General features: G+C 64.9%; 47 protein-coding genes. 15 read left to right on the top strand and 32 right to left on the bottom strand.

Translation table 11 applies throughout. The features are described 5' to 3' along the window. Window positions 1–15: 15 nt before the first annotated feature. The gene (locus AC07VI_RS23105) at window positions 16–546 is read right to left on the bottom strand and encodes a GNAT family N-acetyltransferase (RefSeq protein WP_086145699.1); all 531 of its coding nucleotides are present in this window, start codon (window positions 544–546) and stop codon (window positions 16–18) included. A gap of 301 nt (window positions 547–847) precedes the next feature. Here AC07VI_RS23105 and AC07VI_RS23100 point away from each other — a divergent pair, with 301 nt between their 5' ends. Further along, a complete protein-coding gene (locus AC07VI_RS23100; protein WP_492993674.1) occupies window positions 848–1,903 on the top strand; it encodes a sulfate ABC transporter substrate-binding protein in 1,056 nt (351 codons plus the stop codon). 221 nt (window positions 1,904–2,124) lie between these two features. On the opposite strand, the gene AC07VI_RS23095 is transcribed toward AC07VI_RS23100, so the two are convergent. Next, window positions 2,125–2,610: a hypothetical protein gene (locus tag AC07VI_RS23095; protein WP_086145700.1), complete on the bottom strand. Its 486-nt coding sequence runs from the start codon at window positions 2,608–2,610 to the stop codon at window positions 2,125–2,127. Window positions 2,611–2,782: 172 nt separating this feature from the next. Here AC07VI_RS23095 and AC07VI_RS23090 point away from each other — a divergent pair, with 172 nt between their 5' ends. Next, entirely contained in the window at window positions 2,783–3,001 is a 219-nt protein-coding gene (locus AC07VI_RS23090; protein WP_034757699.1) for a TOBE domain-containing protein, read from the top strand. A 57-nt stretch (window positions 3,002–3,058) separates the two neighbouring features. Here AC07VI_RS23090 and AC07VI_RS23085 read toward each other — a convergent pair whose 3' ends face one another. Next, a complete protein-coding gene (locus tag AC07VI_RS23085; RefSeq protein WP_086145701.1) occupies window positions 3,059–3,487 on the bottom strand; it encodes a DsrE family protein in 429 nt (142 codons plus the stop codon). Between the two features lie 38 nt (window positions 3,488–3,525). Then, a complete protein-coding gene (locus tag AC07VI_RS23080; protein ID WP_492993671.1) occupies window positions 3,526–3,933 on the bottom strand; it encodes a LytTR family DNA-binding domain-containing protein in 408 nt (135 codons plus the stop codon). Between the two features lie 381 nt (window positions 3,934–4,314). Here AC07VI_RS23080 and AC07VI_RS23075 point away from each other — a divergent pair, with 381 nt between their 5' ends. Beyond that, window positions 4,315–5,193: a serine hydrolase gene (locus tag AC07VI_RS23075; RefSeq protein ID WP_086145702.1), complete on the top strand. Its 879-nt coding sequence runs from the start codon at window positions 4,315–4,317 to the stop codon at window positions 5,191–5,193. Window positions 5,194–5,260: 67 nt separating this feature from the next. On the opposite strand, the gene AC07VI_RS23070 is transcribed toward AC07VI_RS23075, so the two are convergent. Next, complete coding sequence (locus AC07VI_RS23070) at window positions 5,261–6,196, bottom strand: DMT family transporter (RefSeq protein WP_099375823.1); 936 nt, start codon at window positions 6,194–6,196, stop codon at window positions 5,261–5,263. Window positions 6,197–6,315: 119 nt separating this feature from the next. Here AC07VI_RS23070 and AC07VI_RS23065 point away from each other — a divergent pair, with 119 nt between their 5' ends. After that, complete coding sequence (locus AC07VI_RS23065) at window positions 6,316–7,215, top strand: LysR family transcriptional regulator (protein WP_086145704.1); 900 nt, start codon at window positions 6,316–6,318, stop codon at window positions 7,213–7,215. Window positions 7,216–7,223: 8 nt separating this feature from the next. Here the strand turns inward: AC07VI_RS23065 and AC07VI_RS23060 are convergent, their stop codons facing one another. The 6 genes from AC07VI_RS23060 to AC07VI_RS23035 all read right to left on the bottom strand — a co-directional run bounded on the left by AC07VI_RS23060 (window position 7,224) and on the right by AC07VI_RS23035 (window position 22,491). Further along, entirely contained in the window at window positions 7,224–9,161 is a 1,938-nt protein-coding gene (locus tag AC07VI_RS23060) for a methyl-accepting chemotaxis protein (protein ID WP_099420368.1), read from the bottom strand. Between the two features lie 159 nt (window positions 9,162–9,320). Further along, window positions 9,321–11,279, bottom strand: coding sequence for an exodeoxyribonuclease V subunit alpha (recD, locus tag AC07VI_RS23055; protein WP_099375821.1), 1,959 nt, complete (start codon window positions 11,277–11,279; stop codon window positions 9,321–9,323). Further along, a complete protein-coding gene (gene recB / locus AC07VI_RS23050) occupies window positions 11,269–14,943 on the bottom strand; it encodes an exodeoxyribonuclease V subunit beta (protein WP_492993667.1) in 3,675 nt (1,224 codons plus the stop codon). The genes recD and recB overlap by 11 nt, the downstream gene beginning before the upstream one ends. After that, a complete protein-coding gene (recC, locus tag AC07VI_RS23045) occupies window positions 14,940–18,371 on the bottom strand; it encodes an exodeoxyribonuclease V subunit gamma (protein WP_086147293.1) in 3,432 nt (1,143 codons plus the stop codon). The genes recB and recC overlap by 4 nt, the downstream gene beginning before the upstream one ends. 75 nt (window positions 18,372–18,446) lie before the next feature. Then, on the bottom strand, window positions 18,447–21,500 hold the full coding sequence (locus AC07VI_RS23040) for a CHASE domain-containing protein (protein WP_492993665.1): 3,054 nt from the start codon (window positions 21,498–21,500) through the stop codon (window positions 18,447–18,449). Window positions 21,501–21,609: 109 nt separating this feature from the next. Then, window positions 21,610–22,491, bottom strand: coding sequence for a LysR family transcriptional regulator (locus AC07VI_RS23035; RefSeq protein WP_086147291.1), 882 nt, complete (start codon window positions 22,489–22,491; stop codon window positions 21,610–21,612). 107 nt (window positions 22,492–22,598) lie between these two features. Here AC07VI_RS23035 and AC07VI_RS23030 point away from each other — a divergent pair, with 107 nt between their 5' ends. Then, window positions 22,599–23,609 (top strand): cyclase family protein, encoded by a 1,011-nt coding sequence (locus tag AC07VI_RS23030; RefSeq protein WP_086147290.1) that lies wholly within the window; start codon window positions 22,599–22,601, stop codon window positions 23,607–23,609. 12 nt (window positions 23,610–23,621) lie between these two features. Here the strand turns inward: AC07VI_RS23030 and cobA are convergent, their stop codons facing one another. The 11 genes from cobA to AC07VI_RS22975 all read right to left on the bottom strand — a co-directional run bounded on the left by cobA (window position 23,622) and on the right by AC07VI_RS22975 (window position 36,653). Continuing rightward, a complete protein-coding gene (gene cobA / locus AC07VI_RS23025; protein ID WP_492993662.1) occupies window positions 23,622–24,386 on the bottom strand; it encodes a uroporphyrinogen-III C-methyltransferase in 765 nt (254 codons plus the stop codon). Between the two features lie 14 nt (window positions 24,387–24,400). Beyond that, window positions 24,401–25,579 carry a CmpA/NrtA family ABC transporter substrate-binding protein gene (locus AC07VI_RS23020; protein WP_086147289.1) on the bottom strand — a complete coding sequence of 393 codons (1,179 nt, stop codon included), beginning with the start codon at window positions 25,577–25,579 and terminating at the stop codon, window positions 24,401–24,403. 157 nt (window positions 25,580–25,736) lie between these two features. Then, the gene (locus tag AC07VI_RS23015; RefSeq protein ID WP_492993660.1) at window positions 25,737–26,375 is read right to left on the bottom strand and encodes an ANTAR domain-containing response regulator; all 639 of its coding nucleotides are present in this window, start codon (window positions 26,373–26,375) and stop codon (window positions 25,737–25,739) included. 62 nt (window positions 26,376–26,437) lie between these two features. After that, on the bottom strand, window positions 26,438–27,937 hold the full coding sequence (locus AC07VI_RS23010) for a CoA-acylating methylmalonate-semialdehyde dehydrogenase (protein ID WP_492993658.1): 1,500 nt from the start codon (window positions 27,935–27,937) through the stop codon (window positions 26,438–26,440). Window positions 27,938–27,950: 13 nt separating this feature from the next. Next, complete coding sequence (gene iolB, locus AC07VI_RS23005) at window positions 27,951–28,748, bottom strand: 5-deoxy-glucuronate isomerase (RefSeq protein WP_086147287.1); 798 nt, start codon at window positions 28,746–28,748, stop codon at window positions 27,951–27,953. Then, window positions 28,745–29,659 carry a myo-inosose-2 dehydratase gene (gene iolE / locus AC07VI_RS23000; protein ID WP_086147286.1) on the bottom strand — a complete coding sequence of 305 codons (915 nt, stop codon included), beginning with the start codon at window positions 29,657–29,659 and terminating at the stop codon, window positions 28,745–28,747. Before iolE ends, iolB begins: the two co-directional genes overlap by 4 nt. Before the next feature lies 1 nt (window position 29,660). Beyond that, window positions 29,661–31,490 (bottom strand): 3D-(3,5/4)-trihydroxycyclohexane-1,2-dione acylhydrolase (decyclizing), encoded by a 1,830-nt coding sequence (iolD, locus tag AC07VI_RS22995; protein WP_492993655.1) that lies wholly within the window; start codon window positions 31,488–31,490, stop codon window positions 29,661–29,663. Beyond that, window positions 31,487–33,433, bottom strand: a complete 1,947-nt coding sequence (locus AC07VI_RS22990; RefSeq protein WP_086147284.1) for a bifunctional 5-dehydro-2-deoxygluconokinase/5-dehydro-2-deoxyphosphogluconate aldolase — start codon at window positions 33,431–33,433, stop codon at window positions 31,487–31,489. Before AC07VI_RS22990 ends, iolD begins: the two co-directional genes overlap by 4 nt. A gap of 8 nt (window positions 33,434–33,441) precedes the next feature. Beyond that, a complete protein-coding gene (locus AC07VI_RS22985) occupies window positions 33,442–34,227 on the bottom strand; it encodes an ATP-binding cassette domain-containing protein (RefSeq protein ID WP_086147283.1) in 786 nt (261 codons plus the stop codon). Window positions 34,228–34,230: 3 nt separating this feature from the next. Beyond that, complete coding sequence (locus AC07VI_RS22980) at window positions 34,231–35,352, bottom strand: ABC transporter permease (RefSeq protein ID WP_086147302.1); 1,122 nt, start codon at window positions 35,350–35,352, stop codon at window positions 34,231–34,233. A gap of 296 nt (window positions 35,353–35,648) precedes the next feature. Continuing rightward, the gene (locus AC07VI_RS22975; protein ID WP_086147301.1) at window positions 35,649–36,653 is read right to left on the bottom strand and encodes a sugar ABC transporter substrate-binding protein; all 1,005 of its coding nucleotides are present in this window, start codon (window positions 36,651–36,653) and stop codon (window positions 35,649–35,651) included. A gap of 301 nt (window positions 36,654–36,954) precedes the next feature. On the opposite strand from AC07VI_RS22975, the gene AC07VI_RS22970 reads away from it, so the two are divergent. From AC07VI_RS22970 to AC07VI_RS22960, 3 genes are read left to right on the top strand one after another with little or no spacing between them, the layout of a single operon-like run. Further along, window positions 36,955–37,821, top strand: a complete 867-nt coding sequence (locus AC07VI_RS22970) for a MurR/RpiR family transcriptional regulator (RefSeq protein ID WP_099375816.1) — start codon at window positions 36,955–36,957, stop codon at window positions 37,819–37,821. Further along, on the top strand, window positions 37,814–38,800 hold the full coding sequence (iolG, locus tag AC07VI_RS22965) for an inositol 2-dehydrogenase (protein WP_492996298.1): 987 nt from the start codon (window positions 37,814–37,816) through the stop codon (window positions 38,798–38,800). The genes AC07VI_RS22970 and iolG overlap by 8 nt, the downstream gene beginning before the upstream one ends. A gap of 28 nt (window positions 38,801–38,828) precedes the next feature. Continuing rightward, on the top strand, window positions 38,829–39,851 hold the full coding sequence (locus AC07VI_RS22960; RefSeq protein WP_099375814.1) for a Gfo/Idh/MocA family oxidoreductase: 1,023 nt from the start codon (window positions 38,829–38,831) through the stop codon (window positions 39,849–39,851). Window positions 39,852–39,866: 15 nt separating this feature from the next. Here AC07VI_RS22960 and AC07VI_RS22955 read toward each other — a convergent pair whose 3' ends face one another. Both AC07VI_RS22955 and AC07VI_RS22950 read right to left on the bottom strand, forming a co-directional pair. Continuing rightward, on the bottom strand, window positions 39,867–40,214 hold the full coding sequence (locus AC07VI_RS22955) for a helix-turn-helix domain-containing transcriptional regulator (RefSeq protein WP_086147280.1): 348 nt from the start codon (window positions 40,212–40,214) through the stop codon (window positions 39,867–39,869). Beyond that, the gene (locus tag AC07VI_RS22950; RefSeq protein ID WP_492993651.1) at window positions 40,171–40,536 is read right to left on the bottom strand and encodes a type II toxin-antitoxin system RelE/ParE family toxin; all 366 of its coding nucleotides are present in this window, start codon (window positions 40,534–40,536) and stop codon (window positions 40,171–40,173) included. The genes AC07VI_RS22955 and AC07VI_RS22950 overlap by 44 nt, the downstream gene beginning before the upstream one ends. Window positions 40,537–40,773: 237 nt before the next feature. On the opposite strand from AC07VI_RS22950, the gene AC07VI_RS22945 reads away from it, so the two are divergent. Continuing rightward, entirely contained in the window at window positions 40,774–41,991 is a 1,218-nt protein-coding gene (locus AC07VI_RS22945) for a hypothetical protein (protein WP_492993649.1), read from the top strand. Between the two features lie 16 nt (window positions 41,992–42,007). Here the strand turns inward: AC07VI_RS22945 and AC07VI_RS22940 are convergent, their stop codons facing one another. Genes AC07VI_RS22940 through AC07VI_RS22930 form a run of 3 tightly spaced genes read right to left on the bottom strand, consistent with a single transcriptional unit; the run spans window position 42,008 to window position 45,477 of the window. Next, a complete protein-coding gene (locus AC07VI_RS22940; RefSeq protein WP_086147278.1) occupies window positions 42,008–43,468 on the bottom strand; it encodes an ATP-binding protein in 1,461 nt (486 codons plus the stop codon). Beyond that, window positions 43,461–44,174 carry a response regulator gene (locus AC07VI_RS22935; protein WP_492993647.1) on the bottom strand — a complete coding sequence of 238 codons (714 nt, stop codon included), beginning with the start codon at window positions 44,172–44,174 and terminating at the stop codon, window positions 43,461–43,463. The genes AC07VI_RS22940 and AC07VI_RS22935 overlap by 8 nt, the downstream gene beginning before the upstream one ends. After that, window positions 44,149–45,477, bottom strand: a complete 1,329-nt coding sequence (locus AC07VI_RS22930) for an ABC transporter substrate-binding protein (RefSeq protein ID WP_226935562.1) — start codon at window positions 45,475–45,477, stop codon at window positions 44,149–44,151. The genes AC07VI_RS22935 and AC07VI_RS22930 overlap by 26 nt, the downstream gene beginning before the upstream one ends. 356 nt (window positions 45,478–45,833) lie before the next feature. Between AC07VI_RS22930 and AC07VI_RS22925 the strand changes: the two genes are divergently transcribed. The 6 genes from AC07VI_RS22925 to AC07VI_RS22900 all read left to right on the top strand — a co-directional run bounded on the left by AC07VI_RS22925 (window position 45,834) and on the right by AC07VI_RS22900 (window position 52,564). Next, window positions 45,834–47,096 (top strand): ABC transporter substrate-binding protein, encoded by a 1,263-nt coding sequence (locus AC07VI_RS22925; protein ID WP_086147276.1) that lies wholly within the window; start codon window positions 45,834–45,836, stop codon window positions 47,094–47,096. A 111-nt stretch (window positions 47,097–47,207) separates the two neighbouring features. Further along, entirely contained in the window at window positions 47,208–48,122 is a 915-nt protein-coding gene (locus AC07VI_RS22920) for a carbohydrate ABC transporter permease (protein WP_086147298.1), read from the top strand. Window positions 48,123–48,130: 8 nt separating this feature from the next. Beyond that, window positions 48,131–48,970, top strand: a complete 840-nt coding sequence (locus tag AC07VI_RS22915) for a carbohydrate ABC transporter permease (protein ID WP_086147275.1) — start codon at window positions 48,131–48,133, stop codon at window positions 48,968–48,970. Between the two features lie 10 nt (window positions 48,971–48,980). Beyond that, a complete protein-coding gene (locus AC07VI_RS22910; RefSeq protein WP_086147274.1) occupies window positions 48,981–50,114 on the top strand; it encodes an ABC transporter ATP-binding protein in 1,134 nt (377 codons plus the stop codon). A gap of 92 nt (window positions 50,115–50,206) precedes the next feature. Continuing rightward, window positions 50,207–51,442, top strand: a complete 1,236-nt coding sequence (locus AC07VI_RS22905) for a maltoporin (protein WP_086147273.1) — start codon at window positions 50,207–50,209, stop codon at window positions 51,440–51,442. Between the two features lie 99 nt (window positions 51,443–51,541). Continuing rightward, complete coding sequence (locus AC07VI_RS22900; RefSeq protein ID WP_216356385.1) at window positions 51,542–52,564, top strand: ParB/Srx family N-terminal domain-containing protein; 1,023 nt, start codon at window positions 51,542–51,544, stop codon at window positions 52,562–52,564. A 69-nt stretch (window positions 52,565–52,633) separates the two neighbouring features. Here the strand turns inward: AC07VI_RS22900 and AC07VI_RS22895 are convergent, their stop codons facing one another. From AC07VI_RS22895 to AC07VI_RS22875, 5 genes are all read right to left on the bottom strand, one after another. Continuing rightward, window positions 52,634–53,743: an ABC transporter ATP-binding protein gene (locus tag AC07VI_RS22895; protein WP_086147272.1), complete on the bottom strand. Its 1,110-nt coding sequence runs from the start codon at window positions 53,741–53,743 to the stop codon at window positions 52,634–52,636. Between the two features lie 9 nt (window positions 53,744–53,752). Then, the gene (locus tag AC07VI_RS22890) at window positions 53,753–54,628 is read right to left on the bottom strand and encodes a carbohydrate ABC transporter permease (RefSeq protein WP_086147271.1); all 876 of its coding nucleotides are present in this window, start codon (window positions 54,626–54,628) and stop codon (window positions 53,753–53,755) included. Next, window positions 54,625–55,509, bottom strand: coding sequence for a carbohydrate ABC transporter permease (locus tag AC07VI_RS22885; protein ID WP_076573023.1), 885 nt, complete (start codon window positions 55,507–55,509; stop codon window positions 54,625–54,627). Before AC07VI_RS22885 ends, AC07VI_RS22890 begins: the two co-directional genes overlap by 4 nt. Window positions 55,510–55,624: 115 nt before the next feature. Then, window positions 55,625–56,878 (bottom strand): ABC transporter substrate-binding protein, encoded by a 1,254-nt coding sequence (locus AC07VI_RS22880; protein ID WP_086143001.1) that lies wholly within the window; start codon window positions 56,876–56,878, stop codon window positions 55,625–55,627. A 368-nt stretch (window positions 56,879–57,246) separates the two neighbouring features. Beyond that, window positions 57,247–57,372, bottom strand: coding sequence for a hypothetical protein (locus AC07VI_RS22875; protein WP_494808824.1), 126 nt, complete (start codon window positions 57,370–57,372; stop codon window positions 57,247–57,249). Window positions 57,373–57,381 lie beyond the last annotated feature (9 nt).

Here is a 57,381-nt window from a genome sequence, read left to right as displayed (position 1 = left end):
AATGCAGGATAGCCGTCAGGCCGAATTGCAGTTGCAAAAGCGCTTGCGCTTGGGGTCGCCGCTAGCGATACCCGCGGGGTCAATCTGTTTCCAGCAAAAAATCGTTTCCACGCCATACGGCGAGCGCACATTGCCCGCCTCGACATAGCCCTGCTTGACGAAGAATTCCTGGCTCGTTGCCGTGCTGTGCAGCTGCAAGGCCTTGATGCCCCACTCCCTGGCCTGCACTTCGAGCCGCTCGACGAGGGCCTTGCCCGCGCCGCGGCCTTGCGCCTCCGGCAACAGGTAGCACAGGGCCAGCTTGCCGGCGCGCGTCAGCAGGCCCACGCCGACGACGGCGCCCGCCTCGACGGCGACGAGCGAAAAATTGGTGGGCGACGCGAACCAGCACGCCACCATCTGCGGTGTTTTATTGCCCAGCCAGGCTTCCAGGATGGCCGGATCGTCCCGATGATCGAGGCTGCAGCATTCGACGATGGAGCGTCGTAATACATTGCACGCCTCGAAAGCGTCGGTCGATGTTGCAATACGAATTTCAAGACTCATGTACGCTCACAAAATATTCCAGTTGCCGATGCAGGCGGTTTCACCGTGTATCGCGCGATTCGACTATACACCAAGCAGCGCGATCGGGTTTTTTCGCGCCACGCCACGGGACGGATTTGCCCATGACGGAAGCATTGCAGGCTAAGCCTTGACTGTCGTCTTGCCCACGAATCATTTCAAAAATCGATATCTGTTTTTTAGTGCAAACGGGAATGCGATCTAAGCATATTACGAAAAATTCGTTTCTTTTCCGGCCGGAATTTTAGACTATGTCTATCTGTTTTCACAACAAGAGAAGAATATGTCCCGACACAACGCCGCACCGACCGCCGTCCTGACGCTCATCCAACGCTCGCGCCGCTGGTTCCTGGCCGGCGCCCTGGCCGCCTCGGCCGCCGCCATGAGCCTGCCCATGGCCGCCAGCGCGGCCGAACCGGTGGTCTTGCTGAACGTTTCCTACGACGTCATGCGCGAACTGTTCAAGGACGTGAATCCCGCATTTATTGCAGAATGGCAAAAGAAAACGGGCGAAACCATTACCATCAAACAATCGCACGGCGGCTCCAGCAAGCAGGCGCGCTCCGTCGCCGATGGCCTGGAAGCGTCCGTCGTGACCATGAACCAGGCCAACGACATCGATTTGCTGGCCGACCGGGGCCTCGTGGTGGCCGACTGGGCCAAGAAATTCCCGAACAATGCGGCGCCGTTCTATTCCACCATGGTGTATCTGGTGCGCAAAGGCAACCCGAAACAGATCAAGGATTGGGATGACCTGGCCAAGCCCGGCATCAAGGTCATCGTGCCGAACCCGAAAACCTCGGGCAACGGCCGCTACACCTACCTGGCGGCCTGGGGCTATGCCGTGAAAAAAGGCGGCAGCGAAGCGCAGGCGCGCGACCTGGTGACCCGCCTGTTCAAGAACGTGCCCGTGCTCGACGGCGGCGGCCGCGGCGCCACCACCACCTTCACCCAGCGGGAAATCGGCGACGTGCTGGTGACGTTCGAAAACGAAGTGCAGCTGGTGCGCAAGGAATTCGGCGACAACTTCGAAGTCGTCTACCCGAGCATCTCCATCCTGGCCGAGTCGCCCGTGGCCGTCGTCGACAAGGTGGTCGACCGCCGCGGCATCCGCAAGGAAGCCACGGCCTACCTGCAATACCTGTACTCGGAGCCGGGCCAGGAAATTGCCGCCAAGCACTTCCTGCGTCCCCGTTCGGCCGCCGTGGCGAAGAAATACGCGGCCAGCTTCAAGCCGATCAAGCTGTTCACCGTCGACGACGTGTTTGGCGGCTGGAAACAGGCGCAAAAGAAACATTTTGACGATGGCGGCGAGTTCGACAAGATTTATCAACAGTGATCTGACCTGCATCAACAAAAAAACCGGGACTTGTCCCGGTTTTTTTATGGCCGTGCGCCAGCGTCCCACTCCAGCGCGCTGAACAGGCTGGCAATGGCAAGGCCGTCCGCCTCATGCGGGCCAGCGCCTGCCGTCCTGCCAAGGAAACGCAAGCCGCAGGGCGACACGGCGCCTTCCTCCGGCAGCGCGCCGGCGGGGGAACAAGCATGGCCGGCACATCCTTACTGTTTCGTCAGCACCAGCCTGAATTGCGGCAGCCAGCGCCCGTCCACCAGCATCTCGCTGGCCGCCTCATAGGCATCGGCCGATGGCGTCCAGCGCACGCGGTAGGTCAGCGCCTTGCCGCTGGCGTCCACGTACTGCGTGGCAGGAAAGTCGAGGGCGCCGTCGGCCGGCAACATCGTGCCGCGGCTGTAGGCGCCGCTGTTTTCCAGATACAGGAACGCTACCTTGCCTGCGGCGGGATCGTGGTAATACGTGGTTTCGCCCACGTAATCGGGCTTGCCGGGACTGCGCACCGTATGCACGTCGCGCAGCACCTTGCCGCCGTACAGCCACTGGAAACAGTGCTCGTCCGTTTGCTTGCCACCAGGAAATTCGCCCTTCCAGCAATGCCCGGCCAGGAAGGCCATCGGCTGCAGCGCCGCGATGGGGTGCGCAGGCACGGCAAACGAGGGCAACAGCAGCAGCAAGGGCAATGGGCGCATGGCAAACCTCCAGGGAGTTGCAGCCAAGTATAGGCGAATACCATGCTGGCGCAGCGCCGGCGCGCGCTTTGCGCATATCGATATGCGCATCGATTCGTGGTCAAAAGACCGCGCGCGCCGTACTCTGGCCTTGTCGCGCCGCACGGCGTATTACGGGCACAAAGGAAACAGCATGGCTATCTCGGAAGTGAATGTACGCAACCAGTTTCGCGGCAAGATCAAGGAAATCATCTTTGGCCCCGTGGTCTCGGAAGTGGACGTGGAAACGCCGCACGGCATCGTCACCTCGGTGATCACCTCGCGCTCGATCAAGGACCTGGACCTGAAAGTGGGCAGCGAAGTCATCGCGCTGGTGAAATCGACGGAAGTGTCGATCGCCAAGATCCAGTAACCCTTGCCACCCTTGACGCCGCGCCCCTTGCCATCCGGCAGCGGCGCGGCGTTTGCTTCAGGGCTTCAGATACACATAGCCTTCCTGCGCCTGCAACCGGCTCACCTCGGCCACGCCCGACGGCACGATGACGGCTTCGGGCAGCACGCGCTGACGGTCGATGTTGCGTCCTTGCAAGGTGTTATTACAGACGCGAAAGCTCACGCCTCGCTTGACCAGCTCGCGCACCACCGCGTCATACGGCGTGCCATTCCTGTCGCTGGCGCCGTCGAGCAGAAAGTCGATGCCGGGGCCGTGCGCGACGAGCACGATGGTGGCCTGCGGGCTGGCGTTCAGGTGATTGCGGATATTGTTCAGCGCAGCCATGGGATTGCTGCCGTCATTGAGGTGATACACCACCTTCTCCGCCTGCTGCGCCGCCGTGGCGGCGGTGCAGGCGAACAAGGCGAGAAGGATGGCGGCGAAGCAGCGGCGCAAGATAGTCATGAGAGGTCCGTTTCAGTGGCAGATTAAAAACATTGCCATCATATCAATTCCCGAACGAAGACGTAAACGTGCGGCTGACGGGCAGCTTTTCCGTGCTGCCCCCGCAGCAGCACCTGCATGCGCCCGGCGTCGATGCGTTCGGCCGCCTCGATGGCTTTCACGTTGACCATGGTGCCGCGGTGGATTTGCCAGAATTGATCAGGATCATGCCCGCCGAGCAAATCCTTCAGCGGCGCGCGCAGCAGCCGCCCGAAGGCCATGGCCATGGAACCGGTATCGATCGGCGTCAGCCGGACCAGCTTCATGGCGGCGTAGCGGCGCCCCCGTCCCTGGACCCGTTCCGCCATTTCGGGGCGTTTCAGCAGCAGCGATTCCTCGTCGATGCTGCGGCACCAGACCGTATATTTCTTAACACGATGCGTGCTCCGTGGTCTGTGATTAGGCATGAACGCAGTCGACAGCGCCCCGCCTGCAGGCCATAGCGGGGGGCGACGAGGCACGAAGCGGCAGGCGTCAACGACGGAGCACGCGGCGCCTGCCCGCCACTCGCTGCCAATATTGCCTAAATAACATGAAGTTTCCATAGTGAAATCAATAATGGCGTAACAATTTTCACTACGGCAAGAATAGCCCCATTTATTTGCCAAATTGGCCGCAACGCCGCCTGCCGCGGGGCGATGCCGTAGACATCGCCTGATCTTTAATGGTATTGTCTATACTTGGCAAATATTGCCTCCAAGACACACGCCGCGTGCCCGCGGCACTGTCGCGGATTTGCGCGCAGCGCCCCTGATGGCGCCCCAAAACCTGCTTTCCCACATACTCCCATGCTCAAAAAAATGTTCGCCGCGGTGCTGATGACGCTTTCGACAGCGGCCATCGCCGTGCCCTTCGGTTCCCAGTCCATCCTGGTGGTCGAAGACGGCACAGGCAAAGTCTTGCTTGAAAAAAACTCCAACGTGGTGGTGCCCATCGCCTCGCTGACCAAACTCATGACAGCCATGGTCGTGCTCGACTCCAAGGCGAATATGCAGGAAGAGATCAGCATCGACCGCGAGGATGTCGACACCTTGAAACACAGCACCTCGCGCCTGCCCGTGGGCGCCACCCTGAGCCGCCACGACGTGCTGCAACTGGCGCTGATGTCGTCCGACAACCGCGCCGCCGCCTCGCTGGCGCGCACCTTCCCCGGCGGCCCCACGGCGTTTGCCGTGGCCGTCAACGCCAAGATCAAGGCCCTGGGCATGCGCCAGACCGTCATCGAAGAGCCGACGGGTTTGTCGCCGAACAACCAGTCGACGGCGGCCGACCTCGTCAAGATGGCCGTGGCCGCCTCGCGCTACCCGGAAATCAGCCGCATCACCACCGATTCGAAGGACGTGATCCAGATCAAGGGCCGCGACGTGGAATACCACAACACGAACCGCCTGGTGGGCGCCAAGGGCTGGGACATCGGCCTGTCGAAGACGGGCTACACGAATGAAGCGGGACGTTGCCTGATCATGCGCATCAAGTCGGCCGGCAAGTTCGCCACCATGATTTTGCTCAACGCGCGCGCCAATTCCGTGCGCGCCATGGACGCCGTCAACATCCGCCGCATGCTGGCGGCCGAGAACGGCATCGAAGAGCCGAAGGTGATGCGCGCTTCCGTCAGCCGGCACAAGAAGGCGCCGGCCAAGCCATCCAAACGCCGCCGCGCCCGTTGAGCTATAAGTTAACCCTTGAAATGCCGGGGTCGGACCCTCAGGGTCCGACCCCAGTCCTTGCTTAGGGTTAAGCCTTGATTTGCCGGTTGGTCATCACCACGCCGGCAATCGTCACCGCGCCGCCCACCAGCATCGAGGCCAGCACCGGCTCGCCCAGCAGCGCCGCCGCCAGCACGATGCCGAACACGGGCACGAGGTTGTTGAACACGGCCGTGCGCGACGGACCCAGCGCCTTGACGCCCTCGTAATACCAGACAAAGCCGATCACCGTGCCGAACACGCCCAGGTAGCCGATGGCGGCCCACACCTGCCAGCCAAAGCTGTGCCACGGCACGGCCGGAAATTCCACGGCCGCCCCCACCAGCAGGAAGGCCAGGCCCCACATCGCCGCATACGTGGTGGCGGCGATGGGCGAGAGGCCCTTCAGCGCCACTCTGCCGATCAGGGTGTAGGCGGCCCAGCTGGAAATGCCGCAGAACATGAACACTTCGCCCATGCCGATGCCGCCGCCCTTGCCGTGCAGCACGCCGGCCAGGTCGCCACGCGTGATGACGATGGCCGTGCCGCAAAACGCCAGCAGGATGCCCAGCCACTTGAACGATCCCAGACGTTCGCGGAACAGCATGGCCGAGGCCAGCGCCGTGACGATGGGGTTCAGCGCCACGAACAGGGCCGTGCGCCCCGCCGGCATGCGCGACAGGGCCGCCAGGAAGCACAGGTTATATAAAAAGATGCCCGTCAGGCCCAGCGCGGCCGTCGTTGCCAGCTGCTTGCGGTCCAGGCGCGGCAAGCCCCCTTCCAGCTTCCACGCCAGCGCGACGAGCAGCAGCACGGCCACGCCGAAGCGCCCGCTGGCGGCCGTCATGGGCGGCATCTGCTGGGCCAGCACCCTGCCCGCGATAAAGGTGCCGCCCCAGAACAGGGCGACGAAAATCAGTTTCAGGTAGACGAGCGGCGACTGCGCGGCAGGCAGGGCGGCTGAAGGCAAGGCGGATGAAGACATGGAAGTTCCTGTGAAGCCGCTTGCGCGGCGGGTGGCGTACATGCTGTACACTTATATATTAATACTAATATCAACTCATAAAATAATGAGCAAATACTCATAGCACAGGAAAACCACAGATGACCTTCACGCAACTGGAAATCTTTACCCTGGTGGCCGAGCTGCACGGCTTTTCCGCCGCCGCCGCGCAGCTGGGCATCAGCCAGTCGGCCGTCTCGCACGCGTTAAAAGCGCTGGAAAAGGAGATGGGCGTGGACCTCATCGTGCGCCACCAGGCCTCGGCCGAGCTGACTGACGTGGGCCGCCAGCTGCTGGTGCGGGCGCGCGAAATCCTCGGCCTGTCCGAAGCCATGCGCCAGGAAGCGGCCGACGTGCTGGGCCAGCGCCAGGGCAGTTTGCGCATCGGCTCCTTCGGCCCTACTTCGTCCTTGAACCTGCTGCCGGCCATCACGGCGCAGTTCCGCCTGCGCTATCCGGGCATCGCCCTGCGCATCGACGAAGGCGCCGACCATGAAGTGGTGCAGTGGATACGCGAGCGCAGGGTCGATGTGGGCTTCGTCGTGCTGCCCGACGAGCGTTTCGATACGGCGCCGCTGGTGGAAGACCAGATGATGGCGCTGGTGCCGCGCAGCCACCGGCTGGCCGGCGAAACGGCCGTCACCCTGGCGCAGCTGTGCGAAGGGCCGTTCATCATGTCCGAGGCGGGCTGCGCCTGCCTGATCGAGCCGCTGTTCGCCAACGCGGGGCTGCAGCCGAATGTCCCCTACCGCATCAGCCAGGTGATTACCATCCTCGACATGGTCAGCCGCGGCGACGGTGTCTCCATCGTCGCCGAACTGGCCCTGCCGCAGCGGCTGCGGGAGCAGTATCCGGAGCTGGTGGCCCTGCCGTTAAATCCGCCCGTCAGCCGCAAGGTGGGCCTGGCCGTGCGCGACCGGCGCCAGAACACGCCGGCCACCAACGCTTTTTTCGACGTGGCGAAGCAGATGGCGCCGACCCTGGCGCCCCGGCGCGCCTGAAGGCCGGCTTAAAAGGTTTCCCACTCCTCGCTCGCTTCCGGCTTGCGCTGCGCCGCGGGCCTGGAGGCCGGCGCCTGCGCGATGCGCACCGGAGCCGGCGCGCGCGCCACGGGCCTGGCGGCCTGCGGCGCTGCCGCCGGCGCCTGCCCCTCATCGAGCTTGAACACGCCCACCACCTGCGCCAGGGTGCTGGCCTGGTCCTGCAGGCTTTCCGCCGCGGCGGCCGCCTCTTCCACCAGGGCCGCATTCTGCTGCGTCACCTGGTCCATTTGCGCGATCGCCTGGTTCACCTGTTCGATGCCCGAGCTTTGTTCCTGGCTGGCGGCCGTGATTTCGCCCATGATGTCGGTGACGCGGCGCACGCTGTCGACGATTTCCTGCATCGTCGCCCCCGCCTCGTCGACCAGGCGCGCACCCGAATCGACCTTGCCCACGGAATCGTCGATCAGCAGCTTGATTTCCTTTGCCGCTCCCGCGGAGCGCTGCGCCAGGCTGCGCACTTCCGTCGCCACCACGGCAAAGCCGCGTCCCTGCTCGCCGGCGCGCGCCGCTTCCACGGCCGCATTCAGGGCCAGGATGTTCGTCTGGAAGGCGATGCCGTCGATGACGCTGATGATGTCGACGATCTTCTTCGATGAATCATTGATCGAGGCCATGGTGTCGACCACCTGCGCCACCACTTGCCCGCCCTTGCTGGCCACGCCGGACGCCGATTGCGCCATCTGGTTGGCCTGGCGCGCATTGTCCGCGTTCTGTTTCACGGTGGAAGTGAGCTCCTCCATCGAGGCGGCCGTTTCTTCCAGCGAGCTGGCCTGCTCCTCCGTGCGCGAGGACAGGTCCTGGTTGCCGGCGGCGATTTCCGACGACGAGACTTTCACCGATTCGCTGGCCGTGCGGATTTTCACCAGCACGGCGGCGATCTTGTCGATGAAACGGTTGAAGGCGCCCGCGATCTGCGCCAGTTCATCCACGCCGGAAGCGTCGAGGCGGCGCGTCAGGTCGCCCTCGCCCGAGGCGATGTCATCGAGCGCATCGCGCACCAGTTCCAGGCGCTTGAGCATCTTGAACACCAGCAGCGACAGCAGCACGGCCGCCGCGCCGGCCAGCAGCACGGCCGTGACCGTGGCCGTCGTCAGCATCGTCTGCAAGGCTTGCATGGCTTCCTGCTGGTCGAGCACCACGGCCAGCAGCCAGTCGGTGCCCGCCACGCGCGTGACGTACAGCTTGCCGTCGCGCTCATTGAGGCGCACGGCCTCGCTCGCGCGCGTGCTTTCCAGCCGGTTGACCTGCGCGGCCGACAGCGCCGCATCGAGTTTCGATACCGGCTGCAGGCTCAGGTCCTTGTTGGCATGGGCGATGATGGTGCCGCTCTGGTCGACGAGGAAGGCAAAGCTGTGCGGCGTCGGCTTGATCGCCACCACGTTGGCAATCACCGTATCGAGCAGCACGTCGGCGCCCGCCACGCCGCTCAGTGCCTCTTTCGGGCCGACGGGCGCCGTAAACGACACCACCAGCTTGTGGCTGGCCGCATCCACGTACGGCGGCGTGAGCATGGGCACGCCGGCCTTGACGGTGTCCGTGTACCAGGCGCGCGCCGTCGGGTCGAAATCGGCCGGGCGGCCCGGATGGGTAAACACGGAGCGCTTGTCCGCGTAACCGATGAACACTTCGGCAAAATCGCCGGCCTTTTCCGCGATCTGGAAGGCGCGCAGCGGATCGGGCGTCTCGGCCGACATAACGACGGAGGCCATGACTTTTTTCTTGCCATCGACCCACTGCGCCAGCACGGCGGACTGGCTTTGCAGCAGCTGCTGCATCTGCTGGTCGGACGACGCCAGCATGCTGCTGCGCGTGGTGACGTAATTGGCGGCCGACAAGGCCAGCATGGACAGGACGACGATGGCCACGCAAATGAGCACCAGCCGCGTGCGAAGGGAAGACAACATGATGGACTCCTCGTTTCGATTTTATTGGCGTGAAACAGTGCTTTTGCACTACTTCACCTACGCAAGCATTCTCACACAAAAAACGGAACAATTATCGTCAATATTCGGAATACAACACATATATTTCCTTACGGAAACGCGTCAAGCCCGATCAAGCCGTCAGCCGATCAATCCTCTCAAGCCGCTGGCGCGCTGCGTGCGGCGCAAAATCGCGTCGAACAGCACGGCCTGCGTGGGCGACACGAGGGTAAAGAAGTCGCGCGCCCGCGTGATGCCAGTGTAGACCAGTTCGCGCGCCAGCATGGCGCCGCCTTCCTGCGGCAGCACCAGCACCGTGTGGCGGAATTCCGAGCCCTGCGATTTATGTACCGTCATGGCGAACGCCGTCTCCACATGGCGCAGGCGCGTGGCCAGCACGCTGCGCACATGCTCGCCTTCCAGGAAATACACGCGCAGGGAGCCGGGCCGCGCAGGGTCGCGCAGGGTCAGGCCGATGTCGCCATTGAACACGCCCGTGCCGTAGTCGTTGCGCGTGACCATCACGGGACGGCCCACATACCACTCGCTGCGGCGTATCAAGCCTTCCTTTTCCAGCCGCAGCTCGATGGCCGTGTTCAGGCCCGCCACGCCCCACTCGCCCTCGCGCACGGCGCACAGGATGCGGAACGACTCAAAACTGAGCAGCACGGCGCGCACCCAGTCGTCATGCTGCGCGTACGCAGCTTCACCGGCATTCAGCAGTTCCAGATAGGGCTGGTAGCCGCCCGGCGCATCCGCGCGCCCGCGCAAGGCCAGGCGCAGCACGTCTTCCTGCTGCGCCGGCACGCTCCACGCCAGCTGGCCGCCGCTGTCGCCGGCGAAGCACGCTCTGGCCAGGTCAGGCTTGCCCGCATTCACGGCCAGCGCCAGCTCGCCGATCGGACCGCTGAAACGGTGGCTGTGGCGCAGCATCACCGTCTGCTGCGCCAGCGCACCGGCGTTACCGGCAAACTGCGCGGGAATGGCCACGCCGCTGGCCGCCTGCGCATACGCGATGGTATCGACCGCGTAGCCGCCCGCCTGCGCGTCGTGGCACAAGTCGCCCAGCACGGCGCCCGCTTCCACGGACGCCAGCTGGTCCTTGTCGCCCAGCAGGATCAGGATGGCGGCGGAAGGCAAGGCGTCAAGCACCGAGGCCATCATCTCCAGGTGCACCATCGACGCCTCATCGACGATCAGCACGTCGACGTCGAGCAGATTGCCCGCATGGTGGGCAAAGGCGCGCGTGTCGGGCCGCGCGCCCAGCAAGCTATGCAGGGTGCGCGCCGCGCCCATGCGGCGCGCCAGTTCCAGCAGCGGCAAGGCTCCCCCGACCTTTTCCGCCAAGCCGCTCAAGGCCTTGTCGATCGACTGTTTCAGCCGCGCGGCCGCCTTGCCCGTCGGCGCGGCCAGCGCGATGCGCAGCTGCTCCGGCTGCGGCGAGACGGCAAACAGCAAGGTCAGCAAACTGGCCACCGTGTAGGTCTTGCCCGTGCCCGGGCCGCCCGTGATGATGGCCACCTTGCCGCGCAGGGCGACGGCGCAGGCCACTTTTTGCCAGTCCGGGCCGCCGTCCTGCGTGGGCTGGTCGAACAGGATATCGAGCCATTGCCGCACCTGCGCCAGCGGCGGGTTGACCAAATCCTGCGCGCGCGCAGCGATTCTGCCGCCCACCAGGGTCTCGTCGCGCCAGTAGCGGCGCAGGTACAGGCGGTCGCCGTCGAGCACCAGCGGCTGCTGCACGTCGGGCGTCCCCACCCGCCACACCTGCGGCGCGCCGGCCAGCAGCGCGCGCCAGCCGTCGGCGCTGCCCGGCAGCGGACCGGAAACGGCCAGCACGGCATGCCACAGCTCCTCGCTCCAGCCCAGCAGCTGCGACGGCTCGCCCGCCAGCTCAAACAGCATCAGACAGCTGTGGCCCCGCCCTTCCAGCTCGGACAGCACCACGCAGGCCACGGCCAAGGCGGGCGCATCGGGGCCGCCGTCATCCAGGCTGGCGATGAAGCGGGCAAAAGCGGCGCTCAGGCGGCGCAGATGGCCATCCCCGGCGACGCCGTCGACGTGGCTGAACAAGGCATTCATTTGCTCGCTATGCTGCATGATGTTCCGCTTCTTCTGACAATAATTGATCGAGGCCGTCCAGCAGTTCCAGCTGCGGCGCCAGCCAGTAGCAGCCATGCGTGTCCGCATTCGCGATCCCGCGCAGGAACAGGAAGATGGCGCCGCCCAGGTGTTCGGCCGGGTCGTAGGCGTCGCCGAGCCGGCTTTTCAGCAGCCGGTGCAGGGCCAGCATGTAGATGGCGCCCTGGATGTCGTAGCGGTGCTGCGCCATGCCGGCCGCCAGCGCGGCCGTGTGATAGGCGGCGTCGTTGGCGCCCAGCGCGTTCGACTTGTAGTCGAGCACCCAGTAGCGCCCATCCCGTTCGATGACCAGGTCGGCAAAGCCTTTCAGCATGCCGTGCAGCTGGCGCCGCGGCAGCGCGGGACGCGGCGCGCCGCCCAACAGCAAGCGCGTGCACAGCTGGTCGAGCGCGCCCGTGGACAGATGCTCGCTGGGGAACCAGAACTCCATCTCGGACAGGGTGCTGTCCAGTTCAGACAGCGACGCATCGAGCAGCGGCAGCGGCGTGACGGCGATTTCCCGGAGCCAGGCGATGGCGTCTTCCTGGCGGTGGCCCCAGCCGGCCCGCTCGCAGCGCGCGGCCAGGCGCGTGGTGAAATTGTCATCGTGGACGCTGTCAAAGCCTTCGCTGCCCATCCACTCGAGCTGCTCGTGCAGGAAGTTGCCGGGCACGGAGCCGCGCGGGAAGCGGTGCCAGGGCGCGTCGCCCGTCTGCAGCGGCGACACGGCTGGCGCGCCCGCGCCGTCTTCCAGCAAGGTTTCTTCCAGCGCCCGCTGCGGCACGTGCGCGGCCGCCATGGCGCCGATCTGGCGCGTCAGCGAGGTAAAGCTGCCCACCGACCAGTCGCGCTCGAATTCGCCCGCGAACACGGGCGCGGGCCGCAGCTCGGGACGCCGCTCCACGCGGTCGAGCACCGTGCAGGCATCGGGCTGCGCCAGCGAGCCCACGTAGATGGCGTCGCAATTGCCCGCCACCTGCTGCCAGCGCGGCAGCAATTGCTCAAACGGCAGCTTGTCGCCGCCCGTCAGCAGGTAGCCGAGCGCCGATTCGTGCAGGGTGTTCTCGCCTGCCTTGCGCGCCGCCAGCGCGGCCACGCCCAGCCACAGGAAATGGCGCGCGCGCGTCAGGGCCACGTACAGCAGGCGCAGGTCTTCCTCGATGCGCGCCTCTTCCACCAGCGCCATGGCCTCGTCGGACAGCGACAGGTCGAGGCGGCGTTCGCCTTTTTCGTCCGCATAGTCGAAGAAGCTGCGGTTGCGCTTGTCCACCTTGCGCGCCGTGACGGCGAACGGCAGATACACCAGCGGATACTCGAGGCCCTTGGACTTGTGCACGGTGATGACCTTGACCAGCTCCGCGTCGCTTTCCAGGCGCAGCACGCGCTCGTCGCCGTTTTCGCCCTCGCCGGCGATCTGCTCGGCCAGCCAGCGTATCAGCGCCTGCTCGCCATCGAGCTGGCGGCTGGCCGACTGCAGCAGTTCAGCCAGGTGCAGCAGATTCGTCAGCCGCCGCTCGCCGCCCGTCTGCTGCAGCAGCATGGCCGGCAGCTGCAGCTCGTGGATGAAGCGGCGCAGCATGGCCAGCACGCCCTGGCGCTGCCAGATCAGGTGCAAGGCCTTCAATTGCTCGACCCGGCGTTCCCATTCCAGTTCGTCGCTGGACAGCCGCGCCAGCTCGCCCAGCGGCAAGCCGATGGTGCGCGTGGCAAACGCGGCGCGCGCCAGGCCGCCGTCGAGCGGATTGGCCAGCGCCGCCAGCCAGCGCAGCACGTCGGCCGCTTCCTCGCTATCGATGACGGAATCCTTGTCGGACAGGTAGACGCTGGCGACCCGGCGGCGCGCCAGCGCGCGGCGGATGGCCGCCGCCTCCTTGCGGTCGCGCACGAGGATGGCGATATCGGCCGGCTGCAGCCGCACGAACCCGTCGGGACCGTCGAAACCGGCTTGCGCATCGCCCAGCATGGCGACGATATGTTCCGCGCAATGCTGCGCGAAATACTCGCGGTAGCTGTCGCCGCGCAGTCCTTCATCGCTGGCGCAGGCGGCCAGCAGGGCCGGCAGCGGGCCGCCAGCGTTCAGCAGCCGCTCGTCGCGGCCCTTGGCGTCGACAGCCTCGAACGGCAGCGGATTTTCGCCGTTTTTGCGGTAGCGGAAGGCGCCGGCCGGCACTTCGGCGCGCTCGGCGTGCAGGAACAGCTGGTTGACGGCCGCCACCAGGGGCGCCGTCGAGCGGTAATTGGTGCCCAGCTGGTAGTGGCGGCCCGTGGTGGCGCGCCGCGCCGCCAGGTAGCTCTGGATGTCGGCGCCGCGAAAGCCGTAGATCGACTGCTTCGGGTCGCCGATCAGGAACAATCCTTGCGCGGGATCATTCTCGGCAATGCGGTATAACAAATTGAAGATCTGATACTGTGCAGGGGCCGTATCCTGGAATTCATCGACCATCGCCAGCGGATACTGGTCGACGATGCGCTGGCGCAGCGCAGCGCCATTCTCGCCGGCCAGCGCGTCGTGCAGGCGCTGCAGCATGTCGGCAAAGCCGAACTGGCGCGACTGGCGTTTTAGCTGATCCATGCGCCGCGCGATGGCCGCCGCCGCATGCAGGTGCAGCTTGTGCGCCAGCGGCGTGATGGCCGCCAGGGCCGTCCCCAGCGCCTCCGTATGTTCGAAACACTCGGGCACCTGGGCCGTGAAACTCTTGGCAAACGCATCCTCGATGCCGAACGGCGTCAGGCGCTCCCACGCCTTGGCCGTGATGGCCGGCAGCAGCAACAGCGGATCCTGCGCCCAGCGGCGCAAGCCGTCGAACCATTTCGCCAGGTTTTCCGGCTTCATCTTGACGCCGTTAAAACACTTGGGATTGGCGGCGCGGTGGTCGTTGATCCAGACGGCCATCTGCTCCGTGCGCTCGACCCAGCCCGCCTTCAGGGTGGCCAGCTGCGCGGCCAGCGCCCGCTGTTCGCGCGCGATCAGCGCCGACAAGGGCTCCTCGTCGGCCATGCGCATGCTGCCGGCGCGCCGGGCCAGCTCGCGCGTTCCCTTCTTCAACGCTGCCACGTCGGGCCAGCAATCGAGCAGCACGTCGAGCGCCTGCGGCGGCAAGGGATAGACTTGCTGGCGCCAGTAATCGTGGGCCGCATCCTCGAACAGCGCTTGCTCGTCGCTGACCAGTTCTTCGTCGAACAGGCTGCCGCTGTCGAACGCGTGCTCGCGCAGCATGCGCTGGCACCAGGCGTCGATGGTGAAGATGGCCGCTTCATCCATCGTCTCGGCGGCCAGCATCAGCCGGTGCGCGGCCTTTTGCCGTTCGCTCTCGTCCGGATAGGATTCGAGCAAGGCGTCGAGAAACGGGTCGCTGCCGCCGGATTCGTGGCGGAACTCATTACGAAAATACGCGGCCGCCTCGATCAGGCGCTCGCGCACGCGGTTCGACAGTTCGCGCGTGGCGGCGCGGGTAAACGTCATCACGAGGATGTCGGCCGGCAGCAGCGGGCGGCTGAAGCGGCTGTCGTTGTCGCCGTGACCCAGCACGAGCCGCACGTACAGCGCAGCGATGGTCCAGGTCTTGCCGGTGCCGGCGGACGCCTCGATCAGGCGCGAGCCGTGCAGCGGAAACGCCAGGGGGTTGAGCAGGTGGCTCGTCATGGTTCTTCTCCCGCGCCATCATCGGGCGCGCTGATCGGGTCGATCGTGATGTGTTGCTGCAGCCAGTCGGCCAGCGGGCCATACAGCTCGCGCGTGCAGTCTTCCCATGCTTCCTCCGCGGCCAGGGCGGAAAACTCGGGCCACAGGCGCGCCAGGCACAGCTCATCGCGCTCGCCCGACACGTCAAAGCCGCCGTCATACACGGCGCGCGGGTCGCCCTGCTGCACCAGCGCCAGGCCCGTCTTGCAAGCCGTCGGCAGCGGATGGTTCATGCCTTCGCGCCACAGCGCCAGCAAGGTGGCCAGCGCATCGCGCGACGTGGCCGGGTCGAGCGGCGCCATGCTGACGATGGCGTCGCGCGCCACCAGGTAGCCGGTGACGGGGAAACCGAGGGCGGCGGCGGCCAGCTGGCGCAGCCACATCAGCATCAGCTTGTCGCCGCGCGCCAGGCCGCCCTTGTCCGTCACCTTCGAGGAAATCTGCATCAGCCAGGCCGTGTCCCGCCCGTTGCTGCACAGTCTGTCGAGCCAGTCGTCGATCTGCACGTCGCCGAACGCCAGGTTGATGGCGCGCTTGTCGGCCGCCAGCGGGAACGAGGCGCGCAACGACAGCCATGCGCTGCGCACGGGCACCAGCGCCTCGACCAGCTGCGCCTGCACCTGCCGGCCGATCAGGCCGATGGGCAGCACGCCTTCGCGCGCCAGGCGTGCCGCGCGCGCTTCCAGGCTGCTGCGCACGTCGTCCAGTGCTTCCACGGCGCCGCCGTCATCGAGCATGGTGTCTTCCAGCAGGTAGCGCTCGAGCGCGTTCAGGCCGAACGGCTCCTCATCGTCGCCCAGCATGGCCGCATCGGCAAAATGCACGCTGAGGCGGCGGCGGAAAAAGTACTTGACGGGCTGGCGCAGAAAGCTGGCCAGTTCGCCCAGTTTCAAACGCGTGCCTGGGTCGAGTTCGTACGGTCCCAGCGCCGGCTCCCCCGCCTGCGCAGCCGCATCCGCATCGGCATCGGCATGCGCCACGCGCCATTCGCGCGCATAGGTCAGCAAGCCGCCCGCCTCGAAATAGCGGCGGCTGAACGGCTGCAGCGCGTGCTCGGTAGTGAGCGATACCAGGTGGCGGTCCAGCGACCAGCCGGCCGCCAGGTAGTCGCGCAGCTGCGATACCAGCACGGACGGCGGCTGCTCGGAATTGTCGCGCACATTGCGCCCCACCCAGCTCACGTACAGCTTGTCGCGCGCGGCCAGCAAGGCTTCGAGCATCAGGTAGCGGTCGTCGTCGCGGCGCGAACGGTCGCCCGGGCGGGCCATGCCGGGCAAGGCCAGCAAGTCGAAATCGGCCTTGGGCGCGCGGCGCGGGAAGTCGCCATCGTTCATGCCCAGCAGGCAGACGACGCGGAACGGCACGGCGCGCATCGGCATCAGGGTGCAGAACGTGACGCCGCCGGAGACGAACTGGTGATTCAGGGTCGGTTCGTCGAGCGCGCCCAGCCACGCCACGCGCAGCACCGACAAGGGTACCTGCTCGACAAAGCCCGCGTGCCCGCAGGTTTCCAGCCAGCCCTGCAAGGCGCCTTCCAGCTGCGCCAGGGTCAGGCGGTCGCCCTCGTCGTCGGCGTCAAAGAAGGCGGCCAGCAGCGCGCGCGCCTGCTCGCCCCACTCGGCCGGCGTGCGCGCGCCGGCCAGCACGCTGCGCCAGTGCAGCAGCGCCTCGACCAGCTGCGCCAGCGAGCCCGCCAGCGCCGCATCGAGGCCGCCCACTTCCGCATACGGCTCGATGCCGCCAAAGCTGGCGCCACTGCCGCTGGCATAGCCGAGCAGCATGCGCCGCACGCCGAAGATCCACGCGTTCTGCTCGCCGGCCGCGCCCAGCCCCAGGCCGGCGCGGTGTTCCTGGTCCAGGCCCCAGCGCACGCCGGCGCCCTCGATCCACGCCCCCAGGGTGGCCAGGTCGTCCGGCTGCAGGCCGAAGCGGGCCGCCAGCGCCGGCACGTCGAGCAGGTCGCGCACCTCGCTCTGGCGACAGCGCTGCTGCGGCAGGTGCAGCAGCCACTCAAGCGCGACGAGCAGCGGATTGACGCTGCGGTCCTTCACGTCGCCGATCTCGAACGGGATGAAACGCTCGTCATTGCGCCGGTACTGGCCGAAGACGGCGTGGATGGCGGCCGTAAACGTGTCGATGTCGGGCACCATCACCACCACGTCGCGCGGACGCAAGCCCGTCTCGCCGCTCCCGGCGAACATGGCCAGCAACTGGTCGTGCAGCACTTCCACTTCGCGCTGCACGCTGTGCGCCACGTGGAATTCGATCGAACGGTCGGCCGCATCGGGCGGCGTTTGTTCATGCTCGGCCAGCGGGCGCAGTTCGCGGATGGCCACCTGCACCTGCTGCAGCAGGGTCTCGCCCGTTTCCTCGCCAAACAGGTCGATGCGCAGGCTGTCGTCGCGCCCTTCGGCATGCGCGTGTTCGTCGAATTCGTCAAGCATGCGGATGAAATCGCGCCCCTGCCGGCCCCAGCTCGCCAGCAGCGGGTGGCTGTGCGCATGCAGGGCTTCGAGCGGAATCTCGGCCAGGTCGGTGCCGTTGCGCTGCTGTTGGCGTTTGTTGGCCGCGCGCAGCAGGTCGCGCCCCTCGATGATGTCGCCCCAGTAGAACTGGCATGGATTCGGCACGGCCAGCACCACCTGCGTGTGGCGCGCCAGCGCGGCCAGCGCCTGCAAGGTCTGGTACGGCAAGGCCGACACGCCGAACAGCACCACCCTGCGCGGCAGCTTGCCCGCAGGCGCATCGCCGGCGGCAATCGCCGCCAGGAAGGCGTCGTGGATGTCGGCGCGGCCCGTGTCGCGTTCGAACGGCTCCACGTCGGCAGCCACGGCGCGCCACAACTGCGCCTGCCAGCGCTGGTCTTCCTGCAAGACGATGGACTCGCCGCGCGCCGTGCGCAACTGGTCGCGCCCCGCCGCCCAATCGGCCAGCCAGTCGGCGCGGTAGACCTGGTACTGGTCGAACAGGTCGGCCAGACGCTCGGCCAGCTGCAGCCGGCGTTCCGCGTCGCCATCGGCAAGGAAATAGCGCAGCGGCGCGAAGACGGGATCGGCCAGCAAGGACGGCAGCAGGCGCATCAAACGCCACGTCAGCGGCGATTTATCGAACGGCGACACGCGCGGCACCCTTTCGCGCCCCAGCATGCCCCGGTAGCTTTCCCACAGCAGGCGGGCCGGCAGTGCGATGCGCGTGGCGGCGCACACTTTCATTTCCTCGGCCAGCGCGATTTTCAGCCATTCGGCCACGCCGTTCGACTGCACCAGGAAAATGTCCGTCTCCAGCGGCGCCAGCGGATGCTGCCGCAGCCACTGGAAGACGGCGGCGCGCAGCTGTTCCAGCTGGTTGCCGTGCAGGATGAGTAGGCCGGGCGTGACGGTTGTTTGCATGCTGATCCGATGGGTTGCCGCGCGCCCGCCGGAACGGCCGGGCGCGCCAAAGCCGTATTATCGCCGCTCCCTGCGTCAGGGGGCGTCGCTGGCGGCAAATTCCAGTGAAATTTGTTCAGCCACCCGGGCCAGGGCCGGCGCCAGGGCCGTCAGCAAGGCGCGCGCCTGCTGCATGTCGCCGCCCAGGCGCAAGCCTTCGATCGACAGGCACAGCGCGGCGAAAGCGTGCGCGCCCACGGCCAGCGCCGACGATTTGCTGCGGTGGCCCAGGTCCGCCAGGCGGCCCAGGTCTTCCAGCGCCATGGCCTGCTCCATTTCGGCGATGCCGTCGCGCGCCGTATCGAGGAACAGCTGGGTGTACTTGCGCATCTTGACTGCGTCATTGCTGAACGTGAGCGCCAGGGTGGCCAGGTCGAGGATGGCCGTATCGCGCGAGTCCGGCGCCCCATGCACGGCAGGCGTCGTCCCGTGCGCCGTGGCGGCGGACAGGCTGGCCGGCGGCGCGTGCCCAACGCCGCCGATGCCGCCAATACCGCCACGCAGGCGGAACCACTTTGCCAGCAGGTGGAACAGCAGATTCGGCGCGATCGGCTTGGTCACGAATTCATCCATGCCCGCCTCCAGGCAGCGGGCGCGGTCTTCGCTGCCCGCATTGGCCGTCATGGCGATCACCAGCAGGCCCGCAAGCTGCGGGTCGGCGCGGATGCGGCGCGTCGTCTCGAAGCCGTCCATCTCCGGCATCTGCACGTCCATCAGCACGCAGTCGTAACGCTGGCGCGACAGCAGCTCCAGCGCCTCACGGCCATTGCCAGCCACGCAGACGGTGGCGCCCGCGTCTTCCAGCAATTCGCAGCCCACCTGCTGGCTGAAGACGTTATCTTCCACCAGCAGGATGGAGGCGCCGCGGATTACACCCAGCACCTCCGGCTCCACCTCGGCGATGCCGTCGTCGCTGGCCTGCGCGCATTTTTCCAGGCGCGCCGTAAACCAGAAAGTGCTGCCCAGGCCCGGCTGGCTGTACACGCCCACCTTGCCGCCCATGAGTTCAGCGAGCTGCTTGCTGATCACCAGCCCCAGTCCGCTGCCGCCATACTTGCGCGTGGTCGACGGGTCGGCCTGGTGGAAGGAGCGGAACAGTTGCCCCACCTCTTCCTGGTTCATGCCGATGCCCCGGTCCTGCACTTCGAAGCGCAGCATGGTATGGCTGCCGCGCTCCTCGGACTGGCGCACGCGCACGAAGATGCTGGCATTGTCGGAGAACTTGATGGCGTTGCTGGTCAGGTTCAGCAAGACCTGTTCCAGGCGCAGCGGATCGCCGCGCCAGCGCTGCGGCAGTTCGGAGGCGATATCGAATTGCAAAGTCAGGCCCTTGAGGGAGGCCGCGTCGCCCAGCTGGCTGGCGATGTTCGCCAGCAGCGTGTCGAGGCGGAAGTCCAGCACTTCCAGTTCCAGCTTGCCCGCCTCGATCTTGGAAAAGTCGAGGATGTCGTTGATCAGGCCCAGCAAATGCTGGCCCGAATGGTAGATCTTTTGCAGATAGTCGCGCTGGCGCACATCGGCCACCGATTTCAGGGCCAGGTGCGCCATGCCGATAATGCTGTTCATCGGCGTGCGGATTTCATGGCTCATGTTCGACAGGAAGTCGCTCTTGGCCTGGCTGGCCGCGTCGGCCTGCTCCTTCAGGCGGTGCAGCTCCGTCACGTCCGTGGACAGGCCGATCAGGCCCGTGACGGGGCCGGGCAGGCCCAACGGCACCTTCACGCTCCACAGGTGGTGCACCTGGCCCTGCGCATCGACGAAGCGCTCCTCGCCGACGAACTTGACGCCGCTGTCGAACACCTGGCGCTCCGTGCGCCGCGCGGCGGCGGCCGCGTCGCCCACCATCAAATCGCCATCCTGGCGGCCGATCACCTGTTCCACGGCGCGCCCCAGGATGGTTGCCGTGCGCGCGTTCACGTAACGGTAGCGCAGGTCGGCATCCTTCATGTAGACGTAGGCGTCGACGCTGTCGAGCACCGTGTCGAGCAGGGTGCGCTGCGCCACCGCGCTGCGGCGCGAGCGGTACAAGGTATAAATATAGCCATAAATGAGCAAAGTGCCGGCCACGCCGACGGCCAGCGCCAGCCACGGGAAATAACGGTCAAAACCGCTGTACAGCTCCGCCTTGCGCACGCGGAAATGGGCCTTCCACTGGCCGCCCTGGTACACCACGGGCAGCACGCGGTCGAAATACGCGGCGTCGCTGCCCGGCTGCGGCGGCGGCGTTGCCAGGTCACTGTCATCGTTGAACAGCAGGCGGTCCTGCGGCGTGATGCGCAGCAGGCCATTGGCCGGCAGCGGGTCGGCGGCGCTGTACAGGGTCAGGTGCAGCGGCTCGAGCGCGCTGCGTTCGAGCGCGCTGTGCACCAGCTGCGCCACGCCGAAGCCGATGCCCACGGACCCCTGATAGGCGGCGCGGCGCTCGGCCACGCTTCCCTGCGGCATGCCGTTGCGGTACACGGGCAGGCGCATGCCCAGTCCCACGTGCGCGGGCGGCCCCTTGATCATGATCACCTGCCCCGACGCGCCGACCTCGCCGCTGTCGCGCGCCTGGGCCAGGGCCCGCGCCACCAGCGGGTTGGCGCCGATATCGACGCCCATGCGCTCGCGCAGCAGGGAATCGGGCTCCAGGTAAGTGAGCACCGTGTATTCGGGCCGCTCGCCGGGCGGGCGGATGGTGAAATCGGGATAGCCGCGCGGCGCCAGGCTGGTATCGCGACGCACGCCGTCGATATATGCCGCGCGCTGCGCCTGCGAGAGCGCCACCGCATAGTTGACCGATTCGATGGCGGGAAACTGGCGCGCGATATCGAGGCCGGCCACGTAATCGTGGAACTGGCGGCGCGACAGCTGCGCCGAGGTGCGGAACAGGGCTTCGAGACCGCGCAGCAGGTCGGAATAGCTTTTCACCCGCGTGGCCAGGCTATGCTGGGCGCCAGACGTCAGGTTGTCGAAACGCTGCTCGGCATCGTCATTGACCGTGCGCGCCGCGCCCGCATACAGCGCGCCGCCGACCGCCAGCGCCAGCAGCAGCCCGCCCGCCCATATCCCGATGCCTGATCCCGTCCCGCCCTTGCTCAAAGTGTGCATTGTCGATCGCTTATTCCGGTTCTATCAGGTACGAGGATACTATCAAAGCCCCTGCCCGACGCGCCTGTCAGCGAAAAAAAGCGCGCGCGATGGTTGCCCTGGAAAGCAGCTACAGCGCCGCGGCCAGGAAGTCGCAGAAGGCGCGCACCTTCTGCTGCACGTGGCGGCCATCGGGCATCAGGGCAAACACGCCGCGCCTGGCCATGGCGTGCGAGGGCAGCACGCGCACCAGGGCGCCGCTGGCCAGCAGCGGCGCGGCGACGAACGAAGGCAGCGCGCCCACGCCCACGCCGGCCACCAGCATGTCGGCCAGCAGCAGGCTGTTGTCGGCGGAAAAGCGCACGGGCAGCACGATGCTGCTCGTCCCTTCGGGTCCGGCCAGCTGCCAGACGCCGGGGCTGTCGGCCAGGCGGTAGGCCAGGCAATCGTGGCCATGCAGGTCCGGCGCCCGCACCGGCGTGCCGCGCCGCGCCAGGTAGGCCGGCGCGGCGCAGATCATCTGCTCGACGTCGCCCAGGCGGCGCGCCACCAGGGTCGAATCGGCCAGCGCGGCGCGGATGCGCAGCGACACGTCGTAGCCCTCGCCCACCACGTCGCGCAAGCGGTCATCGAGAGTCAGCTCCAGCTTCACCTCCGGGTAACGGGCCATGAAGGCGGGCAGCAGCGGCGAGAGCACCTTCAGGCCGAAGGACAGCGGCACGTTCACGCGCAGCCGCCCCGCCACCTTGCCGGTGCAGCCGCGCGTGGCCAGTTCCAGCGCGGCGATCTCGTCGAGCAGGCGGCAGCATTCCAGATAGTAGGCGCGGCCGCCGTCCGACAAGCTCATGCGCCGCGTCGTGCGCACCAGCAGCACGGTGCCCAGGCGCTCTTCCAGCTGGCGCACCTGCTTGCTGACGGCCGCCGCCGACTGGTTCAGCTCCAGCGCCGCCTTGCTGAAACTGTCGCGCTCGACCACCGTGCGAAATACGCGCATGAGCGCCAGTACATCCATCATTCTTTCCTTCTGGTTGAATATCTTATTATTTTATCGCTGATTATCATTAAAATGGAAAACAATATGATGGCGCTTCTTTCTTCACCTGATACGAGGAGCACGCCATGTTCACCTTTCCGACCCCATTGAAAACCGCACCGCTGCTGCTGGCCCTGCTGGCAGGCGCAGTACAGGCCGGCCCGGCCGCCCCGGCCACGCCCGCCCTGCCCGAAGTGGGCGTCAGCCCCTGGGGCCCGAAGGACGAGATCGGCCGCCTGAACCTGATGACGCCGGCCTCGCGCGCCGCCATCCTGGCCCGCATCGACGGCGGCAAGAGCTACGATCTGGCCGTCGATTTCTATATCGGCATGCCCAGCTGGCAGGCGGCAGGCGACCCGCCCTACCAGATGTGGATGACGCATACGCCGAAAGGCAACGTGGTGGCCGACTCAATGAACGTGGGCGAACAGATGAACCGCCACGTCAGCTACACGGGCTCGGCCGTCTCCATGTATGCGCACATGGGCACGCATATCGACGCCCTGAACCATTTCGGCCTGAACGGCAAGATCTGGAACGGTTTTACGGAGGAGCAGTACCTGGGCGACCGGGGCTGGACCGTGACGGGCGCGGAGAAATTGCCGCCCATCGTCGCGCGCGGCGTGCTGATCGACGTGGCCGTGGCCAAGGGCTTGTCGCAACTGCCCGACAATTACCGGGTCACGCGGCAGGACCTGCGCGCGGCGCTGGCGCAGCAGAAAGTGACGCTGGAACAGGGCGACGTGGTGCTGATACGCACGGGCCGCATGCAGCACTATGAGCAGGCGCAAGCGTACATGGCCAATCCCCCCGGCCTGTCGCTCGATGCGGCGAAATTCCTCGTGGAAGACGGCGGCGCCATGGTGGTGGGCGCGGACAACCTCAGTTTCGAGGCGTTCCCGTCCGAAGTGGCGCACAATTACCTGCCCGTGCACACCTATCTGCTGGCGCAGCAGGGCGCGCCCATCCTCGAACTGGTCGACCTGGAAGCCTTGTCGCGCGACAAGGTGTACCAGTTTGCCTTCATCGGCGCCTCATTGAAATTCCGTGGCGGCGACGCGGCGCCCATCCGCCCCGTGGCGCTGCCGATCCGCTAGGCGCCGACAGGCTCAGACGGCGGCGGCCAGCAAAGTACCATGCTCACCCCAGGCGTCGGCGCAGCGCACCACGTCGCCCACGACGATGATGCTGGGACTGCCCAGGCCGCTTGCCGGCAAGGCGGCGGGCAGCGCCTGCAAGGTGCTCAGCAACTGGCGCTGCGCCGGCAGGCTGGCCGATTGCACCACGGCCACGGGCGTGCCGGGCGCCATGCCGCCGGCCAGCAAGCCGGCCTGGATGGCCGCCACCCTGGCCACGCCCATGTAGATGACGAGCGTCAGGCCGCTTTGCGCCAATGCCGCCCAGTTCGGCTCGGAGGCGCTATCCTTGCCGTGGCCGGTGACGAAGATGGCGCCCTGGCTCCGGCCGCGGTGCGTCAGCGGCACGCCGATGCCGGCTGGCGCGGCCACCCCGCTGCTGATGCCGGGGATCACCTCGACGGCCACGCCGTGGCTGCGCAGGCAGGCACGCTCTTCGCCGCCGCGCCCGAACAGGTAGGGGTCGCCTCCTTTCAGGCGCACCACGTGCAGGCCGGCGCGCGCTTCGGCCAGCATCAGCCGTTCGATGAACGCTTGCGGCGTGGACGCGCAGCCGCCCCGCTTGCCCACCTCGACCACGCGCACGCCGGGTGCCGCATGGCCAAGGATGGCCGGGTTGACGAGGTCGTCGATCAGCACCACGTCGGCCCGCGCGATGGCCTTTACTGCCTTGATCGTCAGCAGGTCCGGGTCGCCGGGACCGGCGCCCACCAGGGTTACGCTGCCACATTGCGCCATGATGACATCTCCCATTAAAAAAAGTGACCGATGGCAAACGATGCCGCGTACGCTTCCGGCGCGCTGCCGTCCCACACGACGCCGTCGCACAGGATCGACGCACGCATGGGGGTCTTCGGCACGGGCGTGGCCGTCATTTCGGCCGCCTGGCGGTACAGGTCGGTGCGGTTGACCTGCCCCGCCACGCCAAGGTAGTCAGGCGCATCGCGCAGCAAGCCCCAGCGCCGGTGCTGGGTCATGAACCACATGCCGTCGGACAGATAGGGGAAATTGACGGCGCCATCGCCGTAAAACTTCAAGCCATGCGTATCGTTCCACGTCTTGCCCAGGCCATCCTGGTAGTGGCCGAGGATGCGCGGCGCCAGCATTTCCTGCGGCGTATGCAGATAGGCGGGCTCGGCCAGGGTGGCGGCCATTTCCAGCCGGTTGGCATCGCTGGCGTCGATCCAGCGCCCCGCCTCGAGCACGGCGGCGATCAGGGCCCGGCAGGTATTCGGATGCTGCTGCGCAAAGGCCGCGCTGGCACCCAGCACCTTGCCCGGATGGTCGGGCCAGATCGCCTGGCTGGCGACGGCCGTCACGCCCACGCCCTCGACGATGGCCTTGTAGCCCCATGGCTCGCCCGCGCAAAAGCCATCCATCTGGCCCGCGCGCAAGGCCGCCACCATCTGCGACGGCGGCACCGTCATCACGTGCGCGTCGCGCAGCGGATCAATGCCATGCGCGGCCAGCCAGTATTGCAGCAGCATCGCATGATTGCCGGTCGGAAAAGTATGCGCGAACGCAAACGGCCGCGATGCGGCCCGCATGTGGCGCGCCAGCGATGGGCCATCATGGGCGCCGTCGCGCGCCAGCGCCGCCGACAGGGTCACGGCCTGGCCGCTGTGATTGAGATTCATCAATACGGCCATGTCGCGCTGCTGCCCGCCTATGCCCATCTGCACGCCATACACGAGGCCATACAGCACGTGGGCCGCATCGAGTTCCCCGTTGTGCAGCTTGTCGCGCACGCCGGCCCATGACGTCTCGCGGCGCAGTGCGATCTTGATGCCGTATTTTTCATCCAGGCCCAGCCTTGACGCCATCACCAGCGAGGCGCAATCGGTCAGCGGCAGGTAGCCGATGCGTATCGTCTGTTTTTCCGGCTGCAGGGTGCGCGCCACTTGCGCGCTCTCGCCCATTTTCTCAGTCATACCATTCCTTGCTGATAAATACTGTTTTGCCGCGCCGCCATGGGCACGGTTCTCCCCGTCCAGCAGCAAGGAACGTGCCCGTGCACGCCCGGTCTGGTCCGGCTGGCATTGCACCGCCATGGTGCGTTGCACCAGCATGTGTCAGGAAATGGACGTTTCATCCCAGCAAGTCCTCCACGTCGAGGATGCGCTGGGCGATGTCGGCCAGCTTGAGTTTCTTGTTCATGGCCATGCTGCGCAAGCGCTGGTAAGCCTGCTCTTCCGTCAAGCCGTGATGCGTCATCAACAGGCCCTTGGCCCGCTCGATCACTTTGCGTTCCAGCAATTTGTGCCGCGATTCGTGCAATTCGGCCCGGAGTTTTTCTTCCTGGCGGAAGCGCGCCAGCGCCACGTTGAGCACGGGCAAGATGCGTTCGGCCTGCAAGCCGGCCACGATGTAGGCGGAGACGCCGGCCGCCATGGCTGCGTCGATGCTGGCCGTGGCGCCGTCTTCCGTAAACAGGACGATGGGACGGCGCTCGTCGCGCGTGGCGATGACGATGTGTTCGAGCACGTCGCGCGCGTCCGATTCCGCGTCGATGATGATGAGGTCGGGCTGCAGCTGGGCGATGCGCTCGGGGAGGTAAAGGTCGGCTGGCAGCGAGGCGACGATGTCAAAACCCGATTCCAGCAAGCCGATGCGCAAGGCATTGCCACGCTGCACTTGCGCCGCCCACGCCGCGTCCCCGTGCACGCCTTGCTCGACGATGGTATTGACGACAACGATGCGCAAAGGCTGGGTACGGCTGGACGTCATGGTGGCGGTCTGCAATGGCTGAACACAACCATTGCAGTAAGCAAGAAGCGAACCAGCTGGATTTACTTGAGTGTCGGCATGGCAAACTCGGCGCCCGCCGCCGTTGAGGCGGGCCAGCGCTGCGTCACGGCCTTCTGCTTCGTGTAGAAACGCACCGCTTCCGGCCCGTGCGCGTGGTGGTCGCCGAACAGGCTGCGCTTCCAGCCGCCGAAGCTGTGGAAGGCCATCGGCACGGGGATCGGCACGTTCACCCCCACCATCCCGACTTGCACCCGGTGCGTGTATTCGCGCGCCGTATTGCCGTCGCGCGTATAAATGGCCGTGCCATTGCCGTATTCATGGGCGTTGACCAGCTCCAGCGCCGTGGCGAAATCGGGCACGCGCACGATGCACAGGACGGGACCGAAGATTTCTTCCTTATAAATCGTCATCTCCGGCGTCACATGGTCGAACAGGCTGCCGCCGAGGAAAAAGCCGCGCTCATAGCCGGGCAGCACGAAACCGCGGCCGTCGGCCACCAGGCTGGCGCCTTCCTTGACGCCCGTGGCGATGTAGCCGGCGATCTTGTCCTTGTGCACCTGCGTCACCACGGGCCCCATTTCCGCCTTCAAATCCATGCCTTGCGTGATTTTCAGGGCCGCGATGCGCGGCACCAGCGCTTCCACCAGCTGGTCGCCCACATTGCCGACCGCCACGACGACGGAAATGGCCATGCAGCGCTCGCCCGCCGAACCGAAGGCGGCGCCCATCAGGGCGTCCACCGTCTGCGCGATATCCGCGTCCGGCATGACCACCATGTGGTTTTTCGCGCCGCCCAGGGCCTGCACGCGCTTGCCCTGCGCGCAGCCGGTGGCGTAAATATACTCGGCGATCGGCGTGGAACCGACAAAGCTGACGGCGCGCACGTCCGGATGATGCAGCAAGCCGTCGACGGCCTCTTTATCTCCCTGCACGACGTTGAAGACGCCGTCGGGCAAGCCCGCGTCCGTCAGCAGCTGCGCCAGCAGCAGGCTGGCCGACGAGTCGCGCTCCGACGGTTTCAATACAAAGGTATTGCCGCAGGCAATGGCCATCGGGAACATCCACATCGGCACCATCACGGGAAAATTGAACGGCGTGATGCCGACACAGACACCGAGCGCCTGGCGGATCGACCAGGCGTCGATGCCGCCGGCCACCTGCTCCGAATACTCTCCCTTCATCATTTGCGGGATGCCGCAGGCAAATTCCACCACTTCGATGCCGCGCGTGACTTCGCCCTTGGCATCCGTAAACACTTTGCCGTGCTCGGCGGTAATCAGGGCGGCCAGTTGGTCGGAATGTTCTTCCAGCAATTCCTTGAACTTGAACATGACGCGGGCGCGGCGCAGGGGCGAGGTCTGCGACCAGGCGGGAAAGGCCGCGTGGGCGGCGGCCACGGCCGCGTTCAGCTCGGCGGCAGTGGCCAGCGCCACCTTCGCCGTCACCTCGCCCGTGGCAGGATTGAAGACATCGCTCGTGCGCTCCGAGCGCGAAGTCATGGGGTTGCCACCAATAAAGTGGCCGATTGTCGGGGTCGTCATATCTTGTCCTTGATTATTTGGTCTGCATCAGCCATTCATGGGCCGGGTCATTTTTAAAATGCCACACGCGTTTCGGGCCGGCCATCACGTTCAGGTAATAGCCGTCGTAGCCATACGGCACGGTGACGGGGTGGTAGCCCCTGGGCACCATCACCACGTCGTGGTTTTCCACGGCCATGGCCTCATCGATGGAACGGTCATCCGTGTAGACGCGCTGGTAGGCAAAGCCCTGCTCCGGATTGAGGCGGTGGTAATAGGTTTCTTCCAGAGAACTTTCCTGTGGAACATTGTCGCTGTCGTGCTTGTGCGGCGGATAGCTCGAGGAATGACCGGACGGCGTGACTACCTCGACCACCAGCAAGCCGTCCGCCTCGGCCGTCTGCGGCAGGATGTCGCACACATAGCGCGTATTGGCGCCCTGGCCGCGCACGGAGCGCGCCATGCTGGCCGGCTCGATCAGGCGCGCCGGACGGTGCGTCGTGGCCGGCGCGCTGCACAGGGCGACCTCGGCAGCGCTCACGGCCGTGATGCCGACCGTTGTTTCCAGCGGCACATACACGGCATACGGCGAGCGCTCTTCAAACACGCTGGCGCGATTGCCGATGGCTTCCCAGGTCTGTCCGCCCGCCTGCACGGTGACGGTGCCCGTCAGCACGACGATGCACAGCTCGCGGCCGCCCGTGTCCAGCTTCAGGGCCTCGCCGGGCGCCAGGCGGTGGGCGGCAAAGCCCACGTGCGTCCAGCCGGCCGATTCCGGCGTGACCTCGACGATAGCGGAGCCCGCCCGGGCCTTGACCAGCAGCGGGCTCATGCCGCCTCCCTGCCCAGGCGGGGAATCGCGTCGACCAGGCTTGCCAGGTAGTCGTGGCCCATCTTCGCGTACTGGTAGCTGGGCGCCACGGCCGGGTCCTGTTCCGCCTCCACCACCAGCCAGCCCTCGTAGCCATGCAGATACAAACGCGTCAGGATGGCCGGGAAGTCGATGCAGCCGTCGCCGGGCACGCTGAAGGCGCCATTGATGACGGCCTGTAAAAAACTCCAGTGGCCATTGCGGGCCAGTTTCACCACGTTCGGCCGCACGTCCTTGCAATGCACGTGGCAAATCCTGTCGATATGCTTGTTTAAAACCGCCAGCGCGTCGCCGCCGGCAAAGGTGATATGACCCGTATCAAACAGCAAGCCCACTTCCGGGCCCGTCAAGGCCATCAGTTGATCCACGTCAGCGGGGGTTTCCACGTAGGCGCCCATGTGATGGTGGTAGGCGAGGCGCACGCCGTGCGCCAGCAGGTGGGCGGCAAACGCCGTCAATTTGTCCGCGTAGTCCTGCCATTGCTGGGCGGACTGGAAACGCGGACGTTTATACAGGGGGCGCGCTTCGCCCTGGATGGCGTCGGCCACCTCGCCGTAGACCATGACGGTGGCGCCGCTGTCGGCCAGCAGCCGCAAATGCGGACCAACAGACGCGATCTCCTCTTCCACCGAGCGGTGCGCCAGGCGGCCCGAATACCAGCCGGAGACACACGCCAGGCCATATTTCCCCAGCACGGCGTTCAGGGACGGGGCATCCTTGGGAAACTTGTTGCCCAGTTCGAAACCCACGTAGCCGATCTCGGCGCCTTCTTTCAAGGCCGTTTCCAGGGGCGTCTCGCCGCCCAGGCTCGGTAAATCGTCGTTCATCCACGAGATCGGGTTGATGCCGATCCTGACATTCCATGTAGTCATCTCAATTCCTTTGTTTCAGGCGATCGTTTTCATAACGGGCACGGGCCTCTTGCACGCCGGCTTGCGTGGAGACCTCGGGCACGGCCACTTCCCACCAGCAACCACCCTCCTCGGTCGTGCGCGCGGCGTCCGTACTGATGCAGATCAGATACGTGCGGGAAGCTCCCCGGGCGCGCAGCATGGCTTGCTCCAATTCTGCGATACTGGCCACGTGCTCGCTCAAGGCGCCCAGCGACTGCGCATGCAGGGCGAAGTCGATGCGCGGTGCGCTGTCGGGCAACATATTGTTGAACGAGGCATTGCCGCAGGCCTGCTGCAGGCGGTTGATGCAGCCATAGCCGCGGTTGTCGAGCACGACGACGATGAGTTTCTTGTCCAGCATGACGGAAGTGGCGATTTCCGAATTCATCATCAGATAGCTGCCGTCGCCCACCATGACGATGACCTCGGCGTCGGGCTGCGCCATCTTGACGCCGAGGCCGCCGGCGATCTCATAGCCCATGCACGAATAGCCGTATTCCATGTGGTAGCCGCCCGGCGTCGATGTTCTCCACAGTTTATGCAGTTCGGCCGGCAGGGTGCCCGCCGCGCAGACGACGATGTCGCGGGTGGTCGAGTCCGGTGAAGAACGCTGCACGGCGCCGATGACTTCGCCGTCGTACGGCAAGCCGGCCACTTCCCGTTTTCCCGTGATCGCCAGCACGGTGTCGCGCCACGCGCTCCCTGCCTGCTGCGCCCGGTCCAGCCACTGGCCCGCGCTGTTCCAGCGCTCCAGGCGCTGCGACAGGCCCTGCAAGCCGAGCGTCGCGTCCGCCTGCAGGCCCAGGCCACGGCGCTTCAGCACATCGAATGCGTTGACGTTCAGGCTGAGCAGTTGCGCTTGCGCAAACAGGGAATTGGAGCCCGTCGTGAAATCCTGCAAGCGCGTGCCGACGGCCAGCACCACGTCGGCCTGCGCCGCCAGGCTGTTGGCGGCGGGCGAACCGGTCACGCCGATGGCCCCCAGCTGCAATGGATGATCCCACGGCAGGGAACTCTTGCCCGCCTGGGTTTCCGCCACGGGAATGCCGTGGCGCTCGGCAAACGCCTGCAGGGCGGCGCTGGCCTTGCCGTACAGCACGCCGCCGCCGGCCACGATCAGCGGCTGTTTCGCGTTTCTCAGCAGCAGCGCGGCATCGTCCAGTTCCTGCTCGACGGGCGGCACGGCGCGAAAACGCACGACACGCGGCGCAAAGAATTCTTCCGGATAGTCATACGCCATCGTCTGCACGTCTTGCGGCAAAGATAAAGTAACGGGGCCGCAGGCGGCCGCGTCCGTCAAGGCGGCTATCGCCCGCGGCAAGGCAGTGAGCAGTTGCTCCGGATACACGATGCGGTCGAAATAGCGCGATAAAGGTTTAAAAGCATCGTTGACCGAGACGCTGCCATCGGTGGCGTCTTCGAGCTGCTGCAAGACGGGGTCCGGCGCGCGCGAGACGAAGACGTCGCCGGGCAAGAGCAGGACCGGCAGGCGGTTGACGTGCGCCAGCGCGGCGGCCGTCAGCAGATTCGTCGCACCGGGACCGATGGAACTGGTCACGGCCATCATGCGCCGGCGCATGTGCGCTTTCGCATAGGCGATGGCCGCATGCGCCATCGCCTGCTCATTGTGCGCCCGATACGTGGGGAAGCTGTCGCGGTACTGGTACAGCGCTTCGCCCAGGCCCGCCACATTGCCGTGGCCAAAGATGGCGAAAGCGCCGCCAAACAAGGCTGCGCCCTCCTCGGTACGCAATGCCGACAGATAGCGCACCAGCGCCTGCGCCATGGTCAAACGAACGGTGGCGCTCATGCCGCACGCTCCAGGCGGTTACGCGTGCGCTGCCACAGGGCAATCAACAGCTCGAAATTGGCCCGTACGGCGGTAATCAGGCCCGCATCGTCAAGCTCGCCGGCCAGCCAGCGGCGGCTCGGTTCCTGGAAGATGGTGCGACCGACCATGAAACCCTTGCAGGTGCTGCTGGCGCTGGCCTGTTCGAAACTGGCGGCCAGCTTGTCGATGGGGGCGTTCAACCCCAGCAGGACGACGCCACGGCAATGCGGATCGCGCTCGTGCACGAGGGCATCGATGGCTTGCCATTGCTTGGCCGACATACTTTCCAGCTTCCACCATTCCGGATAGATGCCCAGGTTGTACAGGCGCTTGACGGCGCGCAAGACGGTATCGTCACCCTGCGGCAAGGCGTCCGACGGTATGACTTCGAGCAACAGTTCGTGACCGCTCACTTGCGCCGCGTCATACAGGGCCTTGATCTGCGCTTCCTGCTCCAGGCGGTTTTCCACGGCGTCGTCCGGGTGCAGCTGCACCAGGCATTTGATCACGTGTTCCTTCGGCCAGCTGAGCAGATGCGAGCCGATCGAGCGGCCCCAGTCGAACTGCAGCGGGTTTGATCCCGGCAATTCCACGGGACGGCCTATCCACCAGCCCCGTCCCGTTGCATCGTTGAGAGCGTCGACGCCATAGCGGCCATCGATCAGCACGCCCGTCTTGCCGGCCAGCTGCAAGGCCGTTTCCGTCTGCGCCACGGCTTGCACCATCAATTGCTTCAAGGCCCAGATACGCGATTCGGGCGCGCCCGCTTGTTGCGCCAGCTCAAAGAATTGCGTGCGGTGATCGAACGCAAACACGCACAGTTCGTCCCACTGCGGGCGCGCCACCGTCGTGCGGTGCAGGCGCGACAAGGTGGCGTCCTGGTCCGGTTGCGTCAGTTTGGCCGCATTGGCGAGAAAATAATCGAGCTCCACGGGCGACGGCATGGCCGGCGCGCAGCCGTGGCGCGACACGACGAGGGCGCCGCAGCCGTTCGCATAGCGGCAGCACGCCTCGTAATCCTCGCCGCGCAGCCAGCCTTTCAGGAAACCGGAAAGAAAAGCGTCGCCCGCGCCGAGCACATTGAGCACCTCCACCCGCACGCCGCGGTAGTTATAGGCGTCATCCAGACTGGCCGGCACCACGCTGTCGATGACGGCGCTGCCCAGCGGCCCCCGCTTGACGACCAGGGTCGCCAGGGTGGCGGCCCGCACGGCGCGCAGGGACGCCATGATATCAAAGCCGCCGCCGGCGATCATGAATTCCTCTTCCGTGCCGACGATCAGGTCGAACTGCGGCAGGATCGCCTGCAAGTGGCGGGTGACGCCTTCGTTCGAGACGAACCGCGTTTCGCCGTCCGCCTTGCCCGACAAGCCCCACAGCACGGGCCGGTAATCGATGTCGAGCACGGTGCGCACATTATTGGCGCGCGCCAGTGTGAGTGCCTGCGTGCTGACGGCGTGCATGGCGGCGGTGGAGAAATGCGTGCCAGTGATCAACAGCGCCTTGCTCGAGGCAATGAAGGCCGCATCCACCGACGCGGCGTCGATGGCCATGTCGGCGCAATTTTCGCGATAAAAGATCAGCGGGAAGGTGTTCTTGTCCTTGATGCCCAGCATCACGAGCGCCGTCAGGCGGTCGCGGTCGATGCCGACATGGCTGACGTCGCAGCCCTCCTGCGCCAAAGTATCCGTCAAGAAACGCCCCATGTGGTCGTCGCCCACTTTCGACAGCATGGCGGACTTCAGGCCCAGCCGGGCCGTGCCGAAGGCGATGTTCGCCGACGAGCCGCCCAGGTATTTGGCGAAACTCGTCGCGTCTTCCAGCGGGCTGCCGATCTGCTGCGCGTACAGGTCCACCGCCAGGCGGCCCAGGCAGATCACGTCGAGCGCGCGGCCCTGGGCAAATTGTGTCGGGTTATTCATGGTTATCCTTAAATCGTGACACCGTCGAGTTCAGCCATCAGCGTTTGCATTTCCGCACCGCCCGCCATCATGTCGAGTACCTCATCCTTGGAAACGGTTTCCTTGGTATAAGTCCCCAGCGACTTGCCCCGGTTCAACAGAGTGAACGAGTCGCCCACGGGATAGGCATGGTGCACATTGTGGGTAATAAAGATCACGGACAAGCCCCGCTCGCGCGCCTTGTAGATCAGTTTCAGCACATTGAACGATTGTTTCACGCCCAAGGCCGCCGTCGGTTCGTCGAGGATCAGCACGCGCGCGCCGAAGTGGATGGCGCGGGCAATGGCCAGGCATTGCCGCTCGCCGCCCGACATGGTGCCCACGGCCTGGTGCGGGTCGCGCACCATGATGCCCATCTCGGCCAGCTTGTCGCGCGCCGTGGTGGCCGCATACTCCATATCCATCACGGGCAGCACGCCGAACATTTTCTTGATCGGCTCGCGGCCCATGAAGAAATTGCGCGCCACGGACAGCAGAGGCACCAGCGCCAGGTCCTGGTAGACGGTGGCCACGCCCAGGTCCAGCGCCTCTTTCGGCGAATTGAAGCTGACGGGCTGGCCGTCGACCAGGTATTGGCCATCGGTGGGCCGGTGCACGCCGGCCAGGGTCTTGATCAGGGTCGACTTGCCGGCGCCGTTGTCGCCCAGCAGGCAATGCACTTCGCCCGGTTTCAAACGCAGGGTGACGTTTTGCAGGGCGATGACGGAGCCGAAACGTTTGCTGATGTTTTCCAGCGCAAGGATGTATTCGCTCATGGCTTATCTCGCTTCCGTGACACGGGCACGGACAAAGTTGTTGAACAGTACCGCGATCAGCAGCATGACGCCGAGGAAGACGCGGAACCAGTCGGAATTGATATTCGTATAAGTAATGCCGATCTGCACCACGCCGAAAATCAGCGCGCCGAAGCAGGCGCCGACGACGGAACCGTAGCCGCCCGTCAGCAGGGCGCCGCCGATGACGGCCGCGATGATGGCTTCGAACTCCTTCTGCATGCCGCGGTCGGCGGCGGCCGATCCCACGTCAAATACTTGCAATGTGGCAAACAGGCAGGCGCAGAAGGCGGTGAAGACGAACAGCGATACCTTGATGGTTTTCACGGGTACGCCCACGTTCTTGGCCGCGTTGGCGTCGCCGCCGACGGCGAAGATCCAGTTGCCGATGCGGGTGCGGGCCAGGACGAAGCCGGACACGAGCGCCAGGCCGGCCCACCAGACGATGACCTTGGGTATGCCCTTGACCAGCGGCGCGCCATTGTCGAGCGCCGTGATCCAGCCCGCCTTGGCCATCCAGGCGAACAGCGAGGTGCCCACTTCGCCATGGAACAGGGTCGTGGCCAGCCAGTCGTCGGCGGCCAGCGCGCCGATGCCGCTGACGATGGTGCGGTTGGCGAACATGATGGACAGGGCCAGGGTCAGGCCGCGCAGGATGAACAAAAAGGCCAGGGTGACGATGAACGATGGCAAGCGCGTCTTGATGACGAGGTAGCCGTTGAGCCAGCCCAGCGCCATCGAGCCGGCAAAGGCGAACAGGATGGCGGCCCACACGGGCCAGTGGAAATAGACGGAAGGAATGGCGATCATCATGCCGGCAAAGCCGATCATGGAGCCGATCGACAGGTCGAATTCGCCGGCGATCATCAAGACGCAGGCGCCGATGGCGATGATGCCCAGGTAGGCGGCCACCTGCGCCCAGTTGATCACGCCGTCCAGGTTGAACATGCCGGAGTCGCCGGCCGTCAGGATGAAGAAGGCGAACACCAGGATGGCGCCCGAGATCGAGGCGAATTCCGGGCGGCTGAACAGCCGCTTGAGCCAGCTGACCTGTCCCACGCGCTCATCAAAGCCCTGCTTTTGCGGCGGCGTGCCCGAGGCGGCCATGCCGCCCTGTTCCACGCTGAATTTCACGGTACTCATGCTATGTCTCCCTTGATTTATAGCAACCTGCCAGCCTCGACAACAATTCCAGGGCGGCAGGACCCGCGCGCCGGCAAGCTAGGCCTGCGCGCGGGGACAACAACTAAGAACACCTGTCAAAATCTACTGCGCGTCGCGATTTGCGGTCTCCGATGCTCACTGTACATTCGTACAGTTCCGCTTCTCAACCACAACTCCCATCCGCTCGCTACGGTTTTGTTAGGCGTTGTAAGGTATTGATTGAATTGAAAAGCGGGTGCTTAACGGAACTGGCCGGCGTATTTCTCCACCTTGCCGATATTGTCCTTGGTGACATAACCCGGACCGGAACCGATATGGCGCGGGCCATACGATGGCGCCAGGCCGTATTCGGCCAGGCGCGCCTTGAACTTGGCGTTATTGACCAGCTTTTCGCGCACCTTGGCCAGGTCCGTGGTCTTGTCCTGCTTCATGATGGCCAGTACGGCAACGGGGATGTAGCCTTGCAGGTAGGGCTGCTGGTCGATGGCGAACTGGATGCTGCCATCCTTGATGCCTTTCGAGATTTCATCGGACAGGTCGAACGTGGCGAACCACATCTTGCCCTTCAAACCCATCTTTTCCAGCGCCTTGAGCGAAGCGTGGGCCGAGGTGGGGCCCAGCGCCAGCACGGCCTGGGTTTTCGGGTTGTTGCGCAGGTAGGCGCTCAGCTTGCTTTCGATGGTGGTCGGATCTTCGCCCGCATCCAGGGTGGCGGCCTTGAAATCGACGCCGATGGCCTCGGCAAAGCCGCGGCAACGCTCGAACGACGACGGGTTCGTCGCGTAATGGTTGACGCAGACGAAGGACTTGATGCCGGCCGCCTTGGCTTTTTCGCCGGCGCCCTTGCCTGCCTCGTATTCAGGCTGGCCCACGTGCATCACGGCGCCCAGCTGCTCGCTTTGCGCCAGGGTGCCGGAGTTGATCGTGACAAACGGAATCTTCTTGGCGGCAACGAGGCCCAGCGGTTTTTGCAGCACGCTGAAGTCGGCGATGCTGACGATCACGCCGTCATAGTTGCGGGCCGCCGATTGCTCGACCAGGCGCGCCATGTCGGCCAGGTCGCCATTCGGCGGGTTGCGGTAGTCGACGGTGACATTGAAGTCTTCACCTGCTTGCTTGACAGAATTTTTGATCGTATTCCACCAGGAATCGGAATCGGGCGCATGGCTGATCAGCACGAATTTCTCGCCCGCCGCGTGGCTGGCGCTCATGCCCAGACCCAGTCCCAGGCCGAGTCCCAGCATGGCCAGGCTCTTCAGAAATCCCTTACGCTTATTGCTTTGCATGAATGTCTCCTTGAAGGATTGATTTTTTATAGTTGCCAGCTTTTGAAGCGTGTCAGCGGGGAACCGGACAACCGGCAAGACCCGATGCACTGCGCACAGCTTAGGCCACAAAAAAGACAAATGCAATAAAATTTTCAAAATAAATATAAATAGAAATTCGTTTCTATTTTCAGGATTCCCTCCTATAATTCTCGCCAGAACCAGCCGCATGGAATTGAGACGCCGTCGCGGCCCAGCAAGTACACCAAGGAAAGAAATCATGGCAGCCACCGCCCCCATCGAACAGCTGATGCAGCACATTGCCGCTGAATATGACAATCTGTCGCGCCAGCTGAAAGTCATCGCGCAATACATTGAAAAGCACCGCGCCAGTTTGATGCTCGAACGCATCAGCGACATCGCTAGCGCCTGCGACGTGCAGCCGTCGGCCATCGTGCGCTTCGCGCAGCGCTTCGGCTATACGGGCTTTTCCGAAATGCAAGACGTGTTCCGCCAGGCCTATACCGACCAGGCCGGCGCCACGCCCGATTACCAGCAGCGCATCCGCAAGCTCATTTCCACGCGCGACGCGGCCCTGAGCGCGGGCGACCTGACGCGCGAATTCGTCGGCGCCAGCCGCGCCGGCCTCGACGACCTGGCGGCCGGCCTCGACGACGCCCAGCTGGAAGCGGCCGTCAACCTGCTGCTGAAAGCTGAAAATATCTATGTGATCGGCGTGCGCCGCTCGTTCCCGATCGCCTCCTACATCGCCTACGCGCTGGAACACACGGACAAGCGCGTGCACCTGATTAGCGGACTGGGCGGCATGCACCGCGAACAGATGCGCAGCGTGCGCGAACGCGATGTGGCGATCGCCATCAGTTTCTCGCCTTACGGCAAGGAAACCCAGCAGTGCATCAAGGCGGCGCAGGACAAGGGCGCCAAGGTCCTGGTGATTACCGACAGCAAGCTGGCCCCGCTCGCGCGGGCGGCCGACGCGCTGCTCACCGTCACCGAGGGCAGTGCCTTCGCCTTCCGCTCGCTGACCAGCACCATCTGCCTGTGCCAGGCGCTGTTCATCGCGCTGGCATACAAACTAGAGCTCGACATCGAAGAAATCCACACCCCAGGAGAACATGATGATTGAAGTAGCGTTATTCGGCGCCGGACGCATCGGCAAAATCCACGCGGACAACCTGGCTGCCCAGCCCGGCGTGCAGTTCAAGTACGTGGTCGACGTCAACCAGGAAGCGGCGGCCGCCTTGGCCGGCCTGCATGGCGGCAGCAGCGCCACGGTGGAAGCGGCGCTGGCCGACCCGGCCGTCAAGGCCGTCGTCATCGCCTCGAGCACGGACACACACGCGGACCTGATCCTGCGCTCGGCCGCCGCCGGCAAGGCCATCTTTTGCGAAAAACCCGTCGATTTGACGCTGGACCGGGCGCGCGCCTGCGCCGCCGCCGTCAAGGAAGCCATGGTGCTGTGCATGCTGGGCTTCCAGCGCCGCTACGATCCCACCTTCAATGCCGTCAAGACACGCATCGAAGCGGGCGAGATCGGCACGCCGGAATTGCTGGTGGTTACCAGCCGCGATCCAGGCCCGCCGCCTGTCAGCTACATCAAGGTCTCGGGCGGCATCTTCAAGGATATGCTGATCCACGACTTCGACATCTTCCGCTGGATACTCGACGATGAAGCCGTCAGCGTGCACGCCACGGGCAGCTGCCTCGTCGACCCGGCCATCGGCGCGGCGGGCGACCTCGATACGGCCGTCGTCACCATCCGCACGGCCAAGGGACGTTTGTGCCAGATCAATGCCTCGCGCCGCGCCGCCTACGGCTACGACCAGCGCTTCGAAGTGCTGGGCAGCGCCGGCATGCTGCAAGCAGGCAATCACAAGCCGACGGAAGTGACAGCCTATGGTGCCGTGAACGTCAGCGTGGACAAGCCGGAAGATTTTTTCCTGGAACGTTATCGCCATGCTTACGCGCAGGAAATGGCGCATTTCTTCGACGCCCTCAGCCACGGCACGCCGCTGCGCACCACCGTCCACGATGGCTTGAAGGCCCTGGAACTGGCCGAGGCGGCCACCCTGTCGTGGCGCGAACAGCGCGTGGTCACTGTATAAACCAATAATAAAGCTATCTGGAGACACCATGTCATCCCCAACATTAAAAGTCGGCATCGTCGGCCTGGGCCGGCTGGGCCAGCGCCACGCCATCAACCTGGCGCAGCGCGTGCCGAACGCCGAAGTCGTGGCCGCCTGCAGCCCCGTGCCCGCCGAACTGGACTGGGCCGCCAGCCAGCTCGGCATCACCACCGGCTATGCCGACTACGACGCCCTGCTGGCCCATCCGGGCCTGGACGCCGTCTTTCTCGTCACGCCCACCTCGCTGCATGCGGACCAGATCATCGCCGCCTTGCGCGCCGGCAAGCACGTATTTTGCGAAAAACCGCTGTCGCTGGATCTGGCCGATTGCCTGAAGGTGGAAGCCGAAGCGGCGCGCCACCCGCAGCTGACCGTCATGATCGGCTTCGTGCGGCGTTTCGACGCCAGCTACCATGACGCGCAGCAAAAGATCGCACTAGGGCTGATCGGCAAGCCGTATCTGGTGCGTTCGCAAACCTGCGACCAGAACGACCCCAGCGGCGCCTTCATGCGCTTTGCCCCCACCAGCGGCGGCATCTTCCTCGATTGCAGCGTGCACGATATCGACCTGGCGCGCTGGCTGCTGGGCAATCCCGTGCCCAGACGCGTGTATGCGAGCGGCACCATCGCCATCCACACGGGCTTGCAGGCGTTCGGCGACGTCGACAACGGCCTGGCGACGGTCGAGTTCAGCGACGGCAGCATGGCCAGCTTCATGGCGTCGCGCACCATGGCGCATGGCCATGAAACCCTGACGGAAGTGTTCGGCACGGGCGGCCGCCTGGCCGTGGGCAGCAATCCGCGCCTGAACAGGGTGGAAATTTCCGATGCGCACGGCGTGCGCAACGAATGCACGCCGGACTTCTATGCCCGCTTCGCCGACGCCTTTTTGATCGAGGCGCAGGAATTCACGGATGCGGCGCTGGGCCGGCGCACCTTGTCATTGACCCTGCACGACGCGACGGAAGCGACGCGCATCGGCCTGGCCATGACGCAGGCGATGCGCGAGGCGCGGCCCGTGGAGTTTTAAGCCCACGCCGTGGACTCAGGCGGCCGGCGCGGGAAATGGACGTTCGGGCTGCCTGGGTTCCACGGCCAGGCGCAAGCCCATGGCATCGAGGATGGCCGTCAAGGTGGCGAGCGAGGGATTGCCCTCGGGCGACAGGGTGCGGTACAGCTGGGTGGGATTGAGCTTGGCCGCCTGCGCCACGGCCGGCACGCCGCCAAAGGCGCGCGTCAGCTGGCGCAGCACGGCCAGCAGTTCGCCGTGATCGCCATCGACGAGGATATGGTTGATCAATTCGAGGGCCAGATCGGGATCGTCGCGGTACAGTTCGGCCATCGCCTCGTCATGCGAGCGGTCTCTCGGTGGTTTGCTTAGTTCCTCTTTCATGTCCTATCTCCTTCCAGTCGTGCCAGCAGGCACAGGCGTATTCGATATCTTTCGGCTGCGTGCGCTTGTCTCCGCCGCACAGCAATAAAATGATCTGTTCGCCGGCGATGGCGTAATACACGCGGTAACCAGGCCCCGCGTCGATGCGCAATTCCCACACGCCATCATGGCAAAATTTATGGTCGCCAAAATTGCCGGCAATCATACGCAGCACGCGGCGCACGATGGCCACCCTGGCCGTGTTGTCGCGCTGGCGCTTCAGCCATTCCGTATACAAATCCCTGCCCGATGACGTCAGGTAATGGCGGATCTCGACCATCATATTCGTCCATAAACGAAGAAAAATCAAGGGGGAAAGCACGCTGATACGTAAAAGGAGGACCACGCCATCTTGCTACCAAACCCGCTCAAGCAGGCCTTGAATGTCGGGTTCACTGAACTATATCAAGATGTATTTTCCCAATTACTGTAAAGAAATGATGTGACGCGTACACGCCTCACGCGCATGCCATTGCGCTATACAATAAGCGCCTGCCCAACCGCGAAAACCAAGGCCACCATGACGAACGACGACAGCCACTCCCCCTCCCTCGCCGACGTGGCCGAACGCTACGTCAAGCTGGTCCTGGCCATGGGCCAGCACGATGCCTCGTACGTGGACGCGTATTACGGCCCGCCCGCATGGCAACAGGAAGCGGTAGAACAGCATTTAAGTTTGAGCGACATCAAAGCCGCGACAGACAAGGCGCTGGCCCTGCTGGCCGACGAACCTTGCCTGCGCGCCCTCAACCTGCGCAAGCAGTTGCAGGCCGTGCTGGCCAAGGCGGACATGCTGCAAGGCGCACGCCTCGATTTCGATACGCAAAGCGCGCGCCTGTACGACGCCGTCTCGCCCCACCACAGCCGCGCATATTACGCAGAACTGGTGGCGCAGATCGACGCCCTGCTGGCCGGCCCCGGCACGGTGAGCGACCGGGTTAACGCTTTCCGCGCGCAGTTCGTCATTCCAGCCGACAAGCTGCGCGCCGTCATGGATGCGGCCATCCGCGCGGGCCGCGAGCGCACCTTGCAGTACATCGCCCTGCCCGAAGGCGAAGATTTCGTGCTGGAATTTGTTACAGATAAACCCTGGAGCGGCTACAACTGGTACAAGGGTAACTACCAGAGCGTGATCCAGATCAATACGGACTTGCCCGTGTATATCGATCGCGCCGTCGACCTCGGCTGCCACGAAGCGTATCCGGGCCACCACGTCTACAACGTGCTGCTCGAGCGCGACCTGGTGCGCGGCAAGGGCTGGATGGAATACTGCGTCTACCCGCTGTACTCGCCGCAATCCTTGATCGCCGAAGGCACGGCCAATTACGGCATCGAACTGAGTTTTACGGAGGCGGAGCGGCTGGACTTCGAACAGCAAGTGCTGTATCCGCTGGCCGGCCTCGAGCCAGAGCTGGCGCCCCGCTATGCGCAACTCAATGCCTTGCTGGCCAAACTGAGCTACGCCGACAATGACATCGCGCGCCAGTACCTGGAAGGCAGCCTGACCCGCGAAGAAGCGCTGGAATGGCTGGTCAACGTGCGCCTGTATCCGGCCGAGAAATCGGCGCAGCGCCTGCAGTTCTACGACGCCATGGGCGCGTACGTCATCAATTACAACCTGGGCCAGGACATGGCGAAAGCGTATGTGGAGCGCCAGGGCGCCACGCGCGAAGCACACTGGGCCGCGTTCCGCGAGCTGATGTCGTCGCCGCGCGTGCCCAGCGCGCTGCTGGCCTGACGCTGCCGCCGGCGCCTTACTGCGCCGGCAGGCGGATGGTCGCTTCCAGGCCGCCGTCGCGGTGGTTGGCCAGGCTCAGCTCGCCGCCGTGGGCCTGCACGATGCTGCGCGCGATGCCGAGCCCCAGTCCCATGCCGTGCGCATTCTGCTCGCGGCCATGCTCCAGGCGCACATACGGCTGGAACAGGCTGGCGAACGCCTCTTCGGCCACGCCGGGGCCGTCGTCGCGGATGCGGATGACGATGTGCTCGCCTTCGCGGCAGGCGGACAGATGGGCAGTCTTGCCGTAAAACAAGGCATTGTCCAGTAAATTACCGATGGCGCGCTTGAGCGCCAGCGGCTTGGCCTTCACGCTCAGGCCCGTCTCCACGTAATGCACGTCGTGGCCGGCCAGCTGGGTGCCGCGCACCATGCGCTGCAGCAAGGCGTCGAGCCGCACCTCGGTGGCGTTTTCATGGATATCGCTATCCTTCACGCATTGCAGCGCCCCCTTGACCATCATGTCCAGCTCGTCGAGGTCATCGTGGAATTCATTGCGCTGCACATCGTCGTCGAGCAGTTCCGTGCGCAATTTCAAGCGCGTGATGGGCGTGCGCAAGTCGTGCGAAATCGACACGAACAGGCGTTCGCGGTCTTCCAGGTAGCGCTGGATGCGCTCGCGCATGGCGCCAAACGCGCGCGCCGTCTGCACGAACTCGCGGCTGCCCGTCTGCGGCAGGGGCGGCGGCGTCTCGCCGCGGCCAAACGCCTCGGCCGCGTCCGACAGGGCCGCCAGCGGCCGCGTGGTCCAGCGCACGACGAGGATGGACAGCAGCAGCACGGCCGCCAGCGACAGCGCCTGCAGCAGCACCCGGTCCAGGGTCCACGGGTTGCTGCTTTGCAAGAAATACGGATTCGGCATCAGCGCCGCCAGGTACAGCCAGTTGCCCGGCTCCAGCTCGGCCTGGATCACCAGCACGGGGGCCGGATTCGGCTTGAGCAGCAGGATATGCTGGACCCAGTTTTCCGGCAAGTCGCCGATGCGCGCGCCGCTGTCGGCCACCACCAGGTCGGCCGGCCAGGCGAAGCCCACGCGGTAGCCGGCCAGTTGCGGCAAATCATCCTTCAGCGCCGCGCCCACGGTCGCCACGACCGTATCGGCCAGCGCGTGGGGCGCGATTTCGCGGATGGCCAGCGGCCCCTGGTTGACGTTGACAAAGAAGCGCGTGCCGCCCATCTCGCGGAATTGCTGGATCAGGATGGGCCGGTAATTGGCGGGCAGGCTGAGAAAAAAGCGGATGGTGCTGCTGGCGCTGCGGGCCAGGTGCTGCGAGGCCATGCGCGCTTCGACGGCCGAGTCGCGGCGCAGCTGCGCGGCCCAGATCAGGTTGCCCGCCAGCTGCGTGGCCAGCACGCCGGCCACCATCACGACGGACAGGCGCCCCAGCAGCGATTGCGGCAGCAAACGCCCCGGCAGCCGTTGCGCGCGCTCAGACATGCGCACTGCTCACGTCGGCCGAAAACACATAGCCGGCGCCGCGCACCGTCTTGATCAGCATGGGCTGCTTGCCATCGTCCTTCAGGCGCAGGCGCAGCCGGCTCACCTGCACGTCGAGCGAACGGTCGAGCGGCCCCGCGTCGCGCCCCCGCGTCTGTTCGCACAGCACGCTGCGGTCGAGGATGTCGCCCGGATGCTCGACAAAATAGCGCAGCAGCTGGAAATCGAGGCCCGTCAGCTGCAGCGCCTCGCCGTCCGCGTCCGTGACCGTGCGCTCCAGCGTATCGAGCGTAAAGCCCACGAAGCGGTAGTAGCGTGGCGCCGCCGCCGCGTCGATGCCCGTGCGGCGGTGGATGGCCTTGATGCGCGCCAGCAATTCACGCGGGCTGTAGGGCTTGGCGATGTAGTCGTCGGCGCCCAGCTCCAGCCCCACCACCCTGTCCGTCTCGTCGGAACTGGCCGTCAGCATGATGATGGGCACGTTCGAGCGGGCGCGCACCACCTTGCACAGGGCAAAGCCGTCCGTGTCGGGCAGCATCACGTCGAGGATCACCAGCGACAGGCTGTCGACATGGCGGTGGAATTCGGCCAGAAAGGCGGCGCCATCGTGCGCCAGGCCCACCTCGTACTGGTTCTTTTCCAGGTAGGCCTTCAACAACATGCGGGTCTTTTGATCGTCGTCAACGACCAGGATTTTGCGCGACATGGTCTCGTCCTTTTTTATTCAACGCCTGCAACATGCTGGCGATGCGGCGCTGGGCGTCGGCCGCGCTGATCTTGTCATTGAGGAAATAGCGGTGCACCTCGGCGATGATGGCATCCTTGCTGGTTTCATCGGTGGCCATGCGGTGCACCAGGCTGGGCGCCTGGAAGGCCGCGCCGCGCGCGAACGCCTGCGCCGACGCGCGCGCACAGCTGTCCAGGCGCGACAGGTCGGCCTGGCGCAGGGCGGGAATCGAGCCCTTCACCTGGCTGTACTCGAGCTGCACGGACGGCGAAGCGACCACCTGCGCCAGCTTTTCCTGCGCGCCCTGGTGCGTGTAGTCGGACGCGAACATGGCCAGGGTATCGATGCTGTACAGGTGGTACTCGCCCGTGTCGGGCGCGGCGACGCAGCCGAACACCTCGTCCGTGGCGCGGCCCCAGGCGTTCAGCTCGCCCTTCGCCCAGTCGCCCATGATGTACATGGCCGCCTCGCCATCGCCCACCTGGCGCGCCATCTCGGGCCAGCTCTGTTCGCGCAGCGGCGCCGCCATCCATTGCTTGAGCGACCTCAAACGCTGCAAGGCGTGCCGCAGGCGGGGGTCGGCATACGCCTCGGCCTTCTTCTCGACAAACAGGGCGCGGTAGTAGGCGGGTCCCGATTCGGCCAGCACCAGCGTCTCGAACAGCGTGGCCACCTGCCACGCTTCGCTGCTTTGCGCCAGCGGCGTGACGCCGGCCTGGCGCAGTTGACCGGCCACGCGCTCGAAGTCGCTCCAGCTGCGCGGCACGGCCAGGCCCAGGCGCTGGAAAATCTTGCGGTTGTAAAACAGCGTATTGATGCGGTGGATGCCGGCCGGCACGCCCATCGTATGGCCGCGATTCTGCAGCAGGCCCCACACGGCGGGATACATGGCTGCGCGCCAGTTATTGCTGGCGGCGACGCTGTCGAGCTGCAGCAGCAGGCCCAGGTCGCTCCACTCGCCCAGGGTGTAGCCGATCAGCTGCATGACTTCCGGCGAATTGCCGGCCAGTACGCGGCTCTTCAGCACCTTGCCAGCGCCGACGCCGGCGCCGCCCGCGATGCCCGCGTCGCGCCACTCGACGCCTTCCTGCGCCAGGCGCGCCACCAGCACGTCGGCCGCGCGGCGCTCGCCGGTCGAGGTCCACCAGTGCAGCACCTGCAGCGGCTCGGCCGGCACGGCCGCGCCGGTCCACATCAGCGATAGCAGCGCCAGCGCGGCCACGCCGCGACGGCGGGCGGCCCCGGCATGGCGGTCGGCGGTGCTGCGCGGTGGCGTCTTCAATACTGTCCCCTTGTTCTTGTCGCGACAAACTATAGCCCAACTACAAAACAGCGGGTTGGTAATTTAGTCCCCTGATTTGTAAAGAAACGTGAGCTTTTGTTGCGCCATCTTGCACGACGCCCGGGCCGTCCCGCCCGCCCGACGCCCCGCGCGGCGCGCCACGGCAGCGGCCGACGGTAAGGAAAGGTAAGCAAGCGGCACCTGCGCATTTCAATATTATCCTTTGAAATCAACAAGATAAGAAACGATCGTCAGCGCAATGCCGGGAGCTGGCGTCACATTTCCCCCGATGCTACTGTCCGCCAACTGCAGCGTAACAGGCAGCCAAACAAGACCAACACCAACAAGGAGACATCATGCGATTGCATGCACAAGGCGGCGTGGCCGCGCGCAACACATTGCTGGCCCTGCTGCTGGCCAGCGGCACGGCGCAAGCGGGCACGCTCACCATCGAAAGCTGGCGCGTGGACGACAAGACCCTGTGGGAAACGGTGCTCATCCCCGCTTTCCAGAAAAAGCATCCGGGCATCGAGATCAAGTTTTCGCCCACCGCCCCCACCGAATACGATTCCACGCTGAACGCGCGCCTGAGCGGCGGCACGGCCGGCGACTTGCTGGCCTGCCGCCCGTTCGACGTCTCGCTGGCCCTGTACAAGCGGGGCCAGCTGGAAAAGCTCGACGGCAAGGCCGGCATGGACAATTTTCCCGCCTCGGCCAAGGTGGCGTGGCAGACGGACGATGGCAAGGACACCTTCTGCATGCCGATCGCTTCCGTCATGCATGGTTTCCTGTACAACAAGAAAATCTTCCGCGAATTGAAACTGCAGCCGCCCGCCACGGAAGAGGAATTCTTCAAGGTGCTGGAGACGGTCAAGCGGAGCGGCAAGTATGCGCCGCTGGCGCTGGGCACGGCCGACCAGTGGGAAGCGAACCAGGTGGTGTTTACCAGCATCGGCGCCAATTACTGGAAGGGCGAGGATGGCCGCAAGGCACTGATCGCCGGCAAGGCCAAGTTTACCGATCCGCAATTTGTTGCCGCCTGGGAATATGAAGCCCGGCTGGGCAGCTATCTGTCCAAGGGCGCCAGCGCACAAACCTATGGCGACAGCCAGAACCAGTTCGCGCTGGGCAAGGCCGCCATCTATCCGTCCGGCTCCTGGGACATCGCCTATTTCAAGCAGGATCCGGAACTGGAACTGGGCGCCTTCAACCCGCCCGTGCGCAAGGCCGGCGACAAGTGCTATATCTCCGACCACACGGACATCGGCATGAGCGTCAACAAGAAGTCGAAGAACAAGGAAGACGCCTACAAATTCCTGGCCTGGCTCGGTTCCCAGGAATTCGCCGACATCTACACCAACAAGGTGACGGGCTTCTTCTCGCTGTCGAACCATTTGATTTCCATCAAGGATCCGCTGGCCAAGCAGATGAACGGCTGGCGCGCCAGCTGCGCCTCGACCATTCGCCTGAACGCGCAAATCCTCAACCGGGGCGAACCGAGCATGGAAAACGAGCTGTGGAACGTCAACGCCCAGGTCCTCAACGGCAAGCTGGCGCCGAAAGACGCGGCGCGCCAGATCCAGGCCGGCTTTGCCAAGTGGTACAAGCCGCAGCAGTAATCCCCCCATCCTCCCCCCGCAACCGGCCTGAGCAGTGCGATGCAGCGGCCCGGTGGCGCGGTTTTGCCGGCGGCCCCGCCGCCGGTGTTTTTATTCGTCTGGAGTTTCGCCGTGAAGAAAGCTTTCCCGTGGCACGTGGCCGTGTTCCTGGCCCCGGCGCTGATCATCTACTCGCTGTTCAGCGCCCTGCCCCTGGCCGACACCCTGCGCCTGGGCCTGTACACGAGCGATGAGGGCGGCCGCCACCATTTTGCCGGCCTGGCCAACTACGCCACCATCCTGTTCGACCCGCAATGGTCGCAAAGTTTCTGGAATGCAATGTGGAACAACTGCAAGTTTTTCCTCATCCATATGCTGCTGCAGAATCCCATCGGCCTGCTGCTGGCCACCCTCTTCAGCCTCAAGGGTTTGAAGGGCGAGCGCAGCTATCGCACCCTGATCTTCCTGCCCACCCTATTGTCCGTGGTGATCATCGGCTTCATCTGGCAGCTGATCCTGTCGCCGCTGTGGGGCGTGGGCCAGTCGCTGATGGATGGCGTGGGCATCGGCAGCTATTTCGCGCCATGGCTGGGCCAGGAGTCGACGGCCCTGCTGACCATCGCGCTCATTTCTGTTTGGCAATACATCGGCATCCCCATGATGCTGATCTATGCGGCCCTGCTGGCCGTGCCCGAGGAAATCATCGAGGCGGCCCACGCGGAAGGGGCCAGCGCCATGCGCATCTTCTGGCAAATCAAGCTGCCGCTGATCTGGCCCACCCTGGGACTGGTGACCATCCTGACCTTTGTCGCCAACTTCAATGCCTTCGACCTCGTGTACTCCGTGAAAGGCGCGCTGGCGGGGCCGAACTACGCCACCGACATCCTCGGCACCTTCTTTTACCGCACCTTCTTCGGTTACCAGGCCCAGCTGGGCAGCCCCACCATGGGCGCGGCCGTGGCCACCATGATGTTCCTCGTCATCCTCGTGGGCGTGGGCGTGTATTTCTTTTTCGTGCAGCGCAAGCTGACACGCTACGAACTGTAAGGGCCGCCATGCGCAACGTTTCCACCCGCCCCCTGGGCCGCGCCGCCGTGCACGTGATCCTGGCCGGCTACACCATCATCGCCCTGTTCCCCATCGTCTTGATCCTGATCAACTCGGTCAAGACGCGGGCCGCCATCTTCGACAATCCGCTGGCCCTGCCCACGCCCGCCACCTTTTCCCTCGTGGGCTTTCACAAGGTGCTGGCCAATTCGGACTTCCTGCTGTATTTCGGCAACAGCCTGTTCGTCACCCTGCTGTCGCTGCTGCTGATCGTGCTGTTCGGCGCCATGGCGGCCTGGGCACTGTCCGAATACACGTTCACGGGCAACCGCCTGCTGACCCTGTACCTGGCGCTGGGCATCATGATTCCCATCCGCCTGGGCACGGTGTCCATCCTGGAACTGGTGGTGCGCCTGGACCTGATCAACACCCTGACGGCGCTGGTGCTCGTGTACACGGCGCAGGGCTTGCCGCTGGCCGTGATGATCCTGTCCGAATTCGTGCGCCAGGTGCCGCGCGAACTGAAGGATGCGGCGCGCTGCGACGGCGTGGGCGAATTCGCCATCTTCTTCCAGGTGATCCTGCCCCTGATCCGTCCCGCCATCGCCACGGTGGCCGTGTTCACCATGATTCCCGCCTGGAACGACCTGTGGTTCCCGCTGATCCTGGCGCCGTCGGACCGCACCAAGACCGTCACCCTGGGCGTGCAGCAATTCATCGGGCAATACGTGACGGACTGGAACTCCGTGCTGGCGGCGCTGTCGCTGGCCGTCATTCCCGTGCTCGTCATGTACGTCATTTTCTCTCGTCAACTGATCCGCGGCCTGACGTCCGGCGCGGTCAAATAATAGGTGCACCATGGCCCATGTAAGCCTGCAACAACTGAGCAAATCCTACGACGGCCACAACAACGTGCTGGCCGGCATCGACCTCGACATCCGCGACGGCGAATTCGTCGTGCTGGTCGGCCCTTCCGGCTGCGGCAAATCGACCTTGCTGCGCATGCTGTGCGGCCTGGAAAGCATTTCGCACGGCACGCTGTCGATCAGCGGCAAGGTCGTCAACGACCTGGCGCCAGCCGAACGGGGCATCGCCATGGTCTTCCAGAGCTATGCGCTGTATCCGCACATGAGCGTGTTCCGCAACATGGCCTTCGGCCTGAAGATCGCCGGCGCCGGCAAGGACGACATCGCCCGGCGCGTGCGCCACGCGGCCGCCATCCTGAAGATCGACCACCTGCTCGAACGCCTGCCGCGCGAACTGTCGGGCGGCCAGCGCCAGAGGGTGGCCATCGGCCGCGCCATCGTGCGCGAACCGCAGCTGTTTCTGTTCGACGAGCCGCTGTCGAACCTCGACGCTGCCCTGCGCGTGCAGACGCGGCTGGAAATTGCCAAGCTGCACCGCCAGCTGAACGCCACCATCGTGTATGTGACGCACGACCAGGTCGAGGCAATGACCCTGGGCGACAAGATCGTCGTCATGCATGGCGGGCATATCCAGCAGGCGGGCACGCCGCTGGAACTGTACCAGCAGCCGGCCAACCGCTTCGTGGCGGGCTTCATCGGCGCGCCCATGATGAATTTTTTCGAGGGAAAAGTCATTGCCGCCGAGGAAGATGGCGTGCGCGTGGCCCTGGCCAGCGGCCAGGAAATCACGGCCCTCGTCGATCCGGCGGGCCTGCGGGCGGGCGATGCCGTCACGGCGGGCCTGCGGGCCGAACACATCCTGGAGAACGGCGGCGGCAGCGCCCGCTTCCAGGGCGTCGTCAGCCTGGTGGAACACCTGGGCGAGGCCAATTTCATCTACCTGACCCTGGACAACGGCCAGGAACTGGTGATACGCGGCGACGGCAACAACCGCGTGCCGCTGGGCCAGCCGTTCACGGTCTCGGCCGCCAGCAGCGCCTTCCACCTGTTCGACGCGCAGGGCGTGGCGCGCACGCGGCGCCAGCCCGGCAACCTGATTTCATCGAAACAGAATCTGGCCGCCTGAGCCTTCCCGCCCAGGCGGCCGCCCCGACTGGATCGGCAGCGATCCGGCACGACGTGCCCAAGCACGCATTTCAATAACGACAAGGAGATTGTATGCAACACCCGATCAAGACTTCGCTGGCCCTGGCCTGCACCGTGCTGCTCGCCGGCGGCGCCGCCCACGCCAGCGATGCCGAAGGCGAATACCACGGCTACTTCCGCGCCGGCCTCGGCTCGAGCACGGACAGCCGCGGTCCGCAAAGCTGCTACGGCCTGGGCGGCAACACCATGCGCTACCGGCTCGGCAACGAATGCGACACGTATGGCGAATTCGAATACCAGAAGGAAATGGCCAAGTCGCCCAATGGCGTCAGCTTCGTCGGCCACGTCATGGTGGCCGCCTACACGCCCAGCTCCGCCGTCAGCGATTCGGACCTGAGCATGTCGAAGATGTACGTGGAAGCGAAAAACATACCCACGCTCAACGGCGGCACGGCCTGGATCGGCAAGCGCTACTACATGCGTCCCGACATCCACATGCTCGACTTGCAATATATCAATATGAACGGCACGGGCGGCGGCATCGACCAGTACAAGCTGGGACCGGGCCGCATCAGCTATGGTTTCTTCAAGGATAACGACAAGCCCGGCAACTCGGCCATCCGGCAAAACCTCGTCTACCAGGGCATCCCCGTCAACCAGGACGGCACGCTGGAAGTGCTGACCACCCTCATCACGCCCGACAAGAAGGACAGCACCTCGCACAGCGGCTGGCAGGCCACCGTGCTGCACAAGCAGGATAAAGTATGGGGCGGCGCCAATACCTTCGGCATCCAGTACGGCGTGGGACCTGGCACGGGCGCCGGCGGCCAGTGCTGCGACCGCATGGGCACCACGGGCTCGATCCGCAACGGCAGCGACGTGACGCGCTTGCGCATCTTCAATTCGCTGTGGATACAGCCGACGCCCGAGTGGAGCGCGGAAATGGTGGCCATCGTACAGCGCGACAAGTCCGACGTCTCGGGCGGCAGCTCGACCTGGACCAGCCTGGGCGTGCGCCCCGTGTATGCCGTCAACGACAACTTCAAGCTGCAGTTCGAGCTGGGCACGGACCGCGTGACCTCGCCCACGGGCGGCGCCGCGCAGCGCCTGACCAAGCTGACCTTCGCGCCCACCCTGACGGCGGGCAAGGGCTACTGGTCGCGCCCGGAGCTGCGCGCCTTCGTCACCTACGGCAAATGGAACGACGCCGCCACGGCCGCCGTCAACAAGGCCAACGAGTCCGGTCCCGTGTACGGCAACGGCACCAGCGGCACCTCGTTCGGCCTGCAGGTGGAGACGTGGTTTTAAGAAACTGCCTTGATATAGCGCAGTGCATGCGCCTGCGGGACTGTGCAAAATCGCGTGCCGCGCTATGCTGCATGCCATACCGTTCATTTCGGAGGTCGCATGCACGCCGCATTTCCACGGGTCGCCGCCGCGCTGGCCCTGTCTTTTGCCAGCATGGCCTGGGCGCGGGATGCCGCCGTCGCGCCCGCCCTCAGCGCGCGCCAGCAGGCGCTGATGGCCACCGTGGTAGGCAGCGCCGCCCAGCCGCGCATCCTGCAGGTGAGCCTCGATGAACTGCATCCCACCCAGCCGGCCATCGGCTACGACCAGGTGTACTACAAGCTGGGGCGCTATGCGGCCGAAGAAAAGCACATCGCCGACATCGCCAAACCGAAGAAATTCGCCGACCTGTGCGAAGCCAATGGCCAGGGCGACGTCCTGTCCGGCACGGCCAGCGTGGCCGGCGCCACCCTGAGCGCGCCACCGGCCGGCTACCGCTGCAAGGCGGCCGTCGGCAGCCGTCCCGACGACATGAAGACCGTCGTCATCGGCCCGCGCGGCACCGTGTACCTGACGGACGGCCATCACACGTTTTCCACCTTCCGCGATGCCGACGGCGGGCGCAACGCGCAGCTGAAAGTCTGGGTCAAGGTCAGCGACAATTTCAGCGCCCTGGACGAGGCGGCCTTCTGGACCCGCATGCGCGCGCAAAACAAGGTGTGGCTGAAGAACGGCCGCAACCAGGCCATCACGCCGCAGCAGCTGCCGTCCGCCATCGGCCTCAAATTCCTGGGCGACGACCCCTACCGCTCGCTCGTCTACTTCACGCGCGACGTGGGCTATGAGCCGCCCGGGCACGCCACGGAATTTCTCGAGTTTTACTGGGCCGACTGGCTGCGCGGCAAGCCGGCGCCGGACCTGGCGCACACCGACCTGCTGGACCGCGCGGCGTACGCCAACGCCATCTTGCAAGCGGCGCAGGCAATGGCGGCGCTGCGGCCCGGCGACATCGTCAGCGGCGGCAAGCGCGCGGCGGAGCTGGGCGCGCTGGACAAGGTCGACCGCGCAACGCTGGAAGAATTGACGCAGGACAAAGGCAAGCTGAGCTACGCCATCGCGTACAGAAAATCGCTGGCGCACTAAGCGCGGCGCAAACGACAACGGCCCGCCTGTCACTGGACAAGCGGGCCGCTTTCTCTGGGGCAGCAGCGCTTACGCGATGCGTTCGCCGTTGGCCGGGTCGAACAGGGCCGCCTTCGACAGGTTGAACGACAACTGCATGGTCTGCCCCGGCAGCACGGCTTCGCGCGGGTGCGTGCGGCAAGTGACGGCGGCGCCGTTCAGGCGCGTCGTCAGCAAGGTGTCGGGGCCGGTTGGCTCGACCAGGTCGATCAAACAGCCCAGTTCCTGGCCCACGTCGCCGTGCGCGCTGCTCATGTCCGTGATCTGCTCGGGACGCACGCCCAGGATCACGTCGCGGCCCGCATAGCTGCGCAGCTTGTCGGCCGCGAACGGCAGGGCCAGGCGCAGGCTCTTGCCCGCGTTCTCGATGGCGACAAACACCTCGTTGCTCTCGATGACAGGCTTGACGGTGATGAAGTTCATCGATGGCGAGCCAATGAAGCCGGCCACGAACAGGTTGGCCGGATTGTCGTAGATTTCCTGTGGCGTGCCCAGTTGCTGCACCACCCCATCCTTCATGACGGCGATCAGATCGCCCATCGTCATCGCCTCGATCTGGTCATGCGTGACGTAGACGATGGTCGCCTTCAGGCGCTGGTGCAGCAGCTTGATCTCGGCGCGCATTTCCACGCGCAGCTTGGCGTCCAGGTTCGACAGCGGTTCGTCGAACAGGAACAGCGAGGGCTTGCGCGAGATGGCGCGGCCCATGGCCACGCGCTGGCGCTGGCCGCCCGACAGCTGCGCCGGGCGGCGCTCCAGCAAGTGCGTGATCTGCAGCGTTTCGGCCACGCGGGCGACGATTTCTTCCTGCTCCGCCTTCGGCACTTTTTTCACGTTCAGGCCAAACGCGATGTTTTCGCGTACCGTCATCGACGGGTACAGCGCATACGACTGGAACACCATGGCGATGTCGCGGTCCTTCGGCGGCAGGTCGTTGACGACCTTGCCGTCGATGAGGATTTCGCCCGAGGTGACGCTTTCCAGGCCGGCCACCATGTTGAGCAAGGTCGATTTGCCGGAGCCGGAGCCGCCGACGAGGATCAGGAACTGGCCATCCTTGATTTCGATGTCGATGCCCTTGAGGACTTCGACGCCATTCGTGTACACCTTGCGGATGCTGCGTATCGATAAACTGGACATATTCTTTCCTTAACCTTTGACTGCGCCTGCGGTCAGGCCGCGCACAAAATAACGGCCTGCGACCAGGTAGACCAGCAGGGTCGGCAGCGCGGCAATCACCGCGGCGGCCATGTTGACGTTGTATTCCTTCACGCCCGTGGACGTGTTGACCAGGTTGTTCAAGCCCACCGTGATCGGCTGCGAATCGCCGCTGGCAAACACAATCCCGAACAGGAAGTCGTTCCAGATCTGCGTGAACTGCCAGATGATGCAGACGACGAAAATCGGACCCGAAATCGGCAGCACGATCTTGCGGAAGATCAGGAAAAAGCCGGCGCCGTCGATGCGCGCCGCCTTGATCAGCTCTTCCGGCACGCCGATATAGTAGTTGCGGAAGAACAAGGTCGTGAACGCCGTGCCGTACACCACGTGGACGAAGACCAGGCCCGTGGTGGTGTTGGCCAGGCCGAATTCGCCCAGCAAACGCGCCATCGGCAGGATCACCACCTGGAACGGGATGAAACAGCCCACCAGCAAGGCGGCGAACAGGATTTCCGAGCCGCGGAAGCGCCAGTGCGCGAACACATAGCCGTTGAAGGCGCCCAGGAAGGTCGAGATCAGCACGGCGGGAATCACCATCTTGATCGAGTTCCAGAAGAACGGCTGCATGCCGTCGCAGGTGACGCCCGTGCAGGCCGAGGACCAGGCCTTGGCCCAGGAATCGAACTGCCACACGTGCGGCAGTGCCAGCAGGTTGCCGCTGCGAATCTCGTCGAGCGACTTGAACGACGTCGACAAGGTCACGTACAGGGGCACGATGTAGTACACCGCGAACAGGATCAGCAGCAGGTACAGCACCACCCGCCCCAGGGTGAGTTTGTTGTTACGTGTAGGAGTGTGTGTCATCTCATCGCCTTTGCGCTGCGCGTTTCCAGGTACATCAGCGGCACGAGCACGGCCACGATGGTGGCCAGCATCATCATTGCCGATGCCGAGCCCAGGCCCAGCTGGCCGCGGGTGAAGGAAAACTGGTACATGAAGATGGCCGGCACGGACGACGAGTTGCCAGGTCCGCCAGCCGTCAATGCGATGACCAGGTCGAAGCTCTTGATGGCGATGTGCGCCAGGATCAGCAGCACGCTGAAGAACACGGGACGCATGGCGGGAATCACGATGCGCCAGTAGATCGTCGGCAGGGACGCGCCATCGACTTGCGCCGCCTTGATGATTTCATCATCGATGCCGCGCAGGCCGGCCAGGAACAGGGCCATGACGAAGCCGGACGACTGCCAGACGCCGGCGATCACCACCGTGTAGATGGCCATGTCGGAGTTCACCAGCCAGTCGAAGGTGAACGAGGTCCAGCCCCAGTCGTGCATGACTTTTTCCAGGCCCAGGCTGGGGTTGAGCATCCATTTCCAGGCCGTGCCGGTGACGATGAAGGACAGCGCCATCGGATACAGGTAGATGGCGCGCAGCGCGCCTTCGGCGCGGATTTTCTGGTCCAGCAGGATGGCCAGGAACAGGCCGATGGCGATGCTGCAAGCGATGAACAGGACGCCGAAGATGCCGAGGTTCTTGAGCGAGGTCCACCAGCGCTCGTTGTCGAACAGCTCGACGTATTGCACCAGGCCGGCGAACTCGTAGTTCGGCATCAGCCGCGATTCGGTCAGCGACAGCCAACCGGTCAAAAAGATAAAACCATAGACGAATACCAGGCTGGCGATGAGCGTGGGGCCCAGCACCATCTGCGGTATCCATCGGTCGAATTGCTTGCGTATGGACATAGGACAGCCGTAGAAGTAAAACTGCGTGTGGCGCGCCCCTGGGCGACAGCCAGGGCGCGCGCCTGCGATGCATGCGATGCAGAACGCGCCGGCGGGAGTGCCGGCGCTGTCGTGATTACTTCACTTTTGCCGCTTTGGCCAGGGCGGCAACCGCGTCTTTCGAGCTCATGTTGGTATTCATGAACTTGGCGATGACGTCGGTCACGGCGCCTTGCGTGGCCGATGGCAGCGCCATGCCGTGCGCAAACGATGGCACCAGGCCGCCGTTCTTGTTGGTGGCGTCCATGTCTTCCATCGATTTCAGGGCGCAAGCGTCGAACTTGTCCTTCGATACGCCGGAACGCACGGGGATGGAACCCTTGTTCAGGTTGAAGATCGACTGGAACTTCGGATTCATGATGGCGTTGGCCAGGGCGATCTGCCCTTTCTTCGCATTCGCATCCTTTTGCGTGAACATGGCAAACGAATCGATGTTGAAGGTGTAGGCCTTGTCCGTGCCCGGCGCGGCCACGCACAGGTAGTCCTTGCCCGGCACCTTGCCGGCGGCGGTGAACTCGCCCTTGGCCCAGTCGCCCATGAACTGGAAGCCGGCCTTGTTGTTGATGACCATGGCGGTGGCCAGGTTCCAGTCGCGGCCGGCCGCATCCTTGTCGATGTAGGTCTTCACCTTGCCCAGGGTGTCGAACACCTTGAGCATGGTCGGACCGGTCAATTCCTTCTGGTCCAGCTTGAGGATGGCCTTCTTGTAGAATTCCGTGCCGCCCACGCCCAGCGCGACCGATTCAAACACGGTGGCGTCCTGCCAAGGCTGGCCGCCGTGGGCGATGGCGATGCCGCCCGATTTCTTGATCTTCTCGGCCGCGTCGAAGAACGCATCCCAGGTGGTCGGGGTGGTGGCCACGCCGGCTTTTTTCAGCACTTCAGGGTTGACCCACATCCAGTTGACGCGGTGGACGTTGACGGGGGCGGCGACGTAGTGGCCCTTGTACTTCATGATGTCGGCGACGACTTTCGGCAGCACGGCATCCCATTTTCCTGGAATGGCGGCATCATCGATATTGGCCAGCACGCCTTCGGCGCCCCATTCCTGGATCGACGGGCCCTTGATCTGGGCGGCCGTTGGCGGATTGCCGGAAATGACGCGGGTCTTCAGCGCGGTCGCGGCGTTTTCGCCAGCGCCGCCGGCCACGGCGAAGTCTTTCCAGCCGAAGCCGCTTTCCTTCACGATTTGCTGCAACTGGCCCACGGACTTCGCTTCGCCGCCGGAGGTCCAGTAGTGCAACACTTCCACGTCGGTCGCAAACGCGCTGCCGGCAAACGCCAGGGTGGTCAATGCGGCCAGTTGGGTAATCTTGAATTTCAGTTTCATCTCCACATTCCTTTTTTGATCAAGCTTTTAGGGGGCTTCGGCATACGGGGCCGAAAAAGGTAATAGTGCGCCTGTGCCGGCGCTCTTGTGCTCAGACCCGCTTGCAAACGGGCATCATCTTGGTGTAAAGACGGCGCCGCGATCCATGACATGACTACATTGCATTTATATCACGGGACGGCGCCAAAAACGCATCCGCGAAGGATGCGCCAGGTTGATCTGCATTTACAAACATCAACACTGAACAAAACCGTCGCGCGCGGCACTCATGTGCGTCCCGCAAGCGCAGCCTTGCTAGAACGCGGGGCGCCGAGCCGGTGAGCATCGCAGGCCGCACAGCACGCCGCGCAGCAGGTTCGGGTCGGTGTTTAGAACCAGGTTTCCACCTGGAAACCGTACGACGTGCCGCTGGTATTGTTGTTGTACACGGGACCGGAGTTGTTCGACGCGTTGACCGAGGCGGTGGCCGCATCGTTCCATTTGCCATAGGTCACGAAAGCGCG

It is taken from the genome of Janthinobacterium sp. GW821-FHT03A03, from assembly GCF_059421435.1.
The sequence above is the reverse complement of the archived record's forward strand: the minus strand, read 5'-3'. Positions and strand labels throughout refer to the sequence as shown.

What these genes read in the sequence shown, in the direction of transcription:
- AC07VI_RS23105 (WP_086145699.1), bottom strand. Translation starts at nt 546, where the DNA reads ATGAGTCTTGAAATTCGTATTGCAACATCGACCGACGCTTTCGAGGCG.
- AC07VI_RS23100 (WP_492993674.1), top strand. Translation starts at nt 848, where the DNA reads ATGTCCCGACACAACGCCGCACCGACCGCCGTCCTGACGCTCATCCAA.
- AC07VI_RS23095 (WP_086145700.1), bottom strand. Translation starts at nt 2,610, where the DNA reads ATGCGCCCATTGCCCTTGCTGCTGCTGTTGCCCTCGTTTGCCGTGCCT.
- AC07VI_RS23090 (WP_034757699.1), top strand. Translation starts at nt 2,783, where the DNA reads ATGGCTATCTCGGAAGTGAATGTACGCAACCAGTTTCGCGGCAAGATC.
- AC07VI_RS23085 (WP_086145701.1), bottom strand. Translation starts at nt 3,487, where the DNA reads ATGACTATCTTGCGCCGCTGCTTCGCCGCCATCCTTCTCGCCTTGTTC.
- AC07VI_RS23080 (WP_492993671.1), bottom strand. Translation starts at nt 3,933, where the DNA reads ATGCCTAATCACAGACCACGGAGCACGCATCGTGTTAAGAAATATACG.
- AC07VI_RS23075 (WP_086145702.1), top strand. Translation starts at nt 4,315, where the DNA reads ATGCTCAAAAAAATGTTCGCCGCGGTGCTGATGACGCTTTCGACAGCG.
- AC07VI_RS23070 (WP_099375823.1), bottom strand. Translation starts at nt 6,196, where the DNA reads ATGTCTTCATCCGCCTTGCCTTCAGCCGCCCTGCCTGCCGCGCAGTCG.
- AC07VI_RS23065 (WP_086145704.1), top strand. Translation starts at nt 6,316, where the DNA reads ATGACCTTCACGCAACTGGAAATCTTTACCCTGGTGGCCGAGCTGCAC.
- AC07VI_RS23060 (WP_099420368.1), bottom strand. Translation starts at nt 9,161, where the DNA reads ATGTTGTCTTCCCTTCGCACGCGGCTGGTGCTCATTTGCGTGGCCATC.
- recD (WP_099375821.1), bottom strand. Translation starts at nt 11,279, where the DNA reads ATGCAGCATAGCGAGCAAATGAATGCCTTGTTCAGCCACGTCGACGGC.
- recB (WP_492993667.1), bottom strand. Translation starts at nt 14,943, where the DNA reads ATGACGAGCCACCTGCTCAACCCCCTGGCGTTTCCGCTGCACGGCTCG.
- recC (WP_086147293.1), bottom strand. Translation starts at nt 18,371, where the DNA reads ATGCAAACAACCGTCACGCCCGGCCTACTCATCCTGCACGGCAACCAG.
- AC07VI_RS23040 (WP_492993665.1), bottom strand. Translation starts at nt 21,500, where the DNA reads ATGCACACTTTGAGCAAGGGCGGGACGGGATCAGGCATCGGGATATGG.
- AC07VI_RS23035 (WP_086147291.1), bottom strand. Translation starts at nt 22,491, where the DNA reads ATGGATGTACTGGCGCTCATGCGCGTATTTCGCACGGTGGTCGAGCGC.
- AC07VI_RS23030 (WP_086147290.1), top strand. Translation starts at nt 22,599, where the DNA reads ATGTTCACCTTTCCGACCCCATTGAAAACCGCACCGCTGCTGCTGGCC.
- cobA (WP_492993662.1), bottom strand. Translation starts at nt 24,386, where the DNA reads ATGGCGCAATGTGGCAGCGTAACCCTGGTGGGCGCCGGTCCCGGCGAC.
- AC07VI_RS23020 (WP_086147289.1), bottom strand. Translation starts at nt 25,579, where the DNA reads ATGACTGAGAAAATGGGCGAGAGCGCGCAAGTGGCGCGCACCCTGCAG.
- AC07VI_RS23015 (WP_492993660.1), bottom strand. Translation starts at nt 26,375, where the DNA reads ATGACGTCCAGCCGTACCCAGCCTTTGCGCATCGTTGTCGTCAATACC.
- AC07VI_RS23010 (WP_492993658.1), bottom strand. Translation starts at nt 27,937, where the DNA reads ATGACGACCCCGACAATCGGCCACTTTATTGGTGGCAACCCCATGACT.
- iolB (WP_086147287.1), bottom strand. Translation starts at nt 28,748, where the DNA reads ATGAGCCCGCTGCTGGTCAAGGCCCGGGCGGGCTCCGCTATCGTCGAG.
- iolE (WP_086147286.1), bottom strand. Translation starts at nt 29,659, where the DNA reads ATGACTACATGGAATGTCAGGATCGGCATCAACCCGATCTCGTGGATG.
- iolD (WP_492993655.1), bottom strand. Translation starts at nt 31,490, where the DNA reads ATGAGCGCCACCGTTCGTTTGACCATGGCGCAGGCGCTGGTGCGCTAT.
- AC07VI_RS22990 (WP_086147284.1), bottom strand. Translation starts at nt 33,433, where the DNA reads ATGAATAACCCGACACAATTTGCCCAGGGCCGCGCGCTCGACGTGATC.
- AC07VI_RS22985 (WP_086147283.1), bottom strand. Translation starts at nt 34,227, where the DNA reads ATGAGCGAATACATCCTTGCGCTGGAAAACATCAGCAAACGTTTCGGC.
- AC07VI_RS22980 (WP_086147302.1), bottom strand. Translation starts at nt 35,352, where the DNA reads ATGGCCGCCTCGGGCACGCCGCCGCAAAAGCAGGGCTTTGATGAGCGC.
- AC07VI_RS22975 (WP_086147301.1), bottom strand. Translation starts at nt 36,653, where the DNA reads ATGCTGGGACTCGGCCTGGGACTGGGTCTGGGCATGAGCGCCAGCCAC.
- AC07VI_RS22970 (WP_099375816.1), top strand. Translation starts at nt 36,955, where the DNA reads ATGGCAGCCACCGCCCCCATCGAACAGCTGATGCAGCACATTGCCGCT.
- iolG (WP_492996298.1), top strand. Translation starts at nt 37,814, where the DNA reads ATGATTGAAGTAGCGTTATTCGGCGCCGGACGCATCGGCAAAATCCAC.
- AC07VI_RS22960 (WP_099375814.1), top strand. Translation starts at nt 38,829, where the DNA reads ATGTCATCCCCAACATTAAAAGTCGGCATCGTCGGCCTGGGCCGGCTG.
- AC07VI_RS22955 (WP_086147280.1), bottom strand. Translation starts at nt 40,214, where the DNA reads ATGAAAGAGGAACTAAGCAAACCACCGAGAGACCGCTCGCATGACGAG.
- AC07VI_RS22950 (WP_492993651.1), bottom strand. Translation starts at nt 40,536, where the DNA reads ATGATGGTCGAGATCCGCCATTACCTGACGTCATCGGGCAGGGATTTG.
- AC07VI_RS22945 (WP_492993649.1), top strand. Translation starts at nt 40,774, where the DNA reads ATGACGAACGACGACAGCCACTCCCCCTCCCTCGCCGACGTGGCCGAA.
- AC07VI_RS22940 (WP_086147278.1), bottom strand. Translation starts at nt 43,468, where the DNA reads ATGTCTGAGCGCGCGCAACGGCTGCCGGGGCGTTTGCTGCCGCAATCG.
- AC07VI_RS22935 (WP_492993647.1), bottom strand. Translation starts at nt 44,174, where the DNA reads ATGTCGCGCAAAATCCTGGTCGTTGACGACGATCAAAAGACCCGCATG.
- AC07VI_RS22925 (WP_086147276.1), top strand. Translation starts at nt 45,834, where the DNA reads ATGCGATTGCATGCACAAGGCGGCGTGGCCGCGCGCAACACATTGCTG.
- AC07VI_RS22915 (WP_086147275.1), top strand. Translation starts at nt 48,131, where the DNA reads ATGCGCAACGTTTCCACCCGCCCCCTGGGCCGCGCCGCCGTGCACGTG.
- AC07VI_RS22910 (WP_086147274.1), top strand. Translation starts at nt 48,981, where the DNA reads ATGGCCCATGTAAGCCTGCAACAACTGAGCAAATCCTACGACGGCCAC.
- AC07VI_RS22905 (WP_086147273.1), top strand. Translation starts at nt 50,207, where the DNA reads ATGCAACACCCGATCAAGACTTCGCTGGCCCTGGCCTGCACCGTGCTG.
- AC07VI_RS22900 (WP_216356385.1), top strand. Translation starts at nt 51,542, where the DNA reads ATGCACGCCGCATTTCCACGGGTCGCCGCCGCGCTGGCCCTGTCTTTT.
- AC07VI_RS22895 (WP_086147272.1), bottom strand. Translation starts at nt 53,743, where the DNA reads ATGTCCAGTTTATCGATACGCAGCATCCGCAAGGTGTACACGAATGGC.
- AC07VI_RS22890 (WP_086147271.1), bottom strand. Translation starts at nt 54,628, where the DNA reads ATGACACACACTCCTACACGTAACAACAAACTCACCCTGGGGCGGGTG.
- AC07VI_RS22885 (WP_076573023.1), bottom strand. Translation starts at nt 55,509, where the DNA reads ATGTCCATACGCAAGCAATTCGACCGATGGATACCGCAGATGGTGCTG.
- AC07VI_RS22880 (WP_086143001.1), bottom strand. Translation starts at nt 56,878, where the DNA reads ATGAAACTGAAATTCAAGATTACCCAACTGGCCGCATTGACCACCCTG.